General features: G+C 60.4%; 64 protein-coding genes and 1 pseudogene (2 of these 65 running past the window's edge). 27 read left to right on the forward strand and 38 right to left on the reverse strand.

The genetic code is table 11. The annotated features are described in order from the left end of the window. Positions 1-716, reverse strand: partial view of an AAA family ATPase gene (locus QXU72_03220; protein MEM0494266.1) — the beginning only. It extends 952 nt beyond the left edge of the window; the window shows 716 of its 1,668 coding nt (coding positions 1-716); the start codon lies at positions 714-716; its stop codon lies off the left edge, out of view. Between the two features lie 272 nt (positions 717-988). On the opposite strand from QXU72_03220, the gene QXU72_03225 reads away from it, so the two are divergent. After that, positions 989-3,592: a DEAD/DEAH box helicase gene (locus QXU72_03225; protein MEM0494267.1), complete on the forward strand. Its 2,604-nt coding sequence runs from the start codon at positions 989-991 to the stop codon at positions 3,590-3,592. Here QXU72_03225 and QXU72_03230 read toward each other — a convergent pair. The 7 genes from QXU72_03230 to QXU72_03260 all read right to left on the reverse strand — a co-directional run bounded on the left by QXU72_03230 (position 3,567) and on the right by QXU72_03260 (position 6,830). Continuing rightward, positions 3,567-4,040 carry a hypothetical protein gene (locus QXU72_03230; protein ID MEM0494268.1) on the reverse strand — a complete coding sequence of 158 codons (474 nt, stop codon included), beginning with the start codon at positions 4,038-4,040 and terminating at the stop codon, positions 3,567-3,569. The two genes, QXU72_03225 and QXU72_03230, sit on opposite strands and share 26 nt — an antisense overlap. Further along, positions 4,030-4,320: a hypothetical protein gene (locus QXU72_03235; protein ID MEM0494269.1), complete on the reverse strand. Its 291-nt coding sequence runs from the start codon at positions 4,318-4,320 to the stop codon at positions 4,030-4,032. Before QXU72_03235 ends, QXU72_03230 begins: the two co-directional genes overlap by 11 nt. Next, entirely contained in the window at positions 4,281-4,472 is a 192-nt protein-coding gene (locus QXU72_03240) for a hypothetical protein (protein ID MEM0494270.1), read from the reverse strand. The genes QXU72_03235 and QXU72_03240 overlap by 40 nt, the downstream gene beginning before the upstream one ends. A 406-nt stretch (positions 4,473-4,878) precedes the next feature. Further along, complete coding sequence (locus QXU72_03245) at positions 4,879-5,229, reverse strand: hypothetical protein (GenBank protein ID MEM0494271.1); 351 nt, start codon at positions 5,227-5,229, stop codon at positions 4,879-4,881. Between the two features lie 5 nt (positions 5,230-5,234). Further along, complete coding sequence (locus QXU72_03250) at positions 5,235-5,357, reverse strand: hypothetical protein (protein MEM0494272.1); 123 nt, start codon at positions 5,355-5,357, stop codon at positions 5,235-5,237. 278 nt (positions 5,358-5,635) lie between these two features. Next, entirely contained in the window at positions 5,636-6,079 is a 444-nt protein-coding gene (locus QXU72_03255) for a HEPN domain-containing protein (GenBank protein MEM0494273.1), read from the reverse strand. Beyond that, a complete protein-coding gene (locus QXU72_03260; GenBank protein ID MEM0494274.1) occupies positions 6,072-6,830 on the reverse strand; it encodes a nucleotidyltransferase domain-containing protein in 759 nt (252 codons plus the stop codon). The genes QXU72_03255 and QXU72_03260 overlap by 8 nt, the downstream gene beginning before the upstream one ends. Positions 6,831-7,039: 209 nt before the next feature. On the opposite strand from QXU72_03260, the gene QXU72_03265 reads away from it, so the two are divergent. Continuing rightward, complete coding sequence (locus QXU72_03265) at positions 7,040-7,261, forward strand: hypothetical protein (GenBank protein ID MEM0494275.1); 222 nt, start codon at positions 7,040-7,042, stop codon at positions 7,259-7,261. Between the two features lie 186 nt (positions 7,262-7,447). Here QXU72_03265 and QXU72_03270 read toward each other — a convergent pair whose 3' ends face one another. Both QXU72_03270 and QXU72_03275 read right to left on the reverse strand, forming a co-directional pair. Continuing rightward, entirely contained in the window at positions 7,448-7,885 is a 438-nt protein-coding gene (locus QXU72_03270) for a type II toxin-antitoxin system VapC family toxin (protein ID MEM0494276.1), read from the reverse strand. Continuing rightward, positions 7,848-8,099 (reverse strand): hypothetical protein, encoded by a 252-nt coding sequence (locus QXU72_03275; GenBank protein ID MEM0494277.1) that lies wholly within the window; start codon positions 8,097-8,099, stop codon positions 7,848-7,850. The genes QXU72_03270 and QXU72_03275 overlap by 38 nt, the downstream gene beginning before the upstream one ends. A 567-nt stretch (positions 8,100-8,666) precedes the next feature. On the opposite strand from QXU72_03275, the gene QXU72_03280 reads away from it, so the two are divergent. Further along, the gene (locus tag QXU72_03280) at positions 8,667-9,662 is read left to right on the forward strand and encodes a DUF3782 domain-containing protein (GenBank protein ID MEM0494278.1); all 996 of its coding nucleotides are present in this window, start codon (positions 8,667-8,669) and stop codon (positions 9,660-9,662) included. Between the two features lie 98 nt (positions 9,663-9,760). Here the strand turns inward: QXU72_03280 and QXU72_03285 are convergent, their stop codons facing one another. Further along, on the reverse strand, positions 9,761-10,783 hold the full coding sequence (locus QXU72_03285) for an HD domain-containing protein (protein MEM0494279.1): 1,023 nt from the start codon (positions 10,781-10,783) through the stop codon (positions 9,761-9,763). Positions 10,784-10,868: 85 nt separating this feature from the next. Further along, entirely contained in the window at positions 10,869-11,165 is a 297-nt protein-coding gene (crn3, locus tag QXU72_03290; protein MEM0494280.1) for a CRISPR-associated ring nuclease Crn3/Csx3, read from the reverse strand. Positions 11,166-11,592: 427 nt separating this feature from the next. On the opposite strand from crn3, the gene pstS reads away from it, so the two are divergent. From pstS to QXU72_03330, 8 genes are all read left to right on the forward strand, one after another. After that, positions 11,593-12,729, forward strand: coding sequence for a phosphate ABC transporter substrate-binding protein PstS (gene pstS, locus QXU72_03295; protein MEM0494281.1), 1,137 nt, complete (start codon positions 11,593-11,595; stop codon positions 12,727-12,729). Positions 12,730-12,820: 91 nt separating this feature from the next. Continuing rightward, on the forward strand, positions 12,821-13,726 hold the full coding sequence (locus tag QXU72_03300) for an ABC transporter permease subunit (protein ID MEM0494282.1): 906 nt from the start codon (positions 12,821-12,823) through the stop codon (positions 13,724-13,726). Beyond that, the gene (locus QXU72_03305; protein MEM0494283.1) at positions 13,723-14,571 is read left to right on the forward strand and encodes an ABC transporter permease subunit; all 849 of its coding nucleotides are present in this window, start codon (positions 13,723-13,725) and stop codon (positions 14,569-14,571) included. The genes QXU72_03300 and QXU72_03305 overlap by 4 nt, the downstream gene beginning before the upstream one ends. Further along, positions 14,571-15,338 carry an ATP-binding cassette domain-containing protein gene (locus QXU72_03310; GenBank protein MEM0494284.1) on the forward strand — a complete coding sequence of 256 codons (768 nt, stop codon included), beginning with the start codon at positions 14,571-14,573 and terminating at the stop codon, positions 15,336-15,338. The genes QXU72_03305 and QXU72_03310 overlap by 1 nt, the downstream gene beginning before the upstream one ends. A 190-nt stretch (positions 15,339-15,528) precedes the next feature. Beyond that, positions 15,529-16,224, forward strand: a complete 696-nt coding sequence (locus QXU72_03315) for an MBL fold metallo-hydrolase (GenBank protein ID MEM0494285.1) — start codon at positions 15,529-15,531, stop codon at positions 16,222-16,224. Positions 16,225-16,305: 81 nt separating this feature from the next. Continuing rightward, the gene (locus tag QXU72_03320; GenBank protein MEM0494286.1) at positions 16,306-16,737 is read left to right on the forward strand and encodes a hypothetical protein; all 432 of its coding nucleotides are present in this window, start codon (positions 16,306-16,308) and stop codon (positions 16,735-16,737) included. A gap of 242 nt (positions 16,738-16,979) precedes the next feature. After that, positions 16,980-18,914, forward strand: coding sequence for a transglutaminase domain-containing protein (locus tag QXU72_03325; protein MEM0494287.1), 1,935 nt, complete (start codon positions 16,980-16,982; stop codon positions 18,912-18,914). 32 nt (positions 18,915-18,946) lie between these two features. Further along, a complete protein-coding gene (locus QXU72_03330; GenBank protein MEM0494288.1) occupies positions 18,947-19,069 on the forward strand; it encodes a hypothetical protein in 123 nt (40 codons plus the stop codon). A 102-nt stretch (positions 19,070-19,171) separates the two neighbouring features. Here QXU72_03330 and QXU72_03335 read toward each other — a convergent pair whose 3' ends face one another. From QXU72_03335 to QXU72_03355, 5 genes are read right to left on the reverse strand one after another with little or no spacing between them, the layout of a single operon-like run. After that, positions 19,172-20,011, reverse strand: a complete 840-nt coding sequence (locus tag QXU72_03335; protein MEM0494289.1) for a hypothetical protein — start codon at positions 20,009-20,011, stop codon at positions 19,172-19,174. Further along, entirely contained in the window at positions 20,001-20,534 is a 534-nt protein-coding gene (locus QXU72_03340; GenBank protein MEM0494290.1) for a hypothetical protein, read from the reverse strand. The genes QXU72_03335 and QXU72_03340 overlap by 11 nt, the downstream gene beginning before the upstream one ends. Further along, on the reverse strand, positions 20,507-21,730 hold the full coding sequence (locus tag QXU72_03345; GenBank protein MEM0494291.1) for a hypothetical protein: 1,224 nt from the start codon (positions 21,728-21,730) through the stop codon (positions 20,507-20,509). Before QXU72_03345 ends, QXU72_03340 begins: the two co-directional genes overlap by 28 nt. Before the next feature lie 25 nt (positions 21,731-21,755). After that, positions 21,756-24,041, reverse strand: a complete 2,286-nt coding sequence (locus QXU72_03350) for a hypothetical protein (protein MEM0494292.1) — start codon at positions 24,039-24,041, stop codon at positions 21,756-21,758. A 4-nt stretch (positions 24,042-24,045) separates the two neighbouring features. Then, the gene (locus QXU72_03355; protein MEM0494293.1) at positions 24,046-24,825 is read right to left on the reverse strand and encodes a hypothetical protein; all 780 of its coding nucleotides are present in this window, start codon (positions 24,823-24,825) and stop codon (positions 24,046-24,048) included. Between the two features lie 80 nt (positions 24,826-24,905). Between QXU72_03355 and QXU72_03360 the strand changes: the two genes are divergently transcribed. Next, positions 24,906-25,571, forward strand: a complete 666-nt coding sequence (locus QXU72_03360; GenBank protein MEM0494294.1) for a hypothetical protein — start codon at positions 24,906-24,908, stop codon at positions 25,569-25,571. On the opposite strand, the gene QXU72_03365 is transcribed toward QXU72_03360, so the two are convergent. Further along, a complete protein-coding gene (locus tag QXU72_03365; protein ID MEM0494295.1) occupies positions 25,568-26,995 on the reverse strand; it encodes a DUF790 family protein in 1,428 nt (475 codons plus the stop codon). The genes QXU72_03360 and QXU72_03365 overlap by 4 nt on opposite strands. Before the next feature lie 48 nt (positions 26,996-27,043). On the opposite strand from QXU72_03365, the gene QXU72_03370 reads away from it, so the two are divergent. Next, positions 27,044-28,411, forward strand: coding sequence for a DEAD/DEAH box helicase family protein (locus QXU72_03370; GenBank protein ID MEM0494296.1), 1,368 nt, complete (start codon positions 27,044-27,046; stop codon positions 28,409-28,411). Positions 28,412-28,488: 77 nt separating this feature from the next. Here the strand turns inward: QXU72_03370 and QXU72_03375 are convergent, their stop codons facing one another. After that, on the reverse strand, positions 28,489-30,669 hold the full coding sequence (locus tag QXU72_03375) for a beta-propeller domain-containing protein (GenBank protein ID MEM0494297.1): 2,181 nt from the start codon (positions 30,667-30,669) through the stop codon (positions 28,489-28,491). Positions 30,670-30,786: 117 nt separating this feature from the next. Between QXU72_03375 and QXU72_03380 the strand changes: the two genes are divergently transcribed. Both QXU72_03380 and QXU72_03385 read left to right on the forward strand, forming a co-directional pair. Then, positions 30,787-31,182 carry a winged helix-turn-helix domain-containing protein gene (locus QXU72_03380; GenBank protein ID MEM0494298.1) on the forward strand — a complete coding sequence of 132 codons (396 nt, stop codon included), beginning with the start codon at positions 30,787-30,789 and terminating at the stop codon, positions 31,180-31,182. A 38-nt stretch (positions 31,183-31,220) separates the two neighbouring features. Continuing rightward, positions 31,221-31,760, forward strand: a complete 540-nt coding sequence (locus QXU72_03385) for a YkgJ family cysteine cluster protein (protein MEM0494299.1) — start codon at positions 31,221-31,223, stop codon at positions 31,758-31,760. Here QXU72_03385 and QXU72_03390 read toward each other — a convergent pair. Further along, entirely contained in the window at positions 31,757-32,629 is an 873-nt protein-coding gene (locus tag QXU72_03390) for a GNAT family N-acetyltransferase (GenBank protein ID MEM0494300.1), read from the reverse strand. The genes QXU72_03385 and QXU72_03390 overlap by 4 nt on opposite strands. 122 nt (positions 32,630-32,751) lie before the next feature. On the opposite strand from QXU72_03390, the gene QXU72_03395 reads away from it, so the two are divergent. Continuing rightward, positions 32,752-33,813 carry an iron-containing alcohol dehydrogenase gene (locus QXU72_03395; protein ID MEM0494301.1) on the forward strand — a complete coding sequence of 354 codons (1,062 nt, stop codon included), beginning with the start codon at positions 32,752-32,754 and terminating at the stop codon, positions 33,811-33,813. Between the two features lie 10 nt (positions 33,814-33,823). Here QXU72_03395 and QXU72_03400 read toward each other — a convergent pair whose 3' ends face one another. The 6 genes from QXU72_03400 to QXU72_03425 all read right to left on the reverse strand — a co-directional run bounded on the left by QXU72_03400 (position 33,824) and on the right by QXU72_03425 (position 39,063). Continuing rightward, complete coding sequence (locus QXU72_03400; protein ID MEM0494302.1) at positions 33,824-34,813, reverse strand: FAD-dependent oxidoreductase; 990 nt, start codon at positions 34,811-34,813, stop codon at positions 33,824-33,826. A gap of 121 nt (positions 34,814-34,934) precedes the next feature. After that, complete coding sequence (locus tag QXU72_03405) at positions 34,935-35,783, reverse strand: radical SAM protein (GenBank protein MEM0494303.1); 849 nt, start codon at positions 35,781-35,783, stop codon at positions 34,935-34,937. 1 nt (position 35,784) lies between these two features. Continuing rightward, positions 35,785-36,999 (reverse strand): Nre family DNA repair protein, encoded by a 1,215-nt coding sequence (locus QXU72_03410; GenBank protein MEM0494304.1) that lies wholly within the window; start codon positions 36,997-36,999, stop codon positions 35,785-35,787. 113 nt (positions 37,000-37,112) lie between these two features. Further along, positions 37,113-37,640 carry a hypothetical protein gene (locus tag QXU72_03415; protein ID MEM0494305.1) on the reverse strand — a complete coding sequence of 176 codons (528 nt, stop codon included), beginning with the start codon at positions 37,638-37,640 and terminating at the stop codon, positions 37,113-37,115. A 31-nt stretch (positions 37,641-37,671) separates the two neighbouring features. After that, a complete protein-coding gene (locus QXU72_03420; protein MEM0494306.1) occupies positions 37,672-38,505 on the reverse strand; it encodes a class II glutamine amidotransferase in 834 nt (277 codons plus the stop codon). Positions 38,506-38,508: 3 nt separating this feature from the next. Continuing rightward, positions 38,509-39,063, reverse strand: coding sequence for an ADP-ribose-binding protein (locus QXU72_03425; protein MEM0494307.1), 555 nt, complete (start codon positions 39,061-39,063; stop codon positions 38,509-38,511). Between the two features lie 76 nt (positions 39,064-39,139). On the opposite strand from QXU72_03425, the gene QXU72_03430 reads away from it, so the two are divergent. After that, positions 39,140-39,700: an HDIG domain-containing protein gene (locus QXU72_03430; GenBank protein MEM0494308.1), complete on the forward strand. Its 561-nt coding sequence runs from the start codon at positions 39,140-39,142 to the stop codon at positions 39,698-39,700. A 296-nt stretch (positions 39,701-39,996) separates the two neighbouring features. Here the strand turns inward: QXU72_03430 and QXU72_03435 are convergent, their stop codons facing one another. Next, positions 39,997-40,122 carry a hypothetical protein gene (locus tag QXU72_03435; GenBank protein MEM0494309.1) on the reverse strand — a complete coding sequence of 42 codons (126 nt, stop codon included), beginning with the start codon at positions 40,120-40,122 and terminating at the stop codon, positions 39,997-39,999. 811 nt (positions 40,123-40,933) lie between these two features. On the opposite strand from QXU72_03435, the gene QXU72_03440 reads away from it, so the two are divergent. From QXU72_03440 to QXU72_03450, 3 genes are all read left to right on the forward strand, one after another. Then, a complete protein-coding gene (locus tag QXU72_03440; protein MEM0494310.1) occupies positions 40,934-41,056 on the forward strand; it encodes a hypothetical protein in 123 nt (40 codons plus the stop codon). Next, positions 41,053-41,478, forward strand: a complete 426-nt coding sequence (locus tag QXU72_03445) for a type II toxin-antitoxin system VapC family toxin (protein ID MEM0494311.1) — start codon at positions 41,053-41,055, stop codon at positions 41,476-41,478. Before QXU72_03440 ends, QXU72_03445 begins: the two co-directional genes overlap by 4 nt. 118 nt (positions 41,479-41,596) lie before the next feature. Next, positions 41,597-42,316: a hypothetical protein gene (locus tag QXU72_03450; GenBank protein ID MEM0494312.1), complete on the forward strand. Its 720-nt coding sequence runs from the start codon at positions 41,597-41,599 to the stop codon at positions 42,314-42,316. Here the strand turns inward: QXU72_03450 and QXU72_03455 are convergent. From QXU72_03455 to QXU72_03475, 5 genes are all read right to left on the reverse strand, one after another. After that, positions 42,238-43,017: a nucleotidyltransferase domain-containing protein gene (locus QXU72_03455; GenBank protein MEM0494313.1), complete on the reverse strand. Its 780-nt coding sequence runs from the start codon at positions 43,015-43,017 to the stop codon at positions 42,238-42,240. The two genes, QXU72_03450 and QXU72_03455, sit on opposite strands and share 79 nt — an antisense overlap. A gap of 312 nt (positions 43,018-43,329) precedes the next feature. Continuing rightward, complete coding sequence (locus QXU72_03460) at positions 43,330-43,746, reverse strand: hypothetical protein (GenBank protein MEM0494314.1); 417 nt, start codon at positions 43,744-43,746, stop codon at positions 43,330-43,332. Between the two features lie 236 nt (positions 43,747-43,982). Beyond that, positions 43,983-44,405 carry a HEPN domain-containing protein gene (locus tag QXU72_03465; protein ID MEM0494315.1) on the reverse strand — a complete coding sequence of 141 codons (423 nt, stop codon included), beginning with the start codon at positions 44,403-44,405 and terminating at the stop codon, positions 43,983-43,985. After that, positions 44,402-44,890 (reverse strand): nucleotidyltransferase domain-containing protein, encoded by a 489-nt coding sequence (locus QXU72_03470; protein ID MEM0494316.1) that lies wholly within the window; start codon positions 44,888-44,890, stop codon positions 44,402-44,404. The genes QXU72_03465 and QXU72_03470 overlap by 4 nt, the downstream gene beginning before the upstream one ends. A gap of 189 nt (positions 44,891-45,079) precedes the next feature. Continuing rightward, positions 45,080-45,979: a cysteine synthase family protein gene (locus QXU72_03475; protein MEM0494317.1), complete on the reverse strand. Its 900-nt coding sequence runs from the start codon at positions 45,977-45,979 to the stop codon at positions 45,080-45,082. 112 nt (positions 45,980-46,091) lie between these two features. Between QXU72_03475 and QXU72_03480 the strand changes: the two genes are divergently transcribed. Further along, positions 46,092-46,850 carry a creatininase family protein gene (locus tag QXU72_03480; GenBank protein MEM0494318.1) on the forward strand — a complete coding sequence of 253 codons (759 nt, stop codon included), beginning with the start codon at positions 46,092-46,094 and terminating at the stop codon, positions 46,848-46,850. Positions 46,851-46,887: 37 nt separating this feature from the next. On the opposite strand, the gene QXU72_03485 is transcribed toward QXU72_03480, so the two are convergent. From QXU72_03485 to QXU72_03505, 5 genes and pseudogenes are all read right to left on the reverse strand, one after another. Next, positions 46,888-47,331 carry a PIN domain-containing protein gene (locus QXU72_03485; protein ID MEM0494319.1) on the reverse strand — a complete coding sequence of 148 codons (444 nt, stop codon included), beginning with the start codon at positions 47,329-47,331 and terminating at the stop codon, positions 46,888-46,890. After that, complete coding sequence (locus QXU72_03490; protein MEM0494320.1) at positions 47,297-47,548, reverse strand: AbrB/MazE/SpoVT family DNA-binding domain-containing protein; 252 nt, start codon at positions 47,546-47,548, stop codon at positions 47,297-47,299. Before QXU72_03490 ends, QXU72_03485 begins: the two co-directional genes overlap by 35 nt. A 220-nt stretch (positions 47,549-47,768) precedes the next feature. Further along, positions 47,769-47,912 (reverse strand): hypothetical protein, encoded by a 144-nt coding sequence (locus QXU72_03495; GenBank protein ID MEM0494321.1) that lies wholly within the window; start codon positions 47,910-47,912, stop codon positions 47,769-47,771. Between the two features lie 146 nt (positions 47,913-48,058). Continuing rightward, a pseudogene (locus QXU72_03500) lies at positions 48,059-48,385 on the reverse strand (HEPN domain-containing protein). Positions 48,386-48,582: 197 nt separating this feature from the next. After that, on the reverse strand, positions 48,583-49,263 hold the full coding sequence (locus QXU72_03505) for a carboxypeptidase-like regulatory domain-containing protein (GenBank protein MEM0494322.1): 681 nt from the start codon (positions 49,261-49,263) through the stop codon (positions 48,583-48,585). Between the two features lie 60 nt (positions 49,264-49,323). Here QXU72_03505 and QXU72_03510 point away from each other — a divergent pair, with 60 nt between their 5' ends. From QXU72_03510 to QXU72_03530, 5 genes are all read left to right on the forward strand, one after another. Next, complete coding sequence (locus QXU72_03510; protein ID MEM0494323.1) at positions 49,324-49,932, forward strand: hypothetical protein; 609 nt, start codon at positions 49,324-49,326, stop codon at positions 49,930-49,932. Positions 49,933-49,966: 34 nt separating this feature from the next. Then, complete coding sequence (locus QXU72_03515) at positions 49,967-51,118, forward strand: FtsX-like permease family protein (GenBank protein MEM0494324.1); 1,152 nt, start codon at positions 49,967-49,969, stop codon at positions 51,116-51,118. After that, a complete protein-coding gene (locus QXU72_03520) occupies positions 51,111-52,004 on the forward strand; it encodes an ABC transporter ATP-binding protein (GenBank protein ID MEM0494325.1) in 894 nt (297 codons plus the stop codon). Before QXU72_03515 ends, QXU72_03520 begins: the two co-directional genes overlap by 8 nt. A gap of 83 nt (positions 52,005-52,087) precedes the next feature. Beyond that, positions 52,088-53,818, forward strand: coding sequence for a hypothetical protein (locus tag QXU72_03525; GenBank protein ID MEM0494326.1), 1,731 nt, complete (start codon positions 52,088-52,090; stop codon positions 53,816-53,818). Position 53,819: 1 nt separating this feature from the next. Then, on the forward strand, positions 53,820-54,296 hold the full coding sequence (locus QXU72_03530) for a hypothetical protein (protein ID MEM0494327.1): 477 nt from the start codon (positions 53,820-53,822) through the stop codon (positions 54,294-54,296). Positions 54,297-54,309: 13 nt separating this feature from the next. Here QXU72_03530 and QXU72_03535 read toward each other — a convergent pair whose 3' ends face one another. Next, complete coding sequence (locus QXU72_03535; GenBank protein ID MEM0494328.1) at positions 54,310-55,038, reverse strand: glycerophosphodiester phosphodiesterase family protein; 729 nt, start codon at positions 55,036-55,038, stop codon at positions 54,310-54,312. A 145-nt stretch (positions 55,039-55,183) separates the two neighbouring features. On the opposite strand from QXU72_03535, the gene QXU72_03540 reads away from it, so the two are divergent. Next, a protein-coding gene (locus QXU72_03540; GenBank protein MEM0494329.1) for a nitroreductase family protein crosses the window boundary here: on the forward strand, positions 55,184-55,589 show its 5' portion. The gene runs 86 nt beyond the window's last position; 406 of the gene's 492 nt are visible here — the first part of the coding sequence; it begins with the start codon at positions 55,184-55,186; its stop codon lies off the right edge, out of view.

A 55,589-nucleotide genomic window follows, 5' to 3' on the forward strand; every position in this document is an offset into this window, starting at 1 on the left:
CTGAACCAGTCCTCGGTGCACAAGGATTCCACAATCCCCACTACTCGGCGGTAGAGCTCCTCCCGGTCTGGAGCATCAGCGCTTAAAGCTGACTTCATCTTAAGGATAGCATTTTCCAGCTTTAGAAGTTCGCAAAGGTTAATGTCGATGGAAAACTTTTTCTTCGCAAAGGAGCCGTCAACGCTCAATGACCCTGCCTTGAGCTTGAAGACCTCGTCCTCGGCTGAGAACTTGTGGCGCCCATTCAGGGAGACCTCGTAGTAAACCGATAGCTCGTTCGCGCCCAAGAATCTTAGCGCCCTGCCGAGGAGCTCCATGAGATCGCGCGCTGATGAGCGGACCTCCTCCTCAGTGGTTGCTTCCAGTTCTCTGTCCCGCTCTGCGGCTCTCAGCTTCTCTTCGAGCTTCTCTCTGCTTAGCTTCAGTTTCAGCCCGATGGTGATGCTTCTGGTTTCGTCGTGCTGGTAGACGACGTTCCTGTAGCCCCACCACTTGGAGAAGGGGTTAGCTGTGCGGCCTCTCGCCCACTCCTGGACGTCCTTGAGGAGCTCGAGGGCTTCCACGAGCGCTGTCTTGCCTGAGCCGTTGGGCCCGGCGACGACTGTCACGCGCGTGGGGAAGGAGAGCTCGAAGCTTCGAAGCGACTTGAAGTTTCTAACCACGAGTTTCTCGAGCTCGAAGAGTCTCGCGAAATCCCTCAAGCTGAACTTCTCCATGGCCTCTAGGAAACCTGGGTAGCTTCGCATATATAAGTTGCAGCCGTGAGCAGCTCTCTCCGCTTCTGTCGGGGCCGTGTGGAGTCGAGTTCATGACGGTGCCGCTGAGGGAGTGCCCTGTTTTCCGGTGATGGCTCCGGCGTCCCGCGGCATTACGCAAGCGGTCGAGCGGGCTTGGGAGGCGTCCCCCGACCGTATCTGGTCGGAAGCTTTGGTTTTGTTTTGCTGGATGGTTGTGAAAAATTTTAAGTTTTGCGAGTAGACTGTTTTTCGTGAAGTTCGAGCGGTTAGAGGCTTGGGCTTCGTTCATTTCTTGGTACTCTGGTGTGCTGCTCGAGCCTTTTGTGAGCCGGCTTCGAAGCGGGGTTTCGCTCGCGCTCTGCGATGCGAGGTTGTCTCTGCTGAGGTTCCTCAAGGGGGATGCCTACCCGTTCACGCTGCTCAGGAAAGAGGTTGTGGAGGCGTTCAGGAGGGTGAGGGGGCTCGAGCGTATCGCTCCCACGCCGATACAGGTTCTGGCGGTTCCGCGAATCCTTAAGGGGAGGAGCGTCCTCATCACTGCTCCGACGGGTTCCGGCAAGACGGAGGCAGCGTTCCTCCCGATCCTGCACAGGCTGCTGGAGGATAAGGAGAGGGCTGAGCGCGAGGGGGAGGGTTGGCCCAGCGGCGTTCACGTTCTCTACATTACCCCCCTGAGAGCTCTCTGCAGCGACATTGAGGCGAGGCTGGAAAGTTACGTGCGGGCGGTGCTGCCGTTCTACTGCCGCGTGTCTGCGTGGCACTCCGACGTGGAGGAAGAGAAGAAGAGGCTGATGGAGGAGAATCCGCCCACCGTGCTGGTTACGACGCCTGAGTCGCTCGAGTCGATGCTGGATAGGGCGCGGAAAATCAACTTACGCTTGAAGAATCTTAAGTACGTCATCATCGACGAGGTTCACGAGCTGGTGGACAGCAAAAGGGGTCATCAGCTGCTCATCCTGTTGGAGCGGTTGAAGTACTCGCTAGGCATAGGGAGGCTGCAGAGGGTGCTTATCTCAGCCACGGTTGCTGACCCCGCGAGGATCGCCAGAATGTTTGGAGGGTCTGATGGTGCGGTCGAAGTCATCTGCTATCCACGGGTAAGGAGGATGCGAGTCAGTGTGGTCTTCCGTCCGAGCGCCGACGAGGTGGAAGCGACTAGGGCCTTGAGCGATTTCGTGGGGAGCGAGAAGAGCCTTGTCTTCGTTAGCACCAGAGCTGAAGCCGAGCAGATACACGCTAGCTTGGAGAAGCTCGGAATCGGTGATTTCGGCGTGCACCACAGCTCATTGAGCCCTGAGGTTAAGCAAGAGGTGGAAAGTAAGTTTAGGGGTTGCGAGCTTCGAGCGATTGTATGCACTAGGACGCTAGAGCTCGGGATAGATATCGGGAGTGTGGGAAATGTTGTTCAGGTGGGGTCTCCGTCCCTGCCGGAGGCGCTGGCGCAGAGGCTCGGTAGGAGTGCCCACAGGCCTGGAGGGGAGGCGCGGGGCGTCGTCCTGTGCTTGGAGACATCAGACATCTTGGAGACGCTTGCTCTGCTCAGCATGCTGAGCAGAGGTAGGCTAGCTGGCGAGGTGAAGCTTCCCGCTTGCCTTGACGTCGTCGCTCGCACTCTGACTGCGATCGCGCTTCAGAGGCAGAGGTGCGGGGAAAGAGGGGGGCCCGAGCTGGGCATCAGGGTGCCCGCGAGGGTGGACGAAGCCTTCGCGCTGATAACGGCGGTCGAACCATACAGGAAGCTCGAGAGGCGCTCTCTGGAGAGAGTCTTGAGAGAGCTGATGAGCAGGAACGTGCTCAGCCTCGACTCCGGTGCGAGCACTCTGAGGCTGGGTGAATCCTTTGAGATTATCTGGAAGGGGAAGCGTCGCGGCAGTTTCTTCTCAATGATTCCTGAAAGAGATCACGTAGTCGTGGAATATGAGAAGAAAAAAATCGGGGAGATCGACCCCGTTAACCTCCGTTTCATCCGCGTGGGCTCGGTGATACGGCTTGCTGGCGAGAACTGGAGGGTGGTGAGGATTGGGAGCAAGATCTCTGTGAAGAGGGCTATCGGGGAGAGGTACACTGTGCCGGTGTGGAAAGGGGGATATCTCATGACACCTAGAGCTGTTAGCATCGAGACGTGCAGGATTCTATCCCAGCTTCTAAAGAAGCGCGCTCCAGGCGGAGCAGATGGAGTGGGCCCTTACCTCCCTTCCGGAGATCACGTGGCCTTGGAGCTAGATGGGAACGCTCGCAAGACTGTTGAAGAGTTGCTACGCGAGATTGCTGAGAAACGTCTCCCTCTACCCAGCCCCAGGTTGATGGTTGTGGAGAAGTTCTCCGCGGAGGAGATGACGCTGGATCGTTTTCTCGAGGGGGTAGAGACGTCGAAAGCTGCGGGTAGATCTGCGGTATCCGTATTCCTGTATCCTTTCGGAGAACGTTTATCCAACACTCTAGCTTCACTCCTCTGGGGGAGTGGGGAAGTGCGCCTTATTGTGCCGAAAAGCCTTGGAATACTAGTTAAGCACTCCTCCAAATTCGATCCTTACGCGTACCTTCTGAGCGTACCGAAGGGTATACTGCAGCAATGCATTGAGAACTCTGAAAACCCCTACATCCTAACTTTATCTTACGAGATGAGGAGGAGCTTCGGGTACATTAAACTGAAGGAAGCGCTCAAGTCCGTCCTTGTTCGTAATGAGAGCGCTCGCCAGGCTTCCGCGCGCTTCTACGATGTTGAAGGGGCTTTGAAGCTGCTGAAGTGGATCAGGCACGGCTGCGTCAAGGTGATCCGTAGGGAGGCGGGATCCGTGAAGGAGCTCCACCCGCTCACGCTCCACATCTTCAGGGCCGACACATTCTTCTACTGACCTTCAGCTCCAGCAAGAAGGCATCGTGTTTCTCGGCTGTTGCCCATATCATGAGATCCTGGTGGCGGCTCCTCCAGTAGTCTTTTTCACCTACCGTGCTTAAGCGCTGGTAGATGCCTGAAGCTCGCTTCAGGATTTTAGAGTCCCAGGATTGAACGATCATGCATTTAAAACTCTGAAAATATTCTCTGATGTCCTTTAAAATACCAACTAAAACCTCAAGCTTCTCTTCTGTAGCGATGTGTTCGACTATAACCATTCTGGTTAAGGCACGGCGGCACTCGATAAGTATGAGTTCTGGAAGGAGTACGGTGAGCTTATCCTCTATTGACGTTTTGAGAAGCTTTTCTACGAGCTGGGCGGTTGGAGCTTCGCTTGTTTCAACTAGGTGATCTGCTAGAAGATTAGCGTCGATTACGAGACGACAACCCACGTACTCACCACTCAAAGTAATCTTTGAAGTTGTACTCGGTGAGGATCTCGCGGATGACTTTCACGCCTACGTCGAGGTAGTAGGAGGCGCGGAGGGCCCTGGCCCAGGCTCCGGGGTCCTTCCAGGGCTCGGCGCCGGGCTTCCCCACCTTGAGCTCGGCTGCGTACGCTGCCAGCGCGAGAGCTTCTTCCGCGCGCCCGCTGAGGAAGCGCGCCACAGCTGCCAGGCAGTACAGCTTCTTCGCTCCGGCCGACTTCACCGCAGCGTAGAGGAGCATGTTGAGTGAAGAAACCATGCGTCGTGGAAGTGAAGGTACAGTAGGTGGATAGCTTTCAGGAGGATCTCCACGCTCATTTCCAGCCTAACGTCCAGCTCGTAGAAGCTTTCGGAAAGCTCTTCGGGTAGGGTAATCAACCTCGCTGGCTGGCTGCGCCGCCTGGCTAGCATACCGGGACTCGAGAAGCGCTAAGGATTTGAAAACGACGTCGAGGCTCTGGTGGGAGAAACCCCGGTCGACGGCATCTTCTAAAGCCAGCTCGGTATCCATCATGATATCTTTCCATGCAGATCTTACTTTATGCGTGAAATTGCTCAACGACTCCTTGAAATTCCTCTTATCTTCCAATTTTTCAAAATGATCTACAAGCTCGTTAAGAATAGCCACGGACCTCATTTCAACCTCGCTCCGAAGAGTACAGTAAGAAAACTTACGCTTTCCGCACTCCCGCGAAAGGTCTTTGGTTGATGCCCCTGGCAGCTGGCTGGGCCTCCCAAACCCTCTACGGTCTCGAAAAGCTTTCGCGTCCTCAACCAGGCCCCTGGGCGGGGAGGGGTAGAGGCATAGCACCCTCCCTTACCTCTGGGGTGAGGCTTCCTGCACCGTGTTTGGGCGGGGGTGCCAGCTCATGGCTTTCCTCCTTTTGAGCTGTAGTGCTTCGAGCTCTTCAGCTGCGTGGAGCCTCAGAGTTGCTCTCAACCCGCAGGTTTTCTCGAAGAGCAGTATCCCCCTGAGCGCCGCCAGCCTGAAGGAGGGGGGAGCGTAGTCGAGCAGCTGGACGTCGATGGGGAGGCCAGCCCTCTCTTCCAAGGTTTCCCGGAGCTCGTCGACGTACACGGGCTCGCTGTCGTAGCTCACCGCGTACCCTGTGTAGACGGCCACGTCAACATCCCGGAAGATATTTGAGCTCGCAAACCCCCCGTGCACAACCGCTAAGAGCACCTCCCCCGCTCTTGCAGGAGCCCCCGTAGAAGCTCCAGCACCCCCCTCCTCTCCCCCCAGGGCATCGACCTGGGCCGTCGCCTCTCCTCTTCAAGGGTCCTCAGCCTTGACATACTCCTCCACTTCTTTGATGAAGCGTTCAACCGCCTTTACACCCCTCCCTAACCCTAATTACCAGCCTGACTCTCACCGGTACGCTCCCGGACACCCCGGAACTTGATCCGGCCTACCCGCGCCACCCTCCTGAAAACAATCCTCCCCACTCTCGCCAAGCTCCGCACCGAGTCGGCGCGCCGGCTGCCGGCTAATAAACCTCTCTCACTATCTTACCGCACTGGCGGGCCGCAGCCTCCTACTCAAGCTTGCGCGCAGAGTGGGTAAAACGGGAAGCTTACTCGACTTCGACGCCGAAGACCTCCTTGAGGAGATTGACGCAGGCAGTGTAGTGCTTCTCTGCTTTCCTGAGGGCTTCGGGCGCGTAGTCCTTAAAGTAGCTTTCATCTGCTCCCATCTCGTAGCCGTAGCTTGCTATCGCTCTCAGCCTGGCTAGCTCTGATGCATCTTCGGCTAGCTCCTCGAGCTGTGAGGTGAACCATCTTGGTAGCTCTCTCCTGGAGGGGAGGAGCCTGAGGACTGGGCTGACGTCGTGTACTTTCGGGAACTCTACTCCGAAGGCGATGAGTACTCCCTTTGCAGAGTGCTCGACGGCCATCTGCGAGGCGTAAACTACATCGTCCCACCTTCCGTCCTCGAGCGCTCTCCTCGCTCCTTGAAGCCACCTCTTCGCCCTCCTGAGCGCTGCTCTCGCGAGGTCGAGGGTCGTGGCGCTACCCAAGCTTTACCACCTTCTCTCCGCCCAGGATCCAGTAGTACTGCCCGCTCGGCAGCGTGACTCTCACCGCTCCCGCTTTCTCAAGCTTCTGCTTGACGGAGCGTAGCACCTCGGATATGAAGGATTCTTTGTCGTAGAGCACGATACCCTCCAGCACGAGGTCCAGGTAAGCTGTTCGGAACTCTCTCGCTTCGTCTTTGGAGAGCGGGTGCGGTTGAATCACCGGCATGTAGCCAGCCTCGATAGCCTTCAGGTACTCGGGGCTTGCCTCGAGCTCCTTCTCCGCCTTCCGGAGCTCTCTCAGCCTCTCCCAGACTGGTTTACTCTCCCAGCCTTCGGCGACTACGAGGAGGTCTATGTCGCTGTCCTTGCTCCAGTTTCCCCTCGCCACCGAGCCGAAGAGGACGACGCTCACGAGCCTTTCTCCGAGCGCTTCGTAGAGCTTCTCGCAGAACCTCCTGATGAGTGGGGCGTAGTAGGCGTGCGGTATCCTCTCGATGTTCTGGATCTTCGGGCGGCTGCGGAGCAGCTCCTCGACTTCGGCCAGCTTCTCTAAAGCTTTCTCGCCCAGCTCGGTCAGAGAGTATGAGGAACCGTCTCTCTCGACGAGGCCTAGCTTGCTGAGCAGCTTCAGCCTCGAGGAAAGAGTCTTCGGGTTTGGGACAACAGCTCTCAGCTCTTTAAATCTCGCTCTCCCAGACTCCTTGATCGCTTTGAGCAGCCTCAGCGAGTACTCGTCCACCAGCGAAGCCATGCTATACTACGCTATACCATCGCTGTATTTAGGTATAGCGATCGAGCCTAGCGGTCTGCGCCGGTTGCCCACCCCCCTTACCGGCTTACCGGTGCAGCGCCGCCGAGCTTCGAGTCCTTCTACACCGTCGTGCTATCTGCGCTGGAGCTTACAAGTGTGTAATACGGAGGGGTGCAATAACGCTCTTATATTACTCCTGGTGGGCTCGATTGTGGAGTACGGCGGTTTCTGCTAGGGTCGGCAGAGAGGTTTGGGAGAAGGCGAAGAGGTGCGGGATCAGCGTGAGCGAGATGGTCAGGAGGGCTCTCGAGAGGGAGGTGAGGAGGAGGGAGGTGGATTGGGCGGTCAACGTGATGGATGATATCGCGGGGAGGGCTCAGCTCGATAAACCTTCCTGGCAGGTTATCAGAGAGCACAGGGAGAAGCTGTGAGGATCGTCCTCGACGCTAGCGCTGCTGTGAAGTTTCCGCGCCGGTGCTCATCTCCTCTCATCGGCTTAGGCCTTAGGGCCCGCCCTGCGGCCTCCACAGCTTTTAGCCGTGGACAGCTGGGGGCGGGTCATGGGGGCAGGCTCTAGAGGTGGGAGCTAGCGGAGGGGGTGAACGGCTGGCGCGGACCTATAAGCGGAACTCGGAGACGTGCTTTCCCACGTTCAGGTTGGCGATTCTCGCTAGCAGCTTTCCATCTGCCGTGTACAGCGGCGCGCCCAGCTGTAAGGCTAGCGCTACGTAGCTAGCGTCGTAGATCGTCAACCCCTTTCTCACCGCGATTTCAACCGCTCTATCTGCTACCTCCTCGAAGCTGTGCAGGCTGATCTGCAGATCGGCGAGGATTCTAGCAACTTCCTTGAGCTCCTCCTCGCTGAAAGCTCCCGAGTACTTTAGAGCGTTCACCACCTCGAAGGGGAGGATTGCGGGGGCTGACAAGTCCACTAGCCCTGCAGCGTACGCGTCTCTCAGCAGCCTGGACTCCCTGCTGTGCTCCTCCTCCACGAACCACTTGACAACGACGGAAGCGTCAACTACGCCTCTCCCTCCACTTTCGAATCTCTTCAACGCTGCTCCACCCCTCAACCCTCCTCGACAGCTTCTCGCTCCTCAGAACAGCCTCCCTAACCCTGTCCATGTCCCGGCTCCGGAGCTTCGCCTCCTCTCTGACGACAACCTCGTATATGGCTCTCCGCACGACCTCGCTCCAGTTCACGTGCTTAAGCCTATCCATCCTCTCCTTCAGCTCTCTACTCACTCTGAAGCTGACGACTACGCTCACACGTCTGTAGTGCAGAAGCGTAATATATGTATTACTCCCGCGAGCGCCGGGGCGCGCCCCCTCAAGGGGAGCGCTGAGCATCCCGTTCTTTTCCCGGGCTGGTGGGAACGCGCTTGTGCTCCGCAGGCTGCCTGCACTTCTAGAGTGACGCGTCTTCTTCCCGCAGACGCTCTACGAGCATGGTTTCGCTGCTGCAGGCTCCGCTGCGTGTTTTTGATAACAACTTTATGCTTTATAATAACTATGTTATCATTAGCTCCCGCGCCCTCCTCGAAGACCCCCCAACTTAAGATAACAGCATTATAATCTATGATAACGTTGTTATCACAACTCCCCGGTTTCCGCAACCCCAGAGGTACCGTCCGCTTGGGGCAGCGGTCTCGGATCCGCTTCACCTGCCTTGACTGTGCGACGGGGCTCGGTTTTCCTCGCAGGTGCTGCCGCGCACCTCTAACACCGCCGGCTCCTTGCTCAGCAGGCTGCAACGCTCCGGCGCGCCGCCCCTTTCGGGCTTCTTCCAGCGCGCGAGCCTTTTATAATCCTCAGCGCCTTGACGTACTCGCTGCAATGTCCGAGCGCGGGTTGAGAAAGAGGTTCCTGGAGCTCCTGGAGAGGGATAAGGAGTTCCGCCACGCTGTAGCTGGCCTACTCGGCCTGGGGGAGATTCTGCAGAGGCTCGACAAGAACGAGAAGCAGCTCGTGAAGCTCAGGAGAGACTTGAGGAGGGGGTTCAAGCTCTACGAAGAGGAGATGGCTAGGCTCAGGGAGGATATGAAGGAGGGGTTTAGAAGGCATGGCGAGGAGATAGCGAGGATCTGGGAGGAGCTCGCGAAGCTTAGGGAGGATATGCAGGAGGGCTTCAAGAGGCATGACGAGGAGATAGCGAAAATTTGGGAGGAGCTGACCAGGCTTCGCGAGGACATGATCATGGGCTTCAAAAGACACGACGAGGAGCTTGCTAAGCTCCGCCAAGACATGCTAGAGGGCTTCAAGCGGCACGACGAGGAGATAGCGAAGATCTGGGAGGAGATGGCTAGGCTCAGGGAGGATATGAAGGAGGGGTTTAGAAGGCATGATGAAGAGCTAGTGAAGCTTAGGGAAGACATGAAGGAGGGGTTTAGGAGGCACGAAGAGGAGATGGCTAGGCTCAGGGAGGATATGAAGGAGGGGTTTGCGCTCCTTGAGAGGCGAGTTTCAGCGCTAGGTGCACGCTGGGGGTTGATGAGCGAGGCTGCCTTCAGGGAGGGGCTTAGGAGCCTTGTGGAGAAGGAGTTTGGGTTCAGGGTTAGCAGGTGGGTGAGGTTCGACGAGAGAGGGGTTGTGTACGGCTACCCGAGCCAGGTAGAGATCGATGTGGCGGTGCACGACGAGAGGATTATCCTTGTGGAGATCAAGTCCAACGTGAGGGCTTCAGACGTCTACACGTTCAAGAGGAAGGCTGAGCTGTACGAGGAGCTGGAGGGCAGGAAGCCGTCGAGGCTGGTCCTGGTAACCCCATACGCTGAGGAGGAGGCAGTGGAGGCGGCGAGGCACCTAGGCGTAGAGATCTGCACGGAGGTTTAGCCCCAGCGGGCCCTGCCTGAGGCTCGCTTCTCGCCCTCCCGCTGAGCAGTGCGGGAGAGCGGTGCAGCCTCCTTCAGACTCCTCGGGGCTGGCCGCTCTCACGCGAGCTCGGCTTCGACTTCGAGCCCTGTGAGGGCGGTGAAGGCCCTCGCCTTCTCGGAGAGCCTGCCTCCGGCTTGCGCGATCAGGCTCCACTCGAGCTGGAAGACAAGCCTCGAGCCGCGTAGCTCGACTCCGCGGTAGAGGCCTTCACCCTCGTATACGCTGTTGAAAGCGTCCGCGAGCCTCACAGCCGCAGCTACGAGCTGGGCAGCAGTGCCCATTCTCCGCAGCTCTACGTCGCCGAGGAGGTCTGTAGCCCGCCTGTGGTGGAGCACGGCTTTTGCGACCAGGAGGGGGTTACAGCAGCTCCTGACTTCGGGCATCTCAGCAGCGAAGAGAGCCCCCGCCGCGTGGTGGTTCTCGCTACTTGCGAGCACTCTACCTACGTCGTGGAGGAGGCCAGCCGCGTAGGCGGAGCGGAGCTCGGCCTTCGAGAGCCCGTAGCTGTCCGAGATTGTTTCCAGCACGTCGAGCGCTACGTTAGCGACAGTAGAAGCGTGCGCAGCGTAGGTAGCCCAGTAGCTCCCACCGCGCTCTCCGCCCACATTCTTCAGCTTCTTCACTACTGCTGCGATCCAGCCGGGGCCGATCAAGTCTCTCGCCCTGAAGAACCAGCGGAACGCTAGCTGCTGGGAGAGCGTCTCGCCCTGAAAGCCCAGCCTAGCTAGCTTCTCCTTCACCTCCCCCGCCGAGGCACCGCTCCTGAGGCCGAGGATCATGGAGACTACTACGCCGCTCCTCCCTATGCCCCCACGGCAGTGGACGAGCACCTTCTCGCCCTGCTTCAGCCGCTCGAGCGCGGGGAGCGCGACCTCCACGAGGACATCCTCGAAGGCCTTGAAGGAGAAGTCGGGTATAGGGTACTCGAGCTTCTCGACGCCTTGCGGTAGCGCGTAGCGGCACTCACCCATCGTTAAGTCGACGACTAGGCTCACGCCCTCCCTGGCCAGCGCTGCTACGGTTTCGCTGTCAGGGCACGAGGACCAGTAGAGGTTGTCGAGCGCACGGAGCTTAACCATCCGGGCTTAAGCTTCTCGCGCTGTAATATTGGTAATGGTGAAGGCTGGAGGGGTCGGAGGCGCGCGGGTCCTCAGAGCCCGCACCCTAGGGTAGCGTGCCCACCTCTATGACTTCGCCGATTTCGCGCTCCGGGGTGTGCGTTTCGACGACTACTGCGCCGATCCTGGGGTCGTAGACGGCTACGAACTTCGCCGGGTGGTAGTGGTGGACGAGGAAGCCGTACAGCCAGATGGGGCCCCGCCCGCTCAGAACAACCCCCTTAGCCAGGTTAACGGCGGGAGGCTTAACCGACTGCAGGTCCCGCGGCTCCAGCACGCCCTCAAGATCGAAGTGAACTACCGTGTATTCCTCTCTCTGGATTACCTTGAAGCTGACCTTCATAGGTGCTCCCGCCGGCTCACGTAGCGCTCGAATTTAAAGCCTAGCCCCCAGCTCCCGCCGCGGTTGGAGGCGATTTGCAGCTATCTGCTACTGGGGTTCCGCCCGGAGGGCGAGGAAGCCGCGCGACCTTCTGAGGGGCGCGGGCTTCAAGGTAGATAAGTGTCTTGAATCCATGGGAGTCGCCCTGGTGAGGGCTGTCACAGCCTAAAGGGCGCTTTAGCCACTTTGGCGAAGAACACACCTCTACGAAATCCGGGAGATCTCCAGCTATGCTGAGAAGCCTTGCCTCGGCTTTCTCTGAAGGCAGCTTTCCCCCGCGCGGAGCCGCACCCATCTTATTTCATAAAATATATAGATACTGTCGTATCTATTTATTAAACTCGATTAGACCAGCGGTAATATATAGACAGCGCGCCTTGGCACGCCGATGAAGCTAAGCAAAACCAGGTTGATAACCATCGGAGCCGCTGTAGCTCTAGTGGCTGTCGCCGCGCTACTTCTCCTGCAGCGCCCCGCGCCCTCTTCCAGCTCGCCTTCAGAGCCTCAGCTCACCGAGGCTGTAGTGCTGCTACAGGGTAGTGGGGCCACGTTCCCGATGGAGCAGATCCTGGCTTGGGCCTCGCGGGTGAGGCAAGCCCACCCCTGGCTGCGGGTCGAGTACGCTGGCGGCGGCTCGGGGAAGGGGCAGAGCGACTTCCTGCAGGGGGTTGTGGACTTCGCCTGCAGCGACGTGCCTCTCAAGACAGTGGACTGGGAGAAGGCTAGGGCGCAGTTTGGCGGCGTGTACCAGCTTCCGATTATTCTCGGCGGGGTAGCGGTGGTTTACAACATTCCGGAGATCCCGGTGGGCGTTAACCTGCGCTTATCGGCTGAGGTCCTTGCCGACATCCTGCTGGGGAAAATCGAGTACTGGGATGACGCGAGGATAAGGGAGCTCAACCCGGGCGTCAGCTTGCCGCACGCTAAGATTACTTTCGTACACAGGAGTGACGCGAGCGGCACGACCGAGGTCTTCACCACGTTCCTCAGCATTTACTCCGCGGAGTGGAAAGAGAAGGTGGGCGCCGGCAAGACCGTGAAGTGGCCTCTCGACGAGCTCGGCCGAGGCGTAGGCGCGCCGGGCAACCCTGGTGTAGCCCAGGCGGTGAAGAGCACTCCCTACTCTATAGGCTACGTAGAGCTCGCTTACGCGAAAGGGCTGGGGGTAGCTGCGATCAAGAATAAGGCTGGTAACTTCGTCTTGCCGAGCGCGGATTCGATCAGAGCTGCTGCCGGCGCCACCGCTATCGCTGACGCTAGCGTGAACCTCGCTGAGCTGAAGATACTAGAGAGCATTCTCCGCTCTGACAGGCCGGACGCCTACCCAATCGCTTCCCCAAGCTACATGTACGTGAGGCCTCCTGCAGCGTACACTCCCGAGAAGAGGAAAGCTATCGCGGCTTTCCTGGAGTACATCTTCTCTAAGGGGCAGTCTCCCGAGAACGTGGTCGAAGGCTACGTGCCAGTGCCTGAGAGCTGGCGCCAGCTAGGGCTTGAGGTGGCTGCAGAGTTCAAGAAGCAATAGTATATATAGTTAAAAGAATTTTCTATAGTAACGATATTTCTCTCGCTTTCTTATAGATAAGCTATATAAATGCGGAGGTGTTGCATGTATGATGCCGCAAGCAAGGCTAGAACCGCTGCTGCTTGTGCTCGCTCCAGCAGCTGCGGCTCTCCTGGTTGCCGCGGCAGCCATCATTCTCGTCCTGGCAAAAGGCTCCGTAGACGCATTAGCTCAGGGCGGTGCCGGCTTCCTGGCTAGCTCTGAGTGGAGTCCGAGCGAGGAGGAGAGAGGCTCCTACGGAGTGCTAGCGCCTCTGGCGGGGACGCTCGTAGTGGCGGGTATCGCATCGGCTATCGCCGCCTACCTGGCGGTAGCGGTCGCAGTATACCTCTACGAGTACGCTCCCCGCCGCGCGAGGGAAGCGGTGGAGCTGTCCCTCTACAGCATGGCTGCGCTGCCCACCATCGTCTTCGGGATGTGGGGGCTCAGCACCGCGGCGCCGATTATCAGGCAGAGCGGGCTTACTTTGCTGTGCGCTAGAGGCTCCCCGACAGGGCAGTCGTTCTTCACAGCCGGGCTCGTGGTAGGCTTGATGATTGCGCCTTACGCGGCTGCCATCGTCTCAGAGGCTTACCGCGCCGTCCCCTTCACCTACGTGGAAGCGCTGCACAGCCTCGGAGCTAGAGGCTTCGAGCGCGCGCGGGTTCTTCTTGGGATGGTGAAAGGCAGCGTGCTGGCTGCAGCCCTGCTGAGCTTCGGGAGAGCTGTCGGGGAGACGACAGTCGTGGCCTTGACTGTGGGGAGCGCGGTCAACATGCCGCTCTGCCCCTTCGAGCCGGGGCACACGGTCTCGAGCCTTATAGCGAGCCAGTTCGGGAACGCTTACCTCTACCCCGGCATGGAGAGCGTCCTGCTGACTGCAGCGCTAGTCATGGTGCTGGTCAGCTCTGCGAGCACAACGCTCGGCCTCAAGCTCGCTAGAGCAGCGGTCAGGAAAGCCCAGGGTGGGGAAGCGTGAGGCTGCACGAGCTCAAGAGGGCCGTCCTCGACAAGCTGTTTCACGCAGCTGCTGCTTCAGCGTCAGCAGCGCTGCTGGCGGTGAGTGCTCACATCATCGCGGCGTCGGTCGTCGAGGGCCTTCCCGCGCTCCTCGCCGCTGGACCCGCGCTCTTCGTAGAGCCCCCGGGGCTGCCCGGCGGCGAGCTCGGCGGCTTGGGCCCCGTGCTGGCCGGGACGCTCGTGATCGTCTCCCTAAGCGTGCTCATGAGTGCTCTCATCGGCGTGCCGGCTGGCATCCTGCTGAGCGAGTACGGAGGCTCGTGGCTCGCGAGATCTGCGGGCGCGGCGCTGCAAATGATCTCCGAAATCCCCTCGGTGGTTGTCGGGCTGGTGGTCTTCACTCTCCTCGTGCTGCCGATGCGCACTCCCTCGGCGCTCGCCGCCGCAGTAAGCCTCTGCATCACCGCCCTCCCCTACGTTGCGGCGCAAACCCGGGAGAGCTTAGCGGCGATTCCGCTGACCTACCGGGAGGCTGCCTTCTCCCTCGGGCTGCCCAGGTGGAAGGCTGTGCTCATGCTTCTCGTACCTATGAACGCGAGGGGTGTGGCTACCGCGGTGCTCCTTGGCGCTGCGCGCTCTCTCGGCGAGACCGCACCCGTCCTCTTCACGGCCGGCGCGGCTTTTACAGCGTTCTACGGGTTAACAGGGCCTTCGAGCACGCTCTCCCTGCTCATCTTCTACTTCGCCCCCTCCCCCTACGAGAACTGGAGGAGGCTCGCGTGGGCTGCGGTTCTCCTGCTTGTAGCGCTCACGGCGGCTCTCTCCCTGGCGGTTAGGAGGCTCTCCCGAGGGGTGAGGATGTGATGGTTGAGGCGGTCAAGGTCAGGAACCTTAGCGTGTGGTACGGGAGCCAGAAAGCCCTCGACAGCGTGTCCCTCACAGTGCCCGAGGGCTCGGTCTACGCGGTCCTGGGCCCCTCCGGGTGCGGCAAGTCCACCCTCCTCAGAGCGATCAACAAGCTCGTCCTGCTCAGGGAGGGCGCGAGGGTGGAGGGAAGGGTGGAGGTCTTCGGCGTCGACGTGTACGGGGACTCGCGCGCCGACGAAGCGCTGGCTAGAGTAGGCATGGTGTTCCAGACCCCCAACCCCTTCCCCCACCTCAGCATCTACGACAACGTGGCGATCGGACCTAGGCTGCGCGGCGCCGCTAAGGGCAGGGAGCTCGACGAGCTCGTACGCTACGCCCTCGAGAAAGCAGGGCTCTGGGAGGAGGTGAAGGGCAGGCTGAGGAAGCCGGCCTCGGAGCTGAGCGGGGGCCAGCAGCAGCGCCTCTGCATCGCGAGGGCTCTAGCGCTGAAGCCCAAGCTCCTCCTCATGGACGAGCCCACCGCCAACCTGGACCCCTTGAACGCGGCGAAGATCGAGGAGCTTGTGAGGGAGCTTTCCCGGGAAGTTACTGTGATTATAGTCACTCACGACGCGGAGCAAGCTAGGAGGCTGGCTACCCGTGGGGCTATCCTGTTCATGGGAAGAGTGGTGGCAGAAGGCCCCCTCTCGAGAGTTCTAAGCATGCCGTACGGCAAGCTTCTCCAGGCTCTCGTAGCGGCACACAGCCCCTCCCATACCCCTTGAGGCGCTGGGGCCCCACAGCCCAAGAGGGTGCGGAAGCGGCTTCTCTATGCTTCAAGGTAGCGGAGGAAGGCTTCTCGGCGCATTCCGCTAATCTTCGCCTTAGCGCGGGCGCGCCCACCAGCTCCATCGAGAGCGGGCAGTGCACGTTCACCAGCCGCTTAGGTTTAAAAGCCTCGCGGCTCTACAGGGTGTGGCTTTACCTGCGGGAAAATCTAGCGTACGGGTCACGGTTCTCTACGACAACCAGGAGCTCGATAAACGCCTGATCGCTTCGCACGGCTTCTCCTGCCTTATCGAGGTGAACGGTGAGAAGATTCTATTCGACACTGGAGGAAACCCCGCTGTGCTGTTCTACAACATGGGGGTTCTCGGCTTGAACCCCCGGAGCTTAACCGCTGTAGTGGTTTCACACCACCACTGGGACCATGCGGGAGGCCTCTCGCACATACTCTCGCTGAACCCCGGGATTCGCGCAGCGCTGCCTACAAGCAGCGACGGGCACGTTACCGAGAGCGCTCGCACCGTGGGGCCCCTAGAGGTAGACTACAAAGGTGTCAGGATCAGGGAGCAGGCTCTAGCCGTAGCTACCCCTGAAGGGGTCGTGCTTTTGGTCGGCTGCGCTCACCCCGGAGTCGAGAAGCTTGTCTCAGAAGCCGCGAAAGTTTTCCCGGGAACCCGCGTGGCGGCAGTGATCGGAGGCTTCCACCTGGTGGAGAGCAGAGAGGAGGAGGCCGTCAGCGTTGCCTGGAAGCTTCGAGCGCTCGGCGTCGAGAAAGTTGCCCCCTGCCACTGCACGGGTAAACGCGCAGCCGAAGCCATGAGCCGCGTCTACAGGAGTGTTCTGCCGTGCGGAGTCGGAGCAAGCTACAGCTTCGGCGGCGCGTAGAAGGTTTCCGGGAAGCCTCGGGGGACGGGCAGGGCTTCGAGCACCAATAGACTTATTAACTATTGTTATAGTTAACTAAGCGTGGCGGAGTCCCGTACCGCCTTCAAGCTGCACGAGCCTCTACAGCGCGCTGTGGAAGACTACTTGCGCACCGCGCACAAGCTGTGCGAGGAAGCCACGAGAGCCCTCGCCCAGAGGGGTCTTCCCGAGGCTGCTGTGAAAGCTTGGTCTGCAGTCCTCCACGCTACAGCAGCACTCGTAACTGCTGCGAGCGGGAGGCTCTGCTCGCTGAGCGATGTGCTGCACGGGGAGCCTGTAACGAGCTTTTTCACGAAGATTTGCCCTGCAAGCGCTGAGGAGCTCGGAGCGCTGTTTCGCAGCGTTCGCAGCGGGTACTGCGATGCTGTCTATAACGGGTGGATCTCTGGAGACCAGGAGCAGATCGTCCAGGAGGCAGGAGAGTATCTGAAGCGCGTGAGCGAGCTCCTCGAGCCCCCAAGTGCCAGACACTGAGCTAGAGCGGCTAACTCTAATAGCCAGGGTGGCATCTACCGGGGCGACTAGAGGTAGGTGTGTCACAGTTTCCGCGAAGTTAGGGAAGGAGCTTGGTACCGCTTGTCGGCTTAGGTGTTCTCCGGGGGTTTTAGCACAGGTATAAGGCTAGAACTGGTTTCGCGGACCGCGCGCCCCCCTCTCCGCGGGGAAGGTTGCAAAGCCTTTTATTCGGTCCAGCTTCATGTAGGCGGGAAGCAGTCTTGCCTCGCGCAGCTGCAGCCCTGCTCGCAGCGGTCGTGCTTCTCGCGAGCTTCACGCCCGCTCAGCCCACCCTCAAGATCACGGAGATTGAGCTCGGCCACTTGAGAGGCGGGGTCTTCGAGCCAAACCCTTCCCGGGTTTTCAGCGCCGGCGAGCCTGTAGCTCTCCGAGTCACGCTCAGCGTTCCCACGGCCCTGCCGGTGCGCTTCGAGGCAAAGCTCGTCCACCCCCTCGGCCCAGTGATCAAGGCGGTCTCCCAGAACCTCGAGCCCCTCCCGCGAGGAGGAGAGTGGGTGCTCACGGCAGTGCTCGACCTGAGCGGCTTGCCGGAGGGCTACTACCGGCTTGCGCTAGCTGCGGAGGCTGGCGGCAGCCGCGTTGAAGACAGTGTGGTTTTCTACTACCGCGGGCTCGTCGCGCTGAGGAACGTGGTCGAGGCGCTGTACGAGGTGAGGGTGGAGGGAGAGGGGGATCTCGAAACCCTGATCGTGGCGCTACCTAACGACCCTCTGGCCAGGCTCGTCGGAGAGCCTCTCATCACCCCCAGGCCTAGCGCGGTGCTCAGGGACGGCTTGGGGAACGCTTACGCCCTCTACAGGAACGTTAAGGTGCGAGGGGTCTTCAGGGTTATCGTCGGCTTCACAGCTGTCCAGGAGCTCACGTACGTCAACGCAGACGCGCCTCTCAGCGAGCCCCCGCCTGCAGAGGTGAGAGCCTTCCTGGAGCCCGCCCCGCTCATCGAGTCCAACCATCCGGACATCGTGAGCTTAGCGAGGAGGCTGACCGCGGGCGCGAGCACCTACAGGGAGGCGCTGAGCAGGATCGCGGACTTCACCTCCTCCACGATCAAGTACGATGAGGCGGTCGCCAGCCTCCCCAACTACAACCAGCTCGGCGCGCTCTGGACCCTGAGCGCCAGGAGGGGTGCGTGCCTCCAGTTCGCCAGGCTCTTCACAGCTCTGGCGAGAGCAGCTGGCATCCCAGCGAGGGTTGTGACAGGCTTGAGCGTGAAGCCCCCCGGTGTCGAGGGAGAGGCTATCACCCACGCGTTCGTCGAGGCCTACATCCCCGGCTACGGCTGGCTCCCGGTCGAGCCCCAGCAGCGCGGCTCGATGCTCGGCTTCGCCCCGCCAGCGCCAGGCTACATCGCCCTCGTGAGAGGCTCGGGCGAGCGCACAGAGCTCGCGGGGGCTGAGCGGGAGGCAGTTCCCTTCCTCCTAATGTACACGGGCTTCCTGCGAGCTTCCTTCAACTACACGGGCCGGATTTACCCCGCATCCCAGCCGCCGGCAGCCCTCCAGCTCCACGTCCAGGTACCGCAGCGCGCTTTCTTCGGCGACAAGCTCAAGGTCCAGCTGCCCCAGCTCCCCGGAGGTATCTGCGAGATCGCAGTGCGTGCGCCAAGCTTCACCTCGACCGCAAAAGCCTCCTGCGGCGGGCTCTTCGAGCTTGAGCTTAACGAGACCGGCAGCTGGCTCATCGAGCTTTTCGCCTGGGCACCGGGCTACCTGCCTGCGCACGCCAGCGCCGAGGTGCTCGTGGAGCCGAAACCCCTGAAGCTCTTTCTGAGCATTGCCGACAGCGCTCTCTTCAGGAGCGCAGAGATAACTGCCGTTACGCAGCCGCCAGTGCCGCGCGCAGAAATCCGCTTCACCGTGAAAACCTGCTACTACAGCGAGAAGCTAGCCGCGGTCACCGACGAGCACGGAGTCGCAGTAGTTCGCACAGGCCCCCTCCTGCTCCCCTGCCAGCTCGAAGTCTCAGCGAGCACCGCGCCCAGAGGCTACGCGGAGGCTACCTCGTCTCTAGAGACCTCAGTGGAGGTGCCGGCTGAGCTCTACCTGGTCGCTGCAGCAGCGCTCATCGCCGCAGCGCTAGCGAATGTGAGGAGAAAGCCCCGCGCAGGCTTACACCCGGCTGTGCCGGCTGGTTAACGGCTCCCAAGAGCCTATCGAGGGTAAACAATATGACTGAGAAGAGCTCTTCTAAAGCGATGAGAATCTTCAGGCCGGTCGAGCGGAGGAGAAGGATAAAGAAGAGGATGAAGAGAAGATACGTAGTCGAAAGGTGCGACCCCTTCATCTTCTAGCCTTTTAAGGCCGCTGGAATTTTTCCAATCGAGTGAGCCTTTTTGGAGTAGCAGCTTCGTGACCGCAGCCGTCTCTGAGTACGCTTACGGGCTGAAGCAGCCTTACGGCACGGTGGACTGGGCTAAGACGAGAATGCCGCGCTCATCGGAGGCGACTATGAGGAACCTCGTGCCCCTCCTCAGCCTTTCCTCTACCGTGATCCTGTAGTAGCCGAAGCCTTCGTAAGTGACGTCCTTGATCTTCGCCTTCACCCACTTCTCCGCGGAACTGTCGAAATAGTAGAGCTCAACCCACCCCCTCGCTAGGAGCGCACCGTAGTAGGTGCCGTTATCCACAAGTGCTCTCAGCCTTACGGTGCTGTTAGAGCTGTAGAACGTGTCGATGATGAGCGTGAAGCCTATCAGGGAGCGGGTTTCCCAGTTGTAGAAGCCCGCGTTTGTCAGGTTCAGCCTCATCCAGCCGCTAATGTAGGAGCCCGCCGCCGTCTTGTTCCAGTCGATGAGAATCACGGGGTTCTGCAGAGGTTCGGGAGCCCTGCCTAAGAGGTGTAGGACTCTGGGAGGCTCCAGCGCCCAAGCGAGCTGAAGCCCCTGCTCCGCGAATATAACTCTCGCCGCTGTCGCCCAATTCTCGATAAACCTGGCGGCTACGAGCCCTGCTGAGGAGAGATTGCCCGGCTCCAGGCCTTGATCCTCGAACCTCGACACGAAGTCGGAAAACCGAGTGTGGTTGTAGTAAGACCTTGTCGCGAGGGCGAGCATCGCCGCAAGCGCCCTGTTGAAGTCGGCGGTCACAGCACCCACAGTCTCCCTGACTACAAGGCCCCTTGTCCTCAGGAAGAGTGCGTGAGTGTGGTACGTTACCAGGAGAAAACTCATCACTATGAGACCCACGATGAGAATCGCAGCAACCAGCATCTGGCCTCTGCGCCTAACCAGCATACCCGATCACCAGGACCACGTAGAGCATCCTCCCGCGCATGCTGTCCGGGTCGCGTGTGCAGACGTAAACGTACTGGATGGACTCGCTCTCGATCAGGGTCGCTCCCGGCTTCATGTTGGTTATACCTCCACTATCTAGCCGCCGTATCACCGGCAAGCCCCCCTCCCCCACCTCTACCGAGTAGACCTCCATAGAGAACACTATTCCTGGGGGCAGGTTGGAGTACACGAGCATGCGCATTCTCCCTTCCCACGTGCTATCACCCGAGAAAGCTCCCTCCAAGACTCGCTCGAATGCCCCAGCGTCGGCAAGGTTTCCGAGAAGGTTGTAGGCCAGTCTCCTCAGATCGCTTACTTCGCGCAGGTACACGCTCCTCAAAGGCCTCGTGAAGTTCATCACCATGATGATGACAGCTACTACCATGAAAACTGCGAGCACCAGCTCGACTAGCCTTATCTGCCCCCGCCTAGAGCTGCGCCCGGGCTCCCGGAGCGTCAAGGCAACCCCTCGCTCCACCGCCAAACGGTTAAGCGCACCACGTACGGGTAGTTGTAGATCTGTGCGATTCTCGTGAGCGTAACAGCGTTCACGGGCTGAGCGCTAGTAGGCCCATAAGAGATGTCGATCTCGGGGATCCTGCTGATCACGATAGCTCTCCAGTCCCCCCTCCACTTGCCGAAGATGATCACGTGGCTCGAAAGCATCTCTAGATAGACGACCTTCCCGATCAGGTAGTTAACCCCCTGGCGCCGCCTCGAGGGGAGGACGTTCCCGGCAACCTCGTGGCACCACTCAGGGTCGTTAGGCATCGATCTGCACCAGATAACGTCTGTCGGCTCAAGAAGGATTGAGTACTGGGGCACTACCTGCACGATCTCATCTTTCACGATCACGGCTCCCGGAGCGGCATCTTCAGGTCTCTCGATGAACACGTTGCTACCGATGATGTAGCCGCTGACAGGAGAGCCGCCTATGTCTGGCGAGTAGCCGACGACGCTCACGAACCCCTCCCAGTTTATGTGCAAGACGAGGAAAGTTGAGGGGAATTGACCACCACCTACACGCAAACTGGATACATCTCCCGAGTAGTCGAGCGTGCAGAAGCCGATAGCATCGGTAACGCAGCTCCGGCTGAAGCTTTTTAGCTCATCGAGGTCGATCGCCTGCCCTGCGCCTCCCTTAAGGAGGGCGACGACGTAGAGCCCCGATACCTTAGCGTTGGGTAAGCCTACCCCGTAGAAGTTCACCACCTGTACTTCAAACCTCGAAGCTATGTTTCCGGTCCAACCTGTGGTATTTACTCTAGCGGTGATGAGCGGCTTCATCTCGAGCCTGAAGCCGTACTTGCCCTTGATGCCCAGGAGCTCGGCTATCTTCTCTGCGTCCACCGGCATGGGGTTAGGTAAGATGCTCAAGTTCGCCAGCCTCATCACTTTGTCGGGGTCAACGATGTAGGGTGCTGCCGCACCAGCCAGCGCGATGCCGAAGTCCGTGAGATTCTCCTGCGTGATTAGGGTGTTGGAGCCCCAGTCGTAAGGGTAGCCGGGTGTGAGCAGAATCTTATCCATAAGCCTCTCTGCTACCGTGAAGAGCTGCTCCGCTTTCACGTTCTCCGCCGTCCTCAAGGGAGACTCGATCATCTGAGTAGCCGCTAGGAGGACCAAAGCTATGAGAACCCCGATGGCGATGTACTCGAGTACAGGGTGCATCCTACCCACCTAGCAGAGTAGCGGCTTAAATCCCTTACGAGGAAACCAGGTAGAACGCATCCCCGCCAACCAGCATGCTGTAACTCTTTCGCAGCGCCTCCCGCCCATAAGGGTCTATAATCACGAGCTCCGCGCCGCTGAGAATCGGCCCGCTCACGACTGATAGGCCGACCTCGCCTGAACCGCTTGAGACAGACCTGGCTATAAGCTGCCCCCCTGACCACAGCTCGGCAGCCCAACCCGCTGGCAGCCCGTACACCTTCACGTAGCGGGAGTCGCCAGTAGCGGCAACAACGTCGTCGAACTCGCCGGCCCCTTCGGATATGAAGAGTGCTAAGTAGTATGGTTCGAAGGCTCCCGGAACCCTGCTCTCTTTCGCAAGCAGCAGTTTAGCGCCGCTGTCATATAGCTCGAAGATGAAGTGCGCCATACTCCCGTCGTAGGAGTACTTTAGGAAGAGCGTGTACCATCCCACTGCGAGGTTGCTGGCGGTGGAGCTCGTATCCAGCTTATCCCAGCTTCCACCCACCTCAAACCTCTCAAGTAGGAGCTGCGCAGAAGTGTTCCTAGCTCTGAAAACCGCAACGTCATAGAGCTTCTTTAGATCCTGGCTTAGAAGCGCGAAGCCCCTATAAACATCCTGGTCACTTTTGTCGAAGTACAACCTTACAACTGCAGTGAAACCCGAAGCGTAACCGGAGATGCTGCTCTTCCAGTAGTAGGCTATGGCACACCTTCTCAACTGACCCTTCCCGGAACACAGTGGTGTGCTCCCGGTCATCTGCCCTCCGAGCACCCCAGAAGATACTTTCCACTGCCCCCCGTACTCCACCCAGTCCCCTGGTGTGGAGCTGAAGTCTTGGCTGAGAAAGGCTGAGGAGATGGGGCCGGAAAGCTCCTTCGCTGTAACTGTCACGAATGCTGAGTCCTGCAGCGTGCCCGAGCTTACGAGCGAGACGTTCCACTTGTAGACTCCTTTCTTCGCTGGCAGAGTGGCCCAGAAGCTTACCTCTACTGAACTGCCGGCATCTACGGTGATCCCGCTAGCTACCTGGCTACCGTTCAGGAGAAGATCTACCGTCGCTGGAGCAGCGCCGGAGTTCTTCACCCTTGCGTGCAGCTTTGCTGTCCAGCCAGCTAGCCCTTCAACAGTTGCATTTATCCAATCAATTTCGAGAAACGCGTCTAAACTTCTGACCTGGATGAGTACCGAGTAAGCTTCGACGCAGCTCGTCTCCTTCGTCTCTACCGCAAGCTCCGCGGTGTACGTGCCTGGAAGATCCGGCAAGAGCACGGGTATTGTCGCGTTGACAGCTTGCCCCTCATCGAGCTGTTGTTCGTAGACCTCTGTACCGTTATAGAGCACTCGCGCGCTCCCCGGGTAGTTGCCCACATTGGTCAGCGTCAGGTTGAGCAGCGCTTGAGAGCTGGGGAAGCCCGAGAGGCGCCTGCTGTAATCGGTGATTATCACGCGTGGCTCACCAGCCAGGACCTCGAAGATGGCTTGGTCGTGGGTGAGCCAGCTGCCGTAGGGCCCCGGCCCCTCGCAGACTACTCTCCAGCGGTAGGATCCGGGTGCTGAGCTCAACCTGAGAGAGAGGCTGCCCCACCTAAACTCCCTGCTGGGGACCGCCAAGCTGGTCTGGTTCACCAGCTCTCCCAGCTCGTTGTACACCTTCACGTCGAAGCTTCCGGTCGAGCCTCCCGCGTTGTACACAACGAAGTTGAACTGGTGTGTAGAGCCTGCGAGTCCAGCGAGTTTCGAGTTCCAGCTTGCGAGTAGGCACATGGGTAGCGATCCCGGAGAAACTGCTCCGGGAGGCTGAAGCGTGAAGCCGACGTAAACGGTGTCGCCGGTTTTCACTGCGATGATCGCAGGCTCTAAGCCGGGCGGGGTGGGGATCAGGATGTGCTGGGACACTGTGACTTCGCCGAATCTGACTACCCCGCTAACAGCGTACACAGGCGCTTTCCCGAAGTTCGGGGTGACGACGACCTTAACCTGCTGCAGGAGCTGCAGCTGCGCTTTCACGAGGATAACGTTCTCCGCGACGTTCTCCAGAGAGAGGTTGTACGGCTGGTCCCCGAGCAGGGGCGGTAGGGTGAGCTTCATGTAAGTGTACTCTCCTCCGCCCAGCGTTTGGAGGGATACGAGCTCGACGAGCTCTCTCGCGCAGCTCTCCGCAACTTCCGAGAGCATCACGCTCAACGCATCTAAGTAGGCTATCTGCTGCACTGCGGAGATGGAGGCGGCGACCAGCAGCGCTACCCCCAGGAGCGCGATTGTGCCGATAACGTGAGTGATTACCGGCTCCGGCACTCGATCACCCCGTGCCGACCTCCACCTGAGACACCTTAACGATCACGACGGAGCCCAGAGCTGAAGGAGAACCGGTGAGCGTTAGCGAGCTGCTTTTAGAGCCGTACTGGGCTACCACGTTGAGAACCGGCGTGTCGAACCGGTACTCGTTCACGACCACCCCCCTGTTCCTGAAGACCAGGAGCACTGTGCCGGAGCCGCCGAGCCTACCGAAGCTCATATTGATCACGTGGATTACGTAGAAGTTGTACGGCAAGCTCTGCAACCCTTGCTGCACGTGAGTCAGTCCGCTGTACGTAGCTCTAACTCTGTATGTTTCAAGCACCGCGCAAGCCCTCCCGCTGAAGATCTCATACGCTACGGCGAGAGGCTCCCCCTCCTCTATGACCAGCCTGTCTACCTCCTCGAAGAAACCTGTCTCGGGGTAGAGGAGCCTCGGCACGGTCGTCACGAGAGAGCCTCCGCAGAGCTTGACGGAGCCCGGCAGAAGCCTGAGAACCTCTCTACCGTTGATGGAGACGACTAGAGGCGTGCTGCTCCGCTCGAAGTTCAACCCCGTGCTGGACAAGCTGAGCCTCACGCTCCTCGCGCCGCCCGTACCGAAGCTTACCTGCTCGAGCGCGCTCGCTGCGTAGGCTAGCAGGCTCTTAGAGTACTCGTACTCCATCAACTGCCGGTTCATGTCGATGAGCGTGGTCGAGTAGTAGATCGCCACCGAGACTACTGTGAGCATGATGCTCGCTAGGATTACAGTAGCCACTACGGGCGAGATGCCTCTACGCATGCTTCCCGAAAGGAAAAGGGAGGACGAAGATTTAGACTTTCCGGCATCATGCTCTTAAGACTGCAAAGGCACCACATCCTATGCTTTTGAAGAGCTGCTCGGAGCACCCTCGAGAACTACCCGGAGACTTTCATCCGATTAGGCGCTGGGTCATCATCCCTCTCGCCTCTCTGCTAGCACTCGTCGTCGCTGCAGCCATTTTCGCGCACTTCAGCAGCTCAGCGGTAGAAGCCGATTCGGCGCATCGGAAACCTGAGCAGCAGGAGGAGGTTGAGGCGAGCAGCCCCAGCAGCGAGCCGCCGGCGCTACCTCAAGTCGAGCCGCCTCCGCCGAATCGCACTTCACAGCTCACCCCACCGCTGCGCATCTGCAGGTCCTTCTCGCTCAGAGTCACTCTAAAGGAGGGGGACCTCGCGGGGCCCGAGGCGGCAGTTTTCTCCGAGAACACGACCCTGGAAGTCCTTAGCGTCAGAGGGAGCTGCACCGCAGCTCTCGAGACAAGCGTGGAGGCGAGGTTTGAGAGCGGCTACCTTATCCTCACTGTCTCAGTACCGAGCCCGACGCCATGCCACAGACTAGAGGTCACTAACGTAGCTATCTCGAAGAACTCTGTCACAGCCGAGCTTCGCCTCGTGGAACCCGAAGGGTTCTGCGTGCAGTGCTTGGGGTCTGTAGAAGCTGAGATAAAGCTGGGCCCCGCGCCGCCCGGCAGGTACTCCGCATGCCTTACCCCGCTATCCTGCTAGGCGCGCTTAGCCCTCCTCAAGAGCGATGCACCGATGTCTAGCCCCCTCCACTCAATTTCGAGGCCCGCTGCTCTGATCGCTTCGAAGCACTCCTCCTCGGTGAGGCCGAGAGCTGTAAGCTCTCGGATCACTTGGTCGAGAGTCTTTCCCTCGGCGTTCTCGAGGAGCTTCAGCGCTTCTGGAGGCACCTTCCTGGCTTCGCGCAGCTCTTCGCGCGGCTCTCGCCTCTCCACCTCCAGCGACTTGAGGATCCTGTAGACGCGCTCCACGGGGACTTTCCTTCGGAAAGTGATCACCGTGTGCGGCAGGTCGAGCGGGCCTGTAGCGCAGGCCCCCTCTTCGTCTACCGCAACGATCATCGTGACGCCGCTCAGGGCCCTGAGCTTCTCAACCTTCCTCTTGAGGTAGCCCGGGGTCCAGAAGCCCACAATCTCCATGTACACCTTCACCCCGTTCTTCTCGAAAGCGAAGTCGGGGATCAGCACGTGGCTCCCGGCGACCAGCGGCTCAGGCTCCCTGACGATAGACCAGCCGCTGCCAGCGGAAAGGAAGCTCTTGTGGAACTCTCTCTCCACGCTGCTGTCGTACTCGACGGGCTGCGGCTCGCGCTTCGGCAGCGGCGGCGCGGAATCGCTGCTCAGCTCGAAGAGGAGCTGGCCGCGCCTCCCTTTAATCTGAGCGGAGACGCTCCAGTGCTCGGCGGCCACGATGAAGGGGAGGAGCTTCGCCAGCCTTGTCCCGTACCTCTCGGTCTGCCTGAGCAGGCTGGCGGGCCCCTCGAGCTCGAGGACCAGCATGCTTCCCGAGGCGGAGGCTGTGTACATGAGCCCCAGCCTCTTCACCCAGCGGAGCAGGTGCTTCACCTCAGTTCCCGAGGCGCGGATCGCAGCCTTGATGTTCAGAGCCCTGAAGAGGACGGTCTGGGCAGCGGAGAGGTTGTACTCGCGGATCAGATCCTCAGGCTTCACGGGCTCGAAGCGGGAGAGCGTCTCCTCATCTTCGTGCACTGCTTTCAGCGCAACCTCCACTTCCTCCGGCTTGAGCCCCAGCTTCCCCGCTACCTCTCTGACGACCGATGCTCGCTCTGCTTCTGACACGGCTGCGCCCAGCCTGCCAGCAGCCCGGAAGACTTCTAGCCTGACGCGCACAGGCTCCACGGGCAGTTGCGGCGCCGAGAAGGTGGACTCGCGGAGGAGGATGTGCGCGAGCCCCCTGACGACCTTGTAGTGGACACCTAGCCGGAAAGCTCTCTCCTCGATCTCGCCCAGCTTCTCCTCCAGCTCGCCCCGCTTTCTACCGACGTGCTCCTCGAAGGTTCTAACCAGCTCCTCGGCGATGTACAGCTCTTCCTCGCGCATCGTGAGGAAGAGCGGGAGGAGCCTGCCCCTAGCTGCCCTGACCACCAGCAGCTCCGCCGGCAGCAAAGCCCTCTAGCGTTACCTCAGGCGCAGGCTCAAATACCTGTCCTCTTAGTGAGCAGGGGGCGCCGCTTGGAGCTAGTTTACGACCGCGGAACAATCCTCCTGGTCGGTGCACCGCCTAGCTTCAAGCCGCCCCCGTACTTCAGGTACGACCCCCGGGTCAGGGCCTACAGGGCGCTAGCCAAGGACTACTGGAGGGCGCTGAGCGACCTGCCAGGGGTCAGGGACAGCGTGCTGTCCGAGCCGGAGTGCGCGTGGAGCAGCGCGAGCATCCCTCTGAGGCCCTACCAGGAGGATGCTCTCGAAGCTTGGCTCGCCTCCGGCATGAGAGGGGTTGTCGTGCTGCCCACAGGCGCTGGAAAAACCAGGGTTGCTCTAGTCGCGGTCGCGGAGCTCCGGTGCCCCACGCTCGTCGTCGTGCCGACGCTGGAGCTAGTGGATCAGTGGTCGAGGGAGGTTCGCAGGCTGCTGAGAATGGAGGCCGCGGAGTTCACAGGGGAGTCGAAGGAAGTGGGCTGCGTCACGGTGGCAACGTACAGCTCCGCCTACTTGAACGCGGAGCAGCTCGGGAACAGGTTCCGCCTCCTCGTCTTCGACGAGGTGCACCACCTCCCCGGCGAGGCTTACAGGCAGATCGCAGAGCTCGCAGCAGCGCCGTGGCGCATGGGCCTCACAGCCACGCCTGAGCGCCCCGACGGGCTGCACCAGCTTCTCCCCGACCTCGTCGGGCCCATCGTGTACCGGGCTTCGCCCTCGGAGCTGCGCGGCAGGTACCTCGCCGAGTTCGAAGTGGTGCGCATCCACGTCGACATGCCGGAGAGCGAGAGGAAGAAGTACGAGGCTCTCGTGGAGAGGTACGAGAGGATTCTCTCCAGCCTCGGCCTCCGCGTGCGGACTAGGGAGGATTTCGAGAAGCTCGTGCTGCTGAGCTCGAGGAGCCTAGAGGCCAGGGAGGCTCTGCTCTCCCTGCTCGAGGCGAGGAAGCTCGCTTTCAGCGCTGAGGCGAAGCTCGAGAAGCTCGCCGAGATCCTGGAGAAGCACCGCGGCGACAAGATCATCATCTTCACGGATAGCAACGAGCTGGTGCGCAGGATCTCGCTGAGGTTCCTCATCCCCGAGATCACCCACAAGACCAGCAAGGACGAGAGGAGGATAGTCCTAGAGATGTTCCGGAAAGGGGAGGTGAGGGCCATCGTCACGAGCCACGTTCTAGAGGAGGGGGTCGACGTCCCCGACGCCTCAGTAGCGGTGGTGATCAGCGGTACGGGCAGCCCCCGGGAGTTCATCCAGAGGCTGGGTAGGCTGCTCCGCCCCAGAGAGGGGAAGAAAGCAGTCCTCTACGAGCTTGTGGCGCGCGGCACGAGGGAGGTCTACGTCTCCAGACGGAGGAGGGCTGGCCTCCGAAGCCGGAGAGCCTGAGCTTCCCGTGACGTTGCCGCGCGCAAGCCGGAAAAACACCCTACCGTAAGCCTTCCCGTAAGGAGGGAGTTTGAGTGCTAGCCAGAGCTGCGGCCGGCTAGCTCGAGAGGTATTTCAGCTACCTGGTTGAAGCTGTCCGCGTCAAACACCCTGACCTGGCTCGGGGAGACCGTGTAGATCTCGCTTCCGATGTAGAGGCTCCTCGAAGCCCCCGGGTGCTCCAGGAGGGTCGTGAAGCTCACAGCCCTCTCCTTGATTTCGAAGACCGCGACCCCTTCTATGTTGCCCCGAGCGGTCAAGGGGATGAGCGCCAAGCTCCTGCTGAGCCAGACCTGAACCGCGTGGTGGTCCTGGAGGGCTGGCGAGTAAGCACCAGCCAGCTTGACGCTCGAGATTTCGCGCATCGCGCCGGGGTCTGAGACGTCGAAAAGCGAGACTTTCAGGGAGCTGCTGTCCGGGTCGAGGCCTACCCCCAGGAGGAGGCCGCCGGGCAGCGGGTGAAGGTACTCGCTGAAGCCCGGAATCTTCACGTAGCCGAGGACTCTCGGCGCAGCCGGGTCGGAGACATCGATCGCGAAGAGCGGGTCGACGTTCCGGTAAGTGACCAGGTAGAACGTGTCGCCTACCAGGCGGCTCGAGTACACTCTCTCGCCCGGCGCGAGCCCAGACAGGTTGCCCACGACCTTCAGGTCGGCCAGCCTAACGGTGAAAACACAGTTGTCAGGCTCTAGCGCCTCAGGCCAGAGGCTCACGTAGAACCTGCGCCACCCCGCCGGGTACTGCGTCGTGTTCGGCTTAACCACCTTCTCCACGCACCGCGCCTCTTCGCACTCCACGACCCTGAGCTCGCCGGGCTCGCGCGGAACCACTCTCGGCCCCTCCACGACGACGCCCTTAACCACCCAAGCGGCTCGCGTTGCCGCGACGATGAAGTACCCTCTGTGTTCCTCCATGGAGAACTGGTCCAGCACAACCCCCGGGACCGAGAAGGAGCCCAAGTAGCCGACCGCCGTGCCGTTAACGCGGAAGACGTGGAAGCTCGTGCCATCCCAGCTGAGCCTCACCCTGGCGGCAGCCTCCGCAGCTAGCCTGTGAGCCTCTTCGAAGGAGAGCCTCGAGATGTACTCGAGGAAGGCTTCGAGCGCTCCCGTGATGTTGCCGCGCGCGAGCTGGGAAACCATCCTGCTGTAAAGCTCCTCCGGGACGAGCCCGGAGAGGCTGCGGAGGAACTGCTCGTAGAGCTCCTCCACCCTGGGCGCTGCAGAGTAGCCTACGTACAGGCGCTCCCCGCTCATGTAGAACCAGCCGCGCCCGCTGAGCTCGGTGAGTATGGAGAGCGTCTCCACTCTACCTGCCAGCAGGTCTAGCGCAAGGACGTTAACGTACCCGTTAGCCCGCGGGCTCACAGCCACAACTCTTCCGGGGTCGATGGGCCTGCCGTTAACCTCGGGGATCTCTACCTCCGCGATCGGCTGCAAGGCCACGAGGTAAACGTTTCTCCCGGTCATCCTCGAGGCGGAGAACCAGCCAGTGACTGTAGCGTTGCTCAGAAGCCTGGGCTTCGCCGGGTCGCTGATGTCGTAGACCAGCAGGGCTGAGATGGGCTTCCCCGGGGAAGGCACCCTGTCGACTGGGAGCACCCGGTACTCCGGAGCCGCGCACACCACGATCAGCTTGCTGTCCGCGATGTAGACGCCGCGGGGGGCGAGCGGGAGCTCGACGACGCTTGCAACGCGCCTCTGAGCAGCGCTGACCAGGTAGACTCTCGAACCCGAAACGGCGGCGATCACGCGCCCGTCCGTCTTCACTATGTCGGGCTCGTCAACCCCCTCCACCTGGATGTTCGTTCGAGAATACTCGGGCCCAGCTTTCTCCTGCGCCACCGAGAGCGGAAAAGATGCGGGCGCAGCTCTCCCAACGTAGATGGGGAGGATGGGGGTGGTTGAGAGGTACTCGCTGAGGCGCTCTGCCTCTAGCTCTGCTTCCCTGAGCGCTGAGACGAAGTTCTTCAGCTCGCTAAGCGAGCTGAAAGTCCTCAACCCTGGGGGCACGTTAAGCGCGGCGGTGGAGATAGGGGCCTCGAAACCCTCCTGCCGGGGCGTCCCCACCGGCTGGGTAGGAGCGCGGGGGGCGACCTGGACCGCGAGCATCGACAGCAGCTGCGGGATCGCGAAGCCGACTAGCAGCGCTAAGGCGAGCGTGAGAGCCCACCTGGCAGTCTTCCTGTAGCTCCCCCTGCCGCTACTTCCTCGGCTCATCGTCAACACAGCGGGGGCGGCTACCTAAAACTCTGAAGGTTGAACGAGCTTGTTCAGCACGCTGGACAGACGGCGAGCCGGGCAAAGCTTTTCTACTATCGCGCCTCTCCCTGCACAGTGTCGGACGAGGAGCTGACCGGCAACGCTCTCAAAATCTACCTGCAGATCCTCGCTAGCAGGAAGCCTGTCGGCGTCAGGGAGCTGGCTAGGGCGCTAGACCTCCCCGTAAGCACGGTGCACTACCACCTTAAGAAGCTGGAAGAAGAGGACCTGGTTCGGAGGAGCAGCGACGGCTACGTCGTTTCCCGCACCGTCGTCCCTCCCGGCTACGTGCTCCTCGCCGGCAGGCCGTTCAAGAGGCTCGCCGTCTACGGCGCCTTCTTCACCGGCTTCTCCCTGGGTGAAGTTTACCTCTGTCTCGCCACAGGAGTAACCCTGGAGCGGGCAGCGCTCGCAGCGGTCACGGCCCTGGCGGCAGCTCTCTTTCTCATCGAGTCGCGGGCCGCGCGGTGACGCAGAGCGCTTTTTAGCTAGCACTCGCTAGTGCCGGGGTGCCAGTGCAGGAGATGTGGGAGCGCTTTCAGCTTCGCGGCGGCGAGGCTCCGGCTAGCGGGCGGGGCTGCGGCGCGGAGCCCTCGAGGGGCTTCTTCACGAGCGCTTTCTGCCGCAGCTGCGGCTTGTGCTGCAGAGCTACCGAGATGATCCTCCTGAGGAAGGATGTGGAGCGCCTCGAGCGGCTGGGCTACCGCAGAGGGGACTTCGCGGTCGAGAGCGGGGGGTTCGCGCGCCTGAGGAACGTGGACGGCTACTGCTACTTCTACGACAAGGCTACCGGGCTCTGCAGGGTGTACGAGCATAGGCCCCTGGGCTGCAGGCTTTACCCGCTCGTGTTCGACGAGGCGAGGGGTGTGCTCCTCGATCCGGAGTGCCCGCTCAGCAGCTTCTTCGCCGAGGACTGTTCCTGTCTCCGCGCCGCGCTGCCCGTGCTGCGCAGCGTGCTTGAAGCGCTGGGCGAGGAGTACGGTGTCAGGTACGATGAGCGTGTCTTCGAGCAGTCTTCGAAAAAGCTTCTGAGCAGCTGCAGGCCTTAATCCTCCTCCAGGTCTTTAGCGAGAAGGTACTCTGTGCGGTGCGTCCTGAAGCCGGAGCGGTACAGCTCCTCGACGATCACCTCCTTCGAGGCGTCCACTGGGATTACCACCCTCTCCGAGCCCTTCTCGACGCTCACGCTCCTGAGGCCGTGCAGGAGCGCTCTCAGAGCCTCCAGCGAGCTGTACGAGGAGATCGCCATGTAGTCCACGAGCAGCTCGTCGTCTGCTGTGAACTCCGCTAACCCTCTCACCCGCTTACCCCTGTAGGCTAGGAGCACCTCCTCACCACCCTGGTACCTCTTGTAAACCATCCTGTCGACAGGCTCCGTCAGCGTGCTCCACCAAGTAGTCGGCTTAAAGCTCCTCAGTCTGCCGAGCACGCTCGCCCGCTTCAGCTTCAGAGCGTAGCCGTTGGGGAGGCTTTCGGGGAGCTTAGCCGGCTCCGCGCTCATGATGAGGATAACTCCTAGGACGCTGTAGCCCCGCCGCAGGTAGAAGTCCAGAGCCCTGAAGTTCCCCTCCTTCACGCTCAGCGCTACGCGCTCTACTCCCTCGCTCTTGAGGACGCTCTCGAGGTCCTCGAGGAGCCTTCCCCCAATCCCCTTGTCCCTGAACGCCGGGTCCACGGCCAAACTGTCGACGTAAGCCTGGCTCCTGCGCTTGTAAGCTATCACGAAGCCCGCGACCTCGCCCCCGACTTCAGCTACGAGAACCTTCCTCCTCCTCGAGCGCACCGAGAGCATAGCCTTGAACCAGCCGAAATCCTCTTCGTCGAGGCCTTCGAGCGAGCGGCGGTGTATCCTGAAGATGGCCTCAACGTCTCTGAGGCAGGCAGGGCGGATAACAAGGGCTGCCTCGCTAGCTGGCAGGGGCTTACCGAGTCAACTCATTACTTGAAACCACCTTGCGGGGACTCCCCTGCACAGCCCCCTTTAAGCTTTTCTACACGCTGCCGGAAACAGTTTTTAGCCCCCAGCGCGGTGAGACGAGCATGCGGATCAGGCCTTCGGGAAGCGCCCCCCTCCGCCTACCCAGCGTTGTGGTGATCGAGGAAGGCGCTCTGGAGGCTCTACCTCAAGTGTTGGCGGAGCTGGACTGCAGGAAGCTGCTCGTCGTGAGCGACGAGAACGTTTGGAAGCTTCTCGGCGACCGCTTAAGCTCGGCGCTGCGGGGGGAGGCGGAGATCCACCTTGCTTTCGCGCCGGGGAGCGACTACCCGACGCTGAACAGGCTAAGGCCTATCGTGACCGAGAACAACCCCTGCGCGGTTCTGGGGCTGGGGGGCGGGAGGCCTATCGACATGGCGAAGTACACGGCTCACCTGGAGCGGAAGCTTTTCGTGAGCGTCCCCACGGTGATAAGCCACGACGGCTTCGCCTCCCCGATCGTAGCGCTGAAGGACGAGCAGGGGAATCCCGTCTCCACCTTCACTTCCCCACCCCATGCCGTGATCGTAGACTTGTCGGTAGTCGCGAGCGCGCCGCGCCGCCTCCTGGCCAGCGGGGTCGGAGACATTCTCGGCAAGCTCACCAGCGTTGCGGACGCTAGGCTCGCTCAGCGTGAGGTGGGCGAGAAGGTGAGCGAGGCAGCTCTCGAGATGGCTCTCAGCGCCTACAGGATAGTTTCCTCGAGCATTGAGAAGCTGTCCACCTGGAACCTGGAGGGCGCGAAGCTCCTGGCGGAGGCCGGGCTACTCGCGGGGATGGCGATGGCTGTCGCAGGGAGCAGTAGACCGTGCAGCGGGAGCGAGCACCTCTTCAGCCATGCGCTGGACAAGCTGTACCCTGGGAGGCGGAGCCTGCACGGCGAGCAGGTCGGCGTCGGCGCTGTCGTGAGCGCATACCTCCACGGCCTCGGCTGGGAGGAGCTCAAGAGGATGCTCCGGGCTGTGGGAGCGCCCGCGACAGTCAGAGAGCTTGGAGTAACCCCAGAGCAGGCTGCGGAGGCTCTCGCGGTGGCTCCTAGCTTGAGGGACCGGTACACGATTCTCCACAAACTCAGGCTGGGTAGAGAAGAGGCTTTGAGGATACTGAGAGAAACAGGGGTTTCTTAAAGCTGGTTAATTACAGAGAGCTCAGGTAGGCGTCGATGCTCTGCGCGGCGAGGCGGCCGCTCCTCATCGCTAAGCCGATGTTCGAGGGCCCGTGCACGACGTCTCCAGCTGCGAAGAGCCCTTTCACGCCGGTCATGTAGTTCTCATCGACAGCGATTGTTCCGTCGCGGTTCAGCTTCACGCCGAGCTCGCTCAGCAGCCTGGGCGGCGTGGCTTCAAGCCCGACTGCAACTACTAGCGCGTCGAGAGGTAGCTCGAACTCGGACCCGGGGATCACCTCCGTGGGGGCTTTCCTGTCTGTCGTGGGCTTCACTCTAACTAGCTTCACCCCTGTAGCGCAGCAAGCTCCCGTTACCTCTAGCGGGATCACGTTCTCGAAAAACCTCACTCCGAGCTTCTCGAGGTGCTTGAGCATGTGCTTTGCTGGCGCTACGCTCATAGGCCTCCTGTACAGGATGATGGGCCTGGCCTTGTACTCGTAGACAGCAAGCTCGCAGATATCGACAGCCGTTAAGCCCGCTCCCACGATCCCGACATCTCCCTCAAGCGGCGGGGGCTCATCGGAGCGGTAGCCGAGCTTGTAGGCCATGAAGTGGCTTATCCAGTCGAGCGCATCGTACACTTTGTGCTTATCTTCGCCGGGGATTCCGAGCTTCCTCCCCTTCCAGGTCCCCGTGGCGACGAGAACTGCGTCGTACTCGCTCAGCAGCTCCCGGAGTGCGCTGGAGTCTACTTCCCTGTTCACGACGAAGCGTACTCCAAGCCTCTTCAGCTGAGCGATACTTTCGCGTACATCCGATTTAGGGATCCGGAACTCTGGTATAGCGAAGAGGAGCATTCCGCCAGGCTCGGGAAGCCGGTCGTAGACGACCACTTCGTGGCCCCTGCAGGCAAGGTACCCTGCAGCGGCGAGGCCCGCGGGCCCTGACCCGATGACGGCGACTTTCCTGCCCGTAGGCTGAGGCGCTTCAGAGCAAGGAGCGATCTTGATCACTGGCACGGATTAAAAATCTTTAAGGTGCTAATTAATATTACCCTTTACTTTAGCAAAGACCGGTGGGACTGCTACACGTGGAGAAGAGCCCTCGGGAGCCCGCGCGGGCAGCCCCCTCTACATAGTCTTAGGTGTTGCTTTGCTGAAAGTAGAAGTCGGTTAGCTTAGCGCTAGCCTTCCTCCTGGGGAAAGCAGGCTCGCAGGTAAGCCCTATCTCCCTGCAGATCCTCTCCACCCTTTCCTCGACGGCTCTCCGCCAGCTAGGCGGCGTAGATGCTGCTAGGGGGTACTCTGCCAGGACTGGTGCTAAGTGCTTCTCGAGGCCCGGCTTCAGGTGCAGGTAGTCGTAGTAAAGCTTCGAGCCCGTCTCGAGAGCAAGCTCAGCAACCTCCCGGATACTTTCCTCCGAGTCATTCACCCCTCTGAGGATAGGCCCCAAGAAGACCCAAGTCTCTAAGCCGGCGCCAGCGACGTCCGCGAGAGCCTTAGCCCTGCTGGAGGGCGGTGGAGCGCGAGGCTCTATCGCGGAAGCAGCCTCGTCGTCCAGGGTCGTGATCGTGAAGCCGACATCAACCCTCCCCCTGTAGGGGGCGAGCAGGTCGAGGTCCCTCGTGACGAGCGGCGACTTCGTCTGAATGCTGACCCTGAAGCCCGCGCTGAGGAGGACTTCGAGGCCCTTCCTCGTGAGCGTCTCCTCGGCTTCTACAGGCTGGTAGGGGTCCGTAGTCGTGGAGACGCCTACTACGCCGGGCCTCAGCCTTCTCACCTCACGCGAGAGAACTTCGACAATGTTCTCCTTGATGTAGACCACCTCGCCCCACTTCTCAGCCACCTCCCTGTACGGTGTGTAGTACCTCGCGTAGCAGTAGAGGCACGCGTGGACGCAGCCGCCGTAAGGGTTGTACGCGTAGTCGAGGTCGTAGAGCCCCGACCTCGTGAGGGCGCGAGAGACTTTCACGCGCAAGTACCTGGGCAACTTAACCCACCTCCAGCTTCCGCTGCAAGAGCATGTCCCTCAACAGCCGGGATGCCTTTAGCCACGTGGAGAGGGGCAGCCTCGTCGAGCGGCTCAGCCTCTCGAGGACTTCGCGGAAGCTGCTGTAGCGCTCCGGTTGGGATCGGAAGAGCTCGCGGACATTCTCCCTTACGAACCAGACCCCGATGGGCAGGAAGAAGCCCTCGTAGATCTCCCTCAGGAGGATAGCAGTCGCCTGCCTCCTCACCTTGACCAGGTACTCCGCGGTGGCTAGCCGCGCCGCGTAGTAGCACCCGCCCAGGCTCGCGTAGGAGTCCCTGCCCCTGAAGCCCTCCCAGTCTCCCTCGACACTCACCTCGATGCCAGGGTTCCACGTTGTGTGGGGGAACCACGCTTCAATCCACTCGTAGCTCCACGAGCCCGGCGCGAGTATCGCGACGAAAGTATTGTCCGCGAACCTCCTCTCGAAGAAAAGGTAGCTGTCCAGCTGCTCGAAGCGGCGGACCTGCCTGAGGAGGTGCCTTGACAGGATGTCGTCAACCGCGGTGATCGACCACCTGGTGGGCACGAGCCTCCTCAGCCTCGCGCTCCCGAGAGCACCCACGGAGAACGCTCTCTGGATCTGCGAGACGGGCACGCCGCTCTCGTAGAGGTACACCACAGCCTCCTCAGCCTTCAAGCTCTCATCCCCGCGAACGCGCTCCAGCGGCTTCGGCACTGCCGGGTTGCTCAGCACGCACACTTTCTCCGCCACCCCGGCGGGCCCGAAAGGCGGGCTGAAGAGGTCTAGGTGTACTCGAGGCTTCGGCGGCTTCTCGAAGCGGATATCCAGCTCCACCGGCTTGGAAGACATCGCGGCGAGCGTGATCTCCTCGAGGATTCTCGGCTTGCGGACATCTGCCTGAACTACGCCGCGAACCAGGCTCAACCTCATCCTTAAAACCTCCTCGAGCGGCATCTCCAGCCACAGCTCAGGCTTCTCGTAGAGTTCAGCGCTACCTCCTCCCGTGGTGACCGCTGGCGCAACCCTAACCTTCGGGTAGCCTACTCTGCCCACGAAGACTGAGGGGGGTGAGAGCTCTTCAAGCTCGGGCGAGGACGGCGGCTTCACAGACTCTACCGCTCTCCACAGCGCGAGCACCGGGCAGCTCCGCTTACCGCAAAGCCCCTTCGCACCCCTGCACAGCAAGCAAAGCTCCGCTCCTCGGCTCGACATCTCCCGGGAAGCTGCCTCGAGAAGCAGAATAAAAACACTAGCATGCAGAACGCTGAAAGTGAGCTAAGGGGGCTGGTACGATACCCCCGGATCCTCGCGGACCAGCTCGGCGGTTACAGGAAGCTGAGAAGCACCACTATAGCTGCGGAGGCCAGGAAGACCGCGAGGAGCGCTAGCAGGTAGCGTACATCGCCCCCGCCCCGGGGAGACAGCGGCGAAACCGCCACTACAGCTGGCTTAGCCTGCCGCCCCGCCTCCACCTCAGCTTCCAGGATCCTCGCCAGCGAGGGCCTATCGGTCTGCTGAACGTTCGGGTACACCTCGAGCAGGATGTTCAGCACATCGCTCCTAGTGCCGTGGAGGTCTCCGCGCACTACAGCTTCCCGCGGGATACCCAGCTCCTCCACGAGCTTCACGATCTCCGATGCGACGAACCCGCGCAGCTCCTCCTCCCTGCCGGGGAACATCCTGTAGCCCTCGTCCAGCATCACCCTGGCGAGCCACGCCGTCCGCGTGACGATCTTAGACTGCTCGTAGGAGAAGGCGAAGAGGCCGTACTGCCTAACCCACCGCTTAAACTCCTCAACCTCGCTCTGCACTCTCTGCGACTCGAGCAAGCCTGAGAGGCTCACGCCCCTCACCCAGCGGCTCCGTGTAAAAAACTTGTGCTAGCTAAAGCTCCCCCCAGCGCTCCCCCTCAACCCTTCCTGAGCCGCTGAGCTCGAGCACGCAGACAGCATTCCTCCTGAAAGGCTCCCAAAACAAGCTGCTCATCCTCTCTGTGAGAGAGCTCGAGGCCACCGCGGTGAACCCCCCACCCCTGTGCAAGTAGAGCTCGCCGTACCGCTCGGCGCTCTCATCGGCGATGTGCCGCACGACACCGAGCTGGGCAGACCAGCGGGAGCCCTCCCGCCTGACCAGCAGAGCGGCTGTGTTCGCCATTCTCTTGACGCCTCCGCTGCTCGCCAGCGCGCAGTGCAGCTCTGAGAGAGCGCTGAAGAGGTCTCCCCCTTCCTCTACGAGGTCCGCTAGAGCTACGGCGTAAGCGAAGGTGTCGACGACTTCCCCAGGCTTCACTCTACCCGCAACGCCGGGAACCTTCTCCACTGTGACTTCACCGTTCTGAGCAACGAAGAGCGCGCCGCCGTCTCTGCCCACGTGAAGCGCAAACGGGTGTGCTGCGCCCACCCCCAGGGGAGTACCCCTGCTCGCCCTCCGGACGTGCACGATGAGAAGCGTTGGCGTGCTCACCAGCTCGGCTGCGAGCTCCAGCCTGCTATCCTCCCACGCGGGCAGCGAGGACCTGTAGTGGAAGATGCTAGCTTCGCCTTCTAGAGGCCCGCCGCCTCTTCTCGAGAAGGCTGCTAGGCCCCAGCCGTCGCCGTGGGAGGGATTCTCCGCGCCTTCACGCTCCAGGGCCGGGTCCCGCCTAGCCACGTCCCTGAGCGCGGCGAGCCACTCTCGAAGGGCGAACCCGAACCCTGCTAGCGCGAGCAGCCTGCACAAGCTCTAAGCACCCTGAAGCTCCTCGGCGAAAACCCTCTCGAAAACCTCGTAAGCTTCCCGCCCGTAGAGGCAGACGGTGACCCGCTCCAGGCTCCGAGCCGAGGGAGCGAACTCTTTAAGCACTCTCGCCGTTATCCTGGCGCAGCGGTCGTACGGGTAGCCGAAAACCCCTGTGGAGATCGCTGGTAGAGCGATGCTCCTCAAGCCGAGCTCCTCCGCCTTCCCCAGGGAGTTGCGAACCGCCGAAGCGAGCTTCTCGTCGCCCCCTTCCTCGCCGAACCTCGGGCCCACGGCGTGAATAACGTACCTAGCTTTAAGCTTCCCCGCACTCGTCACTGCTACCCCGCCGACAGGCACGGGGCCGCGCTCCCTCACCCAGCGGTCGCTCTCCTCCTGGATCACCTGCCCACCTTTCCTCACGATAGCAGCAGCTACGCCGCCGCCGTGCTTCAGGTAGGAGTTCGCAGCGTTCACGATCGCGTCAGCTTCCAGCTCCGTGATGTCGCCCTCCACGAGCTCGACCTTGAGCCGGCCTAGCTGGAAGCTCCTGCCGTGCATCGAGGACTCTACGCGCGCGGCGTCTTAAACCCTCCGCGCTGCGCAAGTTTTTAACGGCGTGAGCTCTCCCCTGCGCGTGAACCGCGAGGAAGCGCTCAACCTTCTCAGGAATCACCTCAAAGATGAGAGGATGGTGAAGCACTGCCTCGCCGTGGAAGCGGTGATGAGAGCTGTCGCGCGCAGCCTTGGCGAAGACGAGGAGCTCTGGGGTCTCGTGGGCTTGCTGCACGACATAGACTACGACGAGGTTGGGCGGGACATGCACCAGCACGGCTTGAAAGCCCTAGAGATCCTGGCCGGGAAGCTTCCCGCGGATGCTCTCGAGGCGATCGCGGCGCACAACGAGCACAACGGCTTCAAGGTGAGCAGCCCTGAAGCTGAACGCTTAACTCATGCGCTGAGGGCTGCCGACCACGCGAGCGGCCTCGTCGTCGCCACCGCCCTAGTGATGCCGGGCAAGAAGCTCGCCGAAGTCAAGCTGGAGAGCCTCCTCCGCAAGTTCAAGCAGAAAGACTTCGCGAGAGGCGTGGACAGGGAGCGCGTCAAGGAGTGCGAGCTCCTGGGCCTCAAGCTCGAGGACTTCCTCCACATATCCCTTGAAGGAATGAAGGGGGTCGCCAAGGAGCTGGGTCTCTAACTCTAAGCTCGCCTCGGGTATCTGTCCTGCCTCTACCTTACTTTAGGTTAAAGGCATGGGTTGGACGCGGCAGCTAGCCCGGCTCGGCTGAGAAACTCTGCTGACAGCGAGGGCCTGAAGCACCTTCGAGCTCCCTACAAGCCTGAAAAATCTAAGCTTTAGCGTTTCACTTCCTTTCACTCTTGCTCAGCAGCTCTTCACTCGACCAGCTCGAGGTCTAAGCCGAGGTCTTGGAGCGCTTTGAAGTTTGTCTCCGCTCTTCAAGGCGAGGTTGTCAGCGATAGCTGTAGCGGCGGTCAGCAGGTCTGCGTCGGGAATCGCTGCCCCCGCCGCTCCAAGCTGTCGTAGAGCTCGCAGTAAACCTCGACCACCCTGTCGTCGATGCCCAGAATGCCGAAGCTCTCCTGGAGGAGCTTCCTCACAGCTCCATGCTTCCCGGCCGAGACTCCCCTGAGGAGCTCGACCAGCGTGATGATGGAGACCGCGCCTTCCTCGAAAGCCTTCTTCCCGAGAATCTCATAAGCCAGCTCGTGTCGATCAGCTTCATCTTAGAGCGAACCCCTCCTTGAACTCCCTGGAGGAGCTGGCGACCGATTCGAGATCTTCTTCATCCAACACCGCGGCCAGCTCCCTGAAAGCTTTCTCCCTCTTAAGCCTCTTAGCCTACAGGTAGAGCTTGAGGAGGAACCTCCACTCCATGCCCCTTTCTCCCCCAGCAACTCCCCCACTTCAACCGGGACGGAGATGGTTGCGTACCTCTGCAACTACATTGCCGCGCGACCATGTAGCCGGAAGCCTATGTACACTGCTAACTCTCACGCCCCGCGCACCTGTGCGAGAACCTTTCTCTTGAGATGACCAGCGATTAATTGCTTAGCTGGGGCTTGCACCTAAGAGGTATAGCCGATTCACTTAGGGGTGGGATGCCCCTCCGCAGCGTGCGCGACGCTCTGAACTTCTAAGTTAGTCAACAGTGCTGAAAGCCTCTTCACTCTGCTCAACAAGGTGGTCTCTGCACGGGCTAACTCCATACCAGTAGCCTTTAGGCGAGAAAGTGGGATTTGGGAGTAAAACCATCTTATTTTGGTAGATGCCGATGCAAGTGGTAGGATGAGGGTTAGAGTGGAGCTCAAGAAAGTGGATTCGCAGGGCCGTATTGTGCTGCCTGCCGACTGGCGTGAGTCCGAGATGGGGTGGTAGCAGAGAGGTGTACGTCATCAAGGGGGAGGGTACTTGAAGATAATTCCGAAGAGGAGGATCGACCTGACTGACTACTTCGACCGGATCGATCTAGGCGTGGAGGCGATTGAGGAGTGGGGGGAATTCGAGAGGAAGATTCGCGAGGCGAGCGTGTGAGGTTTCTGGACGCGGACGTCTTCATCTACGCGTACTACAAGCCTAGGAGGCAGCTCACCCAGAAGGAGGGGCAGGTGAAGGAGCTTGCTAAGAGGATAATCAGCGATGTATCGCAGGGCAGGGAGAGAGTCGTGACGACGGTTGTTCATCTCTCTGAGGTTGTTAGCATTCTCAAGCACGGCATGCCGGCGGAGGATCTGGCTAGGCTGATCACCGGCCTACTCACGATGGATAATGTTGAAGTGCACGGAGTGTCCGGGGAGGACTACCTCGCGGCGGCCGAGCTCGGTAAGGAATTGAGGCTCGACCCGAACGATGCTCTTGCAGTTGATGTGATGAGGGCGAGAGGCATTACCGAGATCTACTCCTTTGGCAGAGACTTCGAAAAGATCGAAGGAATAACTGGGCTGCCGAGAATCTGAAGCTAGTGGTCACGAGGCTGAAGCATTAGATATAAACAGTTGAGAAGTCTTCAGCAAACTTGAGAGTTGGTATTTCGCAGATAAGGAAATTAGACATAATCGGGGTCCTGTTTTTCCGATGGACTGGGAGCGCTGCCCGAGTAGGCGTGTTGTTAAAGTCGCTCGGGCTTCAGACATCGCGAGGCTCATCGCTCAACCGACTCCAGCTGATGAGGTGATGCTGAAGTTCGGTAAGATATTCGAGGAGGAATACTCGTTTGCGAACTACATCTACCGTCGTGCATTCAACCAGAGAGCAGTCCCTTACCTCTTCATCAGGAAGATCGCGGTGCGGCTGAGGAAAGAGGGTATTTACTCCCGCGACCTTGTGGCGAAGGCGTATAAGGCTTACTCAGCCCTCATCGCCGCAGGTGTTGTGGGGTTAAAGCCAAAGACAAGGTTCAGAGTCTACGGCTCAGTGCGCATCGCCGCCCAACCAGATTTAAGGTCCTTCGAGGGAGATACTCTTTTCGAGTTTAAGCTCTGCCCCATCGATACCTACGCGCGGGTTCAGTCCAGCATCTTCGCCTACGTTTGGGAGTGCCCTGTAAGGCTGGTTGGCTTGATCGAAGAAGGGGGACGCTACAAGGTTGAAGCGGAGACGATCTCACTTCCTCGAAGCTTGAAGGACCTGGGCATCACGCCGGAACTCGTCGAGACCGTCGCGCACGAGCAACTCTGGTGCACAAGGTGGGGCGAGCCGGTGGACTACGAGGACTGCTACGAGTGCGAAGCTGCCTGGACCTCGGAAGAAGATTGGGAGGGTGAAGACGAGCGGGAGGGCTGGGAGGATGAGTGAGCGAGCAGCCAGCTTTCCAGCTCGCGTAGCGCCGCTTTTTTCCGCTCCAGCTCCGCCAAGCTTGGAGCTACCAGGACATCCTGCGCCAGCTGGATCAGCTGCGGCGGTTTCTCCTCCAGTGAAGAGACGGCGTGCAGGAGCCACTTGTCGGGAGGCGGTGGGATCCCGTTGTAAACCGCGAGCGCGCGCAGGAAGTGCTTCAGCGAAGTGATTGCGACGAAGTGGGCGCTGAGCGGGTCGCCCCTGTGCAGCCACGCATCGACGTCGCTCAAGCTCCACCTAGCTTTAGCCAGCTCCTCCTCTAGAAGCCTCCGCCTCTCGCTCTCGCTCAGCGGTACCTTAAGCTCGAAAAGCCTTCTCACCAGCCCCTGCGGGTCGTAGCGGACGAGCGCGTGGAGGAAGACCCAGCGCTCTTCAAAGCTCCAGCGCCTGTGGAGATCCCTCTCGTAATCCCTAACCTCGAGGTCGATCGCGAAGCCCCCGTACTCGTACTCTTTCTCCCGGGGCCAACCGATCCTGGCACCCCTCCTCTTGTACACGACTATGTCGACGTCTGAGTGCACGTCAAAGTACCCGCGCGCCAGCCCGCCCAGGTAGACGATCCCTACGATGCCCCTCTTCCCTACGAAAGCCGAAGAGATCTCCTCAGCTACCCTCATAGCAGCCTCCAGCAGAGCCTGGCCATCGCTTCGAGTGCTCACGCCTCTTCCAGGCACGCCGGCTGGAAATATCACCACCGCTTACGTGAAGCTTGCGCGCCAGCGGGGATAGTTAAAGCCGGAGTTCCAGTATCTCCCGGAGAGAGAGGCTTGAACGCAAGCCCGCTACGTGCTCTGCTACCTCAGCGTTTCCTCAGCCTTGAAGCCTGCCCGGGTAGAATGCTGGAGGAGTGATGGAGATAACCCGGAAAGTTAACCGCGCTTCACATCATGCTCTCATAAGCGCTGCAGCCGCACCCCTCGAGCTGCTGGGGGCCGGAGGGTGATCCGGTGCGCAGCCCCCAGTGACAGCTCTCAGAGCGCGTAGGGAGGCTTCGCGCTTACCCTGACCTTGCCCGGAGGGTCTCGCGCATGCCTCCAGAGCCCTTTGCTGAAGCTCAGCACGGAGATTCCGAGCTCGTCAATCGTAGCGTCCGTTATGAGTGGTTCCTCCAAGCCGGGGTGTATCACCAGGTGAGCCTTTAGACGCGCCAGCTCCTCCCCCTCCTCACCTACCAGCACTAGCTCAACCGCTCCCCTCACGATGTACACCCTCCTGCGGGCATCCGCTACTGAAGCCTCCGCGACCTCGCCCGTGGTGTACCCCAGCTCCCTCGCAGTGATCTCGTCAACAACGAGCACTGGCTCCGGGCTGTGAGCACCTCCATTAACTAGGACTACGAGCTCCCTCTCCTCCCTCCCCCTGACTCTCAGCTTCACGTAGACGACCAAGGCTCCTCCCCCCTAGAACCCACCTCCCCCAGCGTAGGAGTGGCCTTCCGGGCTTTAGAATCCACCTGCCGTACTTCAGCCTCACAGCTGGAGAGACGTACGCAGCGCTATAAAGCTTCCGAGTTTCCGGGGAAGCCGCCCCGCCTACCATGCCGAGACTTGCTGATGCTAGCCGGCAAGCGCCCCGGGACTCCTCACCCGCGCTTACTCTCCAGTCATCCCTCAGTTCTGCGGAGTTAACCTCCCGGAGGGAGGAGCGCTGTCACGATCTCGCAAACATACTCGGCCATCTTAATGGCTTCCTCAGCGTCCTCCCTGTCGTAGAGCTCGTCCGGCGGGCTGCCGCTTTCCTCGTCGCCGTACATGGAGGGTTCTCGCTCTCTCCTTAACCTCCTCGAGTACCTGGCGAGAGTTGGTATGCTTTCCCGGAACCACTCCGGGAACCTGGCAGCCTCCCTCCGGAGGACTGGGCCCACGTCGTGCCATCGTGGAGGCTCGACCCCCACTAACCTAAGCGCGGCTTTGAGCATCAGCTCCACTGCCTCCTGGCACTGCCTAACGACGTAGGGGTAGTTGCCCCGCTCTAGCGCTTCGCGGGCGTGGTGCAGCCTCTCCTTCGCCTGCTTCGCGTAGGAGAGGGCGATCTCCGTGTTCTTCACAGCTCGATTACCTCGCCGAACTTGTAGTCGCGCTTCAACCTCCAGTACCAGAGCTTCCCGCACTTTACGCGCTCTGCGCCGAGCTCTTCAAGCCTCTTCCTTAAGCGCTCCAGGACACCTTGGAAGAAGCCTCCTCTGTCGTAGAGGATCACTGCGTCTTCCACCATGTCGAGGTACAGGGGGGTGGTTCGCGCAGCCTCCTCCGGCGTCTTGAGCAAGGGTGAGAACTCGATTGTGTAGCCGAGCTTCTCAGCTTCCTCGATCAGCGGCCGGAGGCTTTCCTCAACCTCCATGAAGAGGTCCTGCCTCTCGAACCTGCCCCTCGGCAAATCCTCGGCGACCACTAGCAAGTCGATATCGCTATCCCTCCTCGCCTCCCCCCTCGCCACCGACCCGTAAACGACCACCGATACTAGCGAGTCCCCTAGCCTCCTCCTCAAAGCCTCGACAAGCTCGAGCAGAATGCTCTTATAAGGCTCCTTCAACGCGCGCCCCGCCCCAACCCCGGCCACAGTTAAAACTTTCAAGCCCGCACCTATAATAGCTTACCGAGAAGCGCCCCTGCCCCTCCCGCCAGAAGTGCCGACCGCCCGCGGGCTGATCGACCTCGGTATTTTTCGGCGCGGAGGCTGCCAGCTGGCGCCCGCCGGCTGCGCTTCAGCCTCCAGGTTTGTTCAGCTGAGCAGGTGCACGTACCGGAACATCGAGTCAGGTGCTAGCGTGACAACTGCACCAGAGCCTAGCTCGCGCGCGACCTTGCTCGCCGCGGCCACGTTCGCACCGGTGGAGAGCCCGCCCAGCACCCCCTCCTCCTTGGCAAGCCTGAGCATCATCCGGTAAGCATCGCTGTAGCTCACCTCAACAACCTCGTCGATGATGGCCGAGTACCTCTGGTAGATGCCGGGCAAGCTACTGGTCGCCAACCCCTCAATGGGTTCGCCGAGCGTGGCCGCCCCAGTCGCTACGGGCGAGCCCCTCGGTACGACCCCCACGACCTTGACCCTGAGCCCCTTCTCTCTAAGGTACTTCGCCACGCCGGCGATGGTCCCGCCCGTTCCGATACCCATCACGAAGGCAGAGATCTCAGGCACCTGCTGGTAGATCTCGGGCCCCGTTGTCTCGTAGTGAGCCATCACGTTAGCCTCGTTCTCGTACTGGTTCAGGAAGACTCCCCCCAGCTCCTCCGCAACTCTCCGCGCCACGTTAATCATGTGCTCAGGGTGGTCGCGCGGCACTCTAGGAGCGGTAACCACCTCTGCGCCCAGAGCCCTGATCACCGCCACCTTCGCGGGGGATGTACCCTCCTCTACGACGATGACAGCCCTGTAGCCTAGCTGCGAAGCGAGCCACGCCACGGAAATAGCGGTGTTACCGCTCGAAGCCTCAACCACCACACCGCCGGGCTTCAGCAGCCCGCGCCGCTCAGCCTCTCGGATCATGTAAAACGCCATCCTGTCCTTGTGGCTTCCCGTAGGGTTCATGTACTCCAGCTTCACGTATGTTGGAGCCCCCTCTCTCGCTACTCTGCGGAGCCTGACTACGGGTGTCCTTCCGATCAAGTCGGTGATGCTCACAGGCTAGCGGAAACACCCCCCAGCTAAAGCTTTAGCTCTCAAGAAATCTTTCCGCAGCCTGCGCAAGCCCTCAAGGGGATACGGATATAACGATTGAGGGGGTGAGCACTCCGTGCCTGCGAGGAAGCTCGGAGAGTACACTTACGCGGAGCTTAAAGAGCTCCTCCGCGAGGGGGTCGACTCGGCCATCCTCCCCGTAGGGACTCTCGAACCCCACGGCCTCCATCTCCCGCTCGCTACCGACACCTTGATCGCCGAGAAGGTTGCGGAGCTTGTAGCGGAGAGGAGCGGAGCTCTCCTGCTCCCCGCGCTGCCCTACGGCGTGAACACGGGGCTGCACGGTTACCCTGGCTCGGTCAGGGTTGAACCCGACACTCTGGAGAAAATAGTGCTGGAGATCTTGAAGAGCTTGTCGAGCTCTGGTTTCAGGTACGTGCTCGTGGTGAACGGTCACGGCGGCAACACGCAGAGCCTCGACAACGCAGCCAGGAGAGCGTGGCTCGAGCACAGGCTTGCCGTTCTCGTCGTAGACTGGTGGGTTCTCGCCCGGGAGGTCGGGCTCACAAAGGAGATCCTCGGGAAGGAGGGCGGGCACGCGGCTACTGACGAGACGGCAGCCGTCCTAGCTTTCAGGCCGGACCTCGTGAAGCGCGAGCTGTACTCTGAGAGCTCGATACACGTTTACAAGCCGGGAGTGAGGGCTTACCCCAGCCCCGGTACAGTGATCAACTACAGCGCGACAGAAGGGGGCGTGGAGTTCCCCTCGAGCGAGACATGCCGAAGATTCCTCGAAGCTGTAGCGGAAGCTATCACCAGCGAGTTCGAGAAATTCCGGGAAGGAGTCCGGCTGCTTCGAGAAGGTAGCGCCTGAGCAGCTAGGGCGCAGCTCTCCTCTTATACGCTGCGCGTTAAAGCTCGCCCGGCAGCACTAGCGTGTCTTTCAAGCCGTTCCTCCTGACGAACTCCTTGAGTTCCCTGTCCAGCGTGAGCAGCTGTAAGCCGTAGCGGAGTGAGCTCGCGTAGAGTAAGTTATCGATCATGTCCCGGTGGCCCAGCGCGTAGAGCCTTAAAGCTTCCCTGAAGACCCAAGCGTCCTCTTTGACCTCCCTGTACCTACCGCTCTCCACCACGCTCCTGAGCCCTATGCTGAAAGCTTCATCTACCTCTCCGCGTGTAAGCTTCGCCACCACCCACAAGGACTCTAAGATGCTGAAACGTGAGTAGAACACCTCCGCCTCGGCTTCTGCGAGCTTCTTCAAGCCCTGGAGAACTTCCCTCCCGACGTCGATGCCGAGCGAAGGGAGAATGAAGGAAGTGTCAAGGAGTACTCGTAAACCTTTCCTGCCCTTCAACGCTCACCGCCTCTACCTCCTCAGGTTTCACCGAAGCGAACTTCCTCCCAGTCAGAGCGAGCTCGATAGGGTCGCGGATCACCTCTAGGATAATAGCCTCCCCCTCAACTCTTAGCAGCACCTTATCCCCCTCCTTCACGCCAACAGCTTTAGCGATGGACTTGGGTAGGTACACAGCGTACTTCTTACCGATTCGAGCCTCTACAGCCAGGCTCAACGCGGTGCACCAGACTAAACTATCTGGTCAGAATTAAAAAGCATTACCTGACTTAACCCTCACTGCCTGGAGGAGCTGCTGCGCAAGCCGGGCGAAAGTCGCTCTAGAAGCTCACGGTGGTGCGAGCACTGCGGCCTCTCAATGGTCTTCTCGGCGCGCTCAGCCAGCTAAGGCCGCTAGACTATCTAGACTATCTTGACCCAGTACTTTGAGGCACCCCTCAGGACCACATCCTTTCCTTCAAGTACTGGAACTCGCTCGGTGTGAGTACGAAGATGTCCGCAGGTAGCTCGTTAGTCCAAACCTCGTAAACCAGCTTTATCCTCTCGCCAGGCCTCAATCCCTCGACGGATGATACGACCAAATGTCCACGCCGCTGGATCTAAGCCCCCCGCGGTCGATCCGAAAAGGTAGCACTCCGCCACCTCTATGCGCTCGCTCAGCCTCTCCAAAGTACTTCCTAAGGATTGCTAGGATCTTATCACGCTCTGTGCTCGATAACCTTGCGCATCATCCCGACAGCTCTTTGGCGAACTCCAAAAACCTCAAAGCCGTACTCCTGTGGACGACAGGAACCCCCATGAAGATGTCCGGGTACCTGGACACCGAGTAGTAGGGGGTCAGCTTGCTCAAAAACTCCTCTCCAACTCCGCTAAGCAGGCCACTGGCGAGGCGGTAGAGCTCTACCAGGTTGTGAGTCTTGGGCGGATTTCCCCTCTTAAAAAGTATTAGAGCCTAAAGGGAGAACTCAACCGCCTGCTGCGCCCAGAAAGCAGCCGCCTCGAAAACCTCCCTCTCGACGACCGCCTCAGCTCTTTCAATATTCTTCTCAGCGGCTCTGAGCCACCCACTTAACCTCCTCCCTCAACCGACCCCCTGCAGCCTCGTAGATTACAGTAGTGGCCTGGCAGAACCTCCTTAATGCACTTTCGCGTCCTGGCTCTGCAGCCCCGGAGTTTTTGGGCCTTACGGGCCTTACCTGCAGCCTGGACGGTGAAAAGGTCTCCGCTTCTCGAGGAGAGTGCGGGCAGCTTTCACCCACCACCGGCTGAGGTGATGACGCGAGCTAGCCTGCGGCGCCTCCAGGCAGCGTACTCGTAAGTGATGATCACCAGTGCCAGCACGACAAGGATGATCAACAGTATCGTGCCGGCAAACTCTGAAGAGGATAGCGTGACGCCCGCCACATTGATGAAGACGTCGAGGCTTAGCGAGGCTTTACCCGGCAGCCTGGCTGAAGCTTCAACCCTCCTGCCACCGTACTCTGCGACAACAAGGTAGGTGGCTGGCGGCAGCGTTGTCCTGTAAACCCCTCCTGCGTCGGTGGTGCCCGACTCTACGAGCCTGCCGCCGTAGTAGATCTCGACCCTCGCCCCGCTCAGCGCCTGCCCCCTAGAGCCTTTCACCTCTATCTCTGCAGTGCTTACTCCCGGGACCCGGATGGTCATGTCCTCGTAGACTCTGAAGAAGTCTGTCGCGTAGCCGATGGGGACCCCCTTCCACGAGATCACCTCCACCTTGATCGTGCCGAGCACGATATCCTTTAGGAGCACGGGGGCGCCCAGCTCGAATTCCTGCGCCTGGCCGTCGAGAGTAACGATGCGCACCCGGGCTCCGAGCATAGGCTCACCGTTCTCAGCCCTGATCCTAACCGTGGGCTGGGCGAGCACGGGCGCGAGCAGGAGCAGCACGAAGGCTAGGGCCACCGCCCTCATATCTCTCGAAGATAAGTGCTGGTGTCGCGCTTATAGCCGTGACGGTGCGCTGGAAAAGGCGTGGGGCAGAGCGGGAAAGTCGCCGCCTTCGCCGGCAGGCTACTCGAGTGGTTCAAGGAGAACAAAAGGGAGTTCCCGTGGAGAGTCGGAATGAGTGACGAGTGGCGTGCAGCGCTCACCGGGATCCTTCTGAGGAAGACCAGGGCCGAGACCGTCGCGAAGCACTACGAGAGGATTGTCGGCTCCCTGAGCACGCCGGAGAAAGCTGTCGAGCTCGGCGTGGATAGCATCGAGAAGCTTCTCGAGCCTTTAGGGCTCCACAGGACCAGGGCGAGGCAGATTTATGAGCTCGCGAAATCCTGGCGCAGCGGCAGCCGCTCACCCGGGCTCGGCCCCTACGCGCTTTCCCTCATCGAGTGCCTCGCTCGGGGGAAGCTGGTGCCCGTGGTTGACGTGAACACGGTGCGCGTCGTGAAGAGGGTTTTCGGCGCGGAGGATGTAGAGGAGGTTCGGGAGCTGCTCCGGGAGGCCGTCCTCTCAGCGGGCACTTGCGAGCTGAACCTGGCTGTGATGGATTTCGCAGCTAGAGTTTGCACGGCGCGGAGGCCCCGCTGCGAGTCCTGCCCTCTCGAGGATCTCTGTCTTCACCGTGCTGCTAAAAAAGTTTAAACACGGCTCCCGGATACCTGGGGGTGCAGCAGGCGTGAGTGTGCTGAGGCTAGCGCTGAAGTTTGTTGAGCGCGATATGCTTTTCAAGAAGCTGATCACTGTGCTAACGATTCTAGCGATCGCCAGCGGTGTTGCAACCTTCATTTCCCTGCGCATCCTGGGTATCGGTAGCCGAACCGCTGCGGTCAGCATCGTAGAGCAAGTGCTGCCCGGCGAAGTCATCGTGTACGGGCAAGGGATCTATGACGTCTCCGAGGACATCGTGCAGGAGATCGAGAAACTGCCGGGAGTGGCTAGGGCGACACCAGCGATCCTCGTCACAGGGTACGCTGGAAGGACCTCCGTCTTCGTGCTCGGCGTTAGGCCCGAAGACTTGAGGAACGTGGTCTCCCGCTTCGTGGAGGGGGGCGGCTTCACCAGCCTCAGCGGGCCTTACGCTGTCGCCGATATCGGGCTTGCAGAGAAGCTCGGGCTTAGAGTAGGGGACAAGATCTCGGTGAAGCCGCCCTACAGCGGCTCTTTCAAGCAGTACTCGGTCGTCGGCATCGCGGAAGTCACGATGAAGATTGAGGAGATCGCAGCCGCCGGAGGCTACGTCGTCCTGCCTCTCCGCGAAGCGCAAAACCTCCTCGGCAGGCCCGGCTACGTGAGCATGGTTGTCGTGAAAGTGGAGGAGGGAGTCGACCCTAACGCGATGAAGCAGATGCTCTCCCTGATCTACCCCGGCTCCCGAATCATGCTGAGAGAGGAGGTTATCGGCGTCGTCTTCAAGGTGATGTCGCTCATCGAGGGCCTCCTCCTCTCCACGACTGTGATAGGGCTGGCCGTAGCGATCTTCGGGACCACGAGCACGATCACCTCGACCGTGAGGGAGCATCAGCGCGAGATCGCGATCATGAGGGCTAACGGTGCGCTTCGCAGGGATGTAGCTCTCATCTTCATTCTCGAAGCGCTCATGTTCGGCGTCGCGGGAGGGCTCCTTGGGGTGATATTCGGCATCGCGGGAGCCCAGGTCGGCATCGAGATTGTCTCCTCCTACGGCTTCCTGAACCCACCCCTCATCCTCGACCCTGTGAGCCTCGCGCTCGGCTTCTTCCTTGCCGCCGGGATCAGCGTTCTTTCGGCGATCTACCCGGTTTGGAGAGCTACTTCGATCAGGCCGATAGAGGTGCTGAAGAGTGAGTGAGGAAGCTCTCTCCCTCAAAAACATCTGGAAAATCTACAGGACTCAGAGCGAGGAAGTAGAAGTGCTCAAGGGTGTAGACTTGTCAATCGCGGATGGAGAGCTCGCAGTCATCATGGGCCCCTCGGGCAGCGGGAAGAGCACCCTGCTCTCTATAGCGGGCGGTCTCGACAAGCCGAGCAAGGGGAGGGTGATCGTCGGGGGCGTAGACATCACGGATATGAGCGAGGAAGAGCTAGCGAAGGTTAGAGCGAGGAAGATAGGCTTCGTCTTCCAGTCTTTCAACCTGATCCGGAACCTCACCGCGCTCGAGAACGTGATGACGCCGCTAGTTTTCACCGGGCTCTACAGCTGGCGCGACGCCGCTGAGGTAGCGAAGAGGATGCTGGAGGTCGTCGGCCTTAAGGGGCACGAGCACAAGTTCCCCGGGCAGCTGAGCGGCGGGCAGCAGCAGAGGGTGGCGATAGCGAGAGCCTTGGCGCCCGGACCCGACGTTGTCTTGATGGACGAGCCTACGGGCAGCCTGGACGTCGACACAGCCGTCAGGGTGCTGAGCCTAGTGAAGTGGCTGAACGAAGTGTTCGGGCAGACGATAATCATCGTGACGCACAACCCCGAGATCTCGCAGCTCGCGACGAGGACTTTCTACATCAGGGGTGGCAAGATACTCGAGCAGCCTCCAGCACAGACGCTCGCTGACAGGATAAGGGAGCTCAAGAGCGGTTTCGACACTAGAGACCTCAGAGCGCTGCAGCTCAGCATCCTCAGGGTTAAGCTGGACGCGCTAGAGAAGGTGGCTGCGAAGGGGGTTGCTGACTCTCGAGCCCTGGAGGCTGAGCTCAAGTCGCTCGAGCGGAGGATCGCGCGCCTCGAGAAGCTGCTCCCGTAATTTGCTTCGTTTATTGTCGAAAAAAGATGTTCTTTAAAGAGTTAGGTTTATAAAGAAGATAGCAGCACTTGCTTCGAGCGTGTATGGCGCGTATCCGCTGGGTCCTGCTCCTCCTGATTTTCCTTAACTTGATCGCGGGAGCTCTCGCCCAGCCGCAGGTTACTGTGAGGAAGAATATCCTAAGGGTTCAGAAAGTGACTCCTGGCTACGGAAGCAGCACTGAGGTGTCTGTAACCCTCCTCTTCGAGTCCGAGGGGGTTTACAGCTTCACCGACAACCTCGTGTTCGCGGAGTGCGGTAGCGTAACCTCTACAGCCCCCGCTTCCGGCTACTTCTGCAGAGACGGCCGCCTCCGCGTATCCTGGCTCAACCTCAGTGTGAGCTCGGGGGAGCCTTTAAAGTACACTGCTCCCGGGGTAAGCCTCCTCGAAGTAAGCCTCGTCGTCAGCGCGGAGGGACAACCACTGCAGCTTAGCTGCGAGGCAGGCTACTGCAGGGGTGTAGCTCCGGGTGTACGCGAAGTGAACTACACAATCATTCTAAGCCCTTCGAGCGTGATCCCCGAGGGCGTTCAGCTCCCAGTATCGATTAGCTGGAGCATTGACCCCGCTTTCCTGTACCCCATCGCTTTCTCCGAGAACCCTCAGAGCCTGCGGGAGAGCGGGACGGAGATTTCTTTCCAGTGGTCAGTTTTCCTCAGCGGGACCTACAAGCTTAGTGTGGTCTTCGAAGTAAGGGGCGAGAACCCTTGGGGAGAGGTCCTGGTGCCAGCGCCGACGATAACCGCTAGCCTCGACCCCAGGCTCCAGCTCTCGCTGATAGAGAGGTACAGGAGCCTGATGGCTTCTTTCATGGAGCGCAGCTTGGGGAACCTCACCGAGATGCGTAATAATATCACGAAGCTTCGCGACCTCCTCCTCAACTTGAGTGCCCAGCTCGAAGAGCAGTCTGCGATGCTGGCAAGCGCAGCTGGCGCTGCCGACCAGGCGAGCGACGCTATCAGCGTTGCAGTATACCAGCTGAGCAGCGCGGCTCAGACCATCGAAAGTGCCGAGAGCGCACTGAAGAGGGGTCTCGAAAACGCCTCTAATGCTTTGAAGCTTGCGAGAGAACTAGCTCAGAGAGCGCTGGAGAACGCTGAGGAGCTGGAGCGGGAGTTCTCCAAGCTTAACATTACTTGGGTCGGCAACTACACTTTCTCAGAGCTGGTGAATCAGGCAAAGAGTACTCTCACTACTATGCAGAGCCAGCTGGGCAGCTACGAGAACCTGCTTGCGCAGTACTCCATCGCTAAGGGGAGCCTCTACACGGGAGTGAACGAGCTGAGGGTAGCTGCTTCCCAGCTGAGAAAGCTGGGCAACATGCTGCGCGAAGGTTCCCGCGGCATGGCCCAGCTGGCGAAAGGCTTCCGAGAAGCAGCAGAGCTCATCGACTCGACCATTCTCAAGCTTGCATCCTCCCTAGAGGCTCAGCCTTACCCTGAAGGCTTACTCGAGTTCAACCGGACTATCACTTCCCAGGTGGTTGAGCCCATCGGAGAGGTGAGCGTTAAGAGCGAGCTGATGAGCGACGTGGTCTACGTGTCCCTACCCCTCTTGAAGCTTAAGAGAAGCGAGCCGCAGGCTCTTACTTTACCCTCCTACGCTGCACCCCGGAGAAGCGGGCTAGCGCTGGAGCTTGCAGCTCTCCTCCTCGTTGCCGCAGCCACGTACGCAGTTCTCTCCAAAAGCAATAAGAGGGCTCGAGGCTCTGAGCAGATGCTAGCCGAGATACGCCAGCTGCGCGAGAGGCTTTCGAGGCTTGAGGTTGGGTAGCATGGGGGAGAGGAACGGCAAGAACGTCCTGCTCAGGGGAGTGGACCCCGGGGCTTACACCGAGCTCGCATCACTAGCTAAGCGCACAGGAGTCACTGTCGGGACGCTAGCCTCCCAGGCTTTCAAGCTCCTCGCCGGGCTTGCTGACGCGGGGCCCGCGCTCGTGGGCCTTCCAGCTGACGCTCCCGCTGCGCTGCGCAAGCTGATCCCTTTCTCCAAGATGAAGCAGAAGCCTGTGTTCGTCCGCCACGTGGGCCGCCTCACGATTACTCGTGAAGATCTCGAGCGCGCAGCCGGCCCCCTCTTCTTCTTTAACGTGAAAGAGCTCGTTTTCGACCCCAGCGTCGATACTAGGCTCTTCGAGGAGAAGGTGCTGCGGCTAGTCGACTGCGAGAAGGTTGTGATACACCGTGGTCTAGACAAGCTTGCTGTGCTCGCGCGGTCCCTATTCATCGGGGAAGTAGTCGAGAAAGTTTAAGGAGCGCTCGCGCTCAAGCCCCCCTGTGGCGGGCGATAACTTCTCTAACCATTTTCGGGTCATCGGCTGTTATGAAGTCCACCCCGCACTCCAGCGCTTTCTCAACCCCCTCCCTGTCAGCGACCCCCCAAACGTCCACGAGCAGCCCCCTCCTGTGCGCGTAGGTCACGATGCTCTCCTCCAGGTTCAAAACGTGGATGCTCACTATGTTGGCGAGAAACCTTAGCGCGGCGTTGATCGAAGCAGCGCTCGGCACAGGAACGTCGGCTTGAGTCGTGATGGAGGGGTCGAGCTCCTTGACCCTCTTCAGGCAGCTCCAGTGCTCAGATATTATAACGACCTTCTCCTCAAGCCCCCACCTGTGAACCTTGCTCACAACCTCGTCCTCGATCCCCGGCTGCTTGATCTCGAGAAAACCCCCCACGCTGCTCGAGCTGAGGAAGTCGAGAAGCTCCTCGAGGAGGGGAACCTTCACGCCCTTGTACTTCTCGGAGAACCAGGAACCCGCGTCAAGAGCCCTGACCTCTAAGGAGGTTAGCTCGGAGACGAAGCCTTTGCCGTTCGTCGTCCTATCTACGCGCGCGTCGTGAATGCACACGATAGCTCCATCGCGGGTAGCCCTCAAGTCGGCTTCCACGAAGTGCGCGCCGAGCTCAGCAGCTTTCTCGAACGCGGGAAGCGTGTTCTCCGGAGCGTAGGCGCTCGCCCCCCTGTGCGCGACGACGAAGACTTCCCGAGCCACGGCGTGCAAGGCGGGTTGGGCTATAAGAGAGTATCGAAGCCTCTACTTCGCAGCCTCTCCAGGCGGCAAGCGAAGCTCTCGCTCCCGGCAGCTCCGGCGGCTGGAAAGAGAAAGGAATTTCTAGACCGGGAAGCCCGGATGGAGCGTGAGCTGCACGGGTCTCCTGGAGGGAAGGCGCAGCGTGAGGAAGTTCCGAGCAGAAGAAGTGCCTGACGAGCTCATCATCAAAGCGCTTGAAACGGCCCGGTGGGCGCCGAGCGCGAGGAACGCCCAGCCCTGGCGCGTCGTCGTCATTAAGAGCAGGGAAGTCCTCGAGAAGCTCGGCTCTGTGGCTCCCGGCGCCGCCCCCCTTAAAGGCTGCACGGTGGCCTTCGCTGTGATCGTGAAGCCGGAGGAAGCTCCCGTAACGTTCCTCGTGGATGGAGCGATATTCGCCACCTACCTGTGGCTCTCTCTCCACGCTCACGGGATCGGGGCTGTCTGGATCAACGCGCTGCGAAAACCCGAGTACGCGCAGCTCGTAGGAGCTGAGCCGGGCGAAGTCGTCGTAG

Origin of the sequence: Thermofilum sp. (genome assembly GCA_038741495.1) — an archaeon.
Taxonomy (GTDB): domain Archaea; phylum Thermoproteota; class Thermoprotei; order Thermofilales; family Thermofilaceae; genus Thermofilum.

Bases quoted from the DNA above. Each gene is read 5' to 3' on its own strand.
- QXU72_03235 (MEM0494269.1), bottom strand. From the start codon at position 4,320: ATGGTTTCTTCACTCAACATGCTCCTCTACGCTGCGGTGAAGTCGGCC.
- QXU72_03240 (MEM0494270.1), bottom strand. From the start codon at position 4,472: ATGCTAGCCAGGCGGCGCAGCCAGCCAGCGAGGTTGATTACCCTACCC.
- QXU72_03250 (MEM0494272.1), bottom strand. From the start codon at position 5,357: ATGTCAAGGCTGAGGACCCTTGAAGAGGAGAGGCGACGGCCCAGGTCG.
- QXU72_03260 (MEM0494274.1), bottom strand. From the start codon at position 6,830: ATGGCTTCGCTGGTGGACGAGTACTCGCTGAGGCTGCTCAAAGCGATC.
- QXU72_03280 (MEM0494278.1), top strand. From the start codon at position 8,667: ATGTCCGAGCGCGGGTTGAGAAAGAGGTTCCTGGAGCTCCTGGAGAGG.
- QXU72_03285 (MEM0494279.1), bottom strand. From the start codon at position 10,783: ATGGTTAAGCTCCGTGCGCTCGACAACCTCTACTGGTCCTCGTGCCCT.
- crn3 (MEM0494280.1), bottom strand. From the start codon at position 11,165: ATGAAGGTCAGCTTCAAGGTAATCCAGAGAGAGGAATACACGGTAGTT.
- pstS (MEM0494281.1), top strand. From the start codon at position 11,593: ATGAAGCTAAGCAAAACCAGGTTGATAACCATCGGAGCCGCTGTAGCT.
- QXU72_03300 (MEM0494282.1), top strand. From the start codon at position 12,821: ATGCCGCAAGCAAGGCTAGAACCGCTGCTGCTTGTGCTCGCTCCAGCA.
- QXU72_03310 (MEM0494284.1), top strand. From the start codon at position 14,571: ATGGTTGAGGCGGTCAAGGTCAGGAACCTTAGCGTGTGGTACGGGAGC.
- QXU72_03330 (MEM0494288.1), top strand. From the start codon at position 18,947: ATGACTGAGAAGAGCTCTTCTAAAGCGATGAGAATCTTCAGGCCGGTC.
- QXU72_03335 (MEM0494289.1), bottom strand. From the start codon at position 20,011: ATGCTGGTTAGGCGCAGAGGCCAGATGCTGGTTGCTGCGATTCTCATC.
- QXU72_03355 (MEM0494293.1), bottom strand. From the start codon at position 24,825: ATGCGTAGAGGCATCTCGCCCGTAGTGGCTACTGTAATCCTAGCGAGC.
- QXU72_03360 (MEM0494294.1), top strand. From the start codon at position 24,906: ATGCTTTTGAAGAGCTGCTCGGAGCACCCTCGAGAACTACCCGGAGAC.
- QXU72_03375 (MEM0494297.1), bottom strand. From the start codon at position 30,669: ATGAGCCGAGGAAGTAGCGGCAGGGGGAGCTACAGGAAGACTGCCAGG.
- QXU72_03395 (MEM0494301.1), top strand. From the start codon at position 32,752: ATGCGGATCAGGCCTTCGGGAAGCGCCCCCCTCCGCCTACCCAGCGTT.
- QXU72_03410 (MEM0494304.1), bottom strand. From the start codon at position 36,999: ATGTCGAGCCGAGGAGCGGAGCTTTGCTTGCTGTGCAGGGGTGCGAAG.
- QXU72_03425 (MEM0494307.1), bottom strand. From the start codon at position 39,063: ATGCACGGCAGGAGCTTCCAGCTAGGCCGGCTCAAGGTCGAGCTCGTG.
- QXU72_03450 (MEM0494312.1), top strand. From the start codon at position 41,597: ATGGACTGGGAGCGCTGCCCGAGTAGGCGTGTTGTTAAAGTCGCTCGG.
- QXU72_03505 (MEM0494322.1), bottom strand. From the start codon at position 49,263: ATGAGGGCGGTGGCCCTAGCCTTCGTGCTGCTCCTGCTCGCGCCCGTG.
- QXU72_03525 (MEM0494326.1), top strand. From the start codon at position 52,088: ATGGCGCGTATCCGCTGGGTCCTGCTCCTCCTGATTTTCCTTAACTTG.
- QXU72_03530 (MEM0494327.1), top strand. From the start codon at position 53,820: ATGGGGGAGAGGAACGGCAAGAACGTCCTGCTCAGGGGAGTGGACCCC.